Source organism: Gracilibacillus oryzae, from assembly GCF_009498735.1.
Taxonomy (GTDB): domain Bacteria; phylum Bacillota; class Bacilli; order Bacillales; family Amphibacillaceae; genus Gracilibacillus; species Gracilibacillus oryzae.
Genome location: NZ_ML762428.1, coordinates 207495 through 248122, shown reverse-complemented (window position 1 = coordinate 248122; position 40628 = coordinate 207495). Strand labels below are relative to the sequence as shown.

37 protein-coding genes, 1 pseudogene and 1 riboswitch are annotated in these 40628 nt (G+C 38.0%); of the genes and pseudogenes, 10 read left to right on the top strand and 28 right to left on the bottom strand.

All coding sequences use genetic code 11. The features are described from left to right. Positions 1-403 (top strand): aminotransferase class V-fold PLP-dependent enzyme (locus F9U64_RS22935; protein ID WP_228275643.1); only part of this gene is annotated, 403 nt, incomplete at its 5' end. A 46-nt stretch (positions 404-449) separates the two neighbouring features. Here F9U64_RS22935 and F9U64_RS09270 read toward each other — a convergent pair. Next, a complete protein-coding gene (locus F9U64_RS09270) occupies positions 450-1307 on the bottom strand; it encodes a DegV family protein (protein ID WP_153402727.1) in 858 nt (285 codons plus the stop codon). A 222-nt stretch (positions 1308-1529) separates the two neighbouring features. Between F9U64_RS09270 and queF the strand changes: the two are divergent. Next, positions 1530-1937 (top strand): annotated as a pseudogene (queF, locus tag F9U64_RS09265) (preQ(1) synthase). Positions 1938-1978: 41 nt separating this feature from the next. Here queF and F9U64_RS09260 read toward each other — a convergent pair. Genes F9U64_RS09260 through F9U64_RS09250 form a run of 3 tightly spaced genes read right to left on the bottom strand, consistent with a single transcriptional unit; the run spans position 1979 to position 4555 of the window. Continuing rightward, positions 1979-2452: a DinB family protein gene (locus tag F9U64_RS09260; RefSeq protein WP_153402726.1), complete on the bottom strand. Its 474-nt coding sequence runs from the start codon at positions 2450-2452 to the stop codon at positions 1979-1981. Positions 2453-2504: 52 nt separating this feature from the next. Further along, a complete protein-coding gene (locus F9U64_RS09255; RefSeq protein ID WP_153402725.1) occupies positions 2505-3500 on the bottom strand; it encodes a FecCD family ABC transporter permease in 996 nt (331 codons plus the stop codon). Further along, positions 3500-4555, bottom strand: coding sequence for a FecCD family ABC transporter permease (locus F9U64_RS09250; protein ID WP_407647308.1), 1056 nt, complete (start codon positions 4553-4555; stop codon positions 3500-3502). Before F9U64_RS09250 ends, F9U64_RS09255 begins: the two co-directional genes overlap by 1 nt. 141 nt (positions 4556-4696) lie before the next feature. Here F9U64_RS09250 and F9U64_RS09245 point away from each other — a divergent pair, with 141 nt between their 5' ends. Continuing rightward, positions 4697-5695 (top strand): iron-hydroxamate ABC transporter substrate-binding protein, encoded by a 999-nt coding sequence (locus F9U64_RS09245; protein WP_153402723.1) that lies wholly within the window; start codon positions 4697-4699, stop codon positions 5693-5695. 50 nt (positions 5696-5745) lie between these two features. Here the strand turns inward: F9U64_RS09245 and F9U64_RS09240 are convergent, their stop codons facing one another. From F9U64_RS09240 to F9U64_RS09225, 4 genes are all read right to left on the bottom strand, one after another. Continuing rightward, a complete protein-coding gene (locus tag F9U64_RS09240; protein ID WP_194287321.1) occupies positions 5746-6357 on the bottom strand; it encodes a metallophosphoesterase in 612 nt (203 codons plus the stop codon). Positions 6358-6385: 28 nt separating this feature from the next. Continuing rightward, positions 6386-7453 carry an ABC transporter ATP-binding protein gene (locus F9U64_RS09235; RefSeq protein WP_153402721.1) on the bottom strand — a complete coding sequence of 356 codons (1068 nt, stop codon included), beginning with the start codon at positions 7451-7453 and terminating at the stop codon, positions 6386-6388. Next, positions 7416-9176 (bottom strand): ABC transporter permease, encoded by a 1761-nt coding sequence (locus tag F9U64_RS09230; protein WP_228275642.1) that lies wholly within the window; start codon positions 9174-9176, stop codon positions 7416-7418. The genes F9U64_RS09235 and F9U64_RS09230 overlap by 38 nt, the downstream gene beginning before the upstream one ends. A 115-nt stretch (positions 9177-9291) precedes the next feature. Continuing rightward, positions 9292-10317 carry an extracellular solute-binding protein gene (locus F9U64_RS09225; RefSeq protein ID WP_153402720.1) on the bottom strand — a complete coding sequence of 342 codons (1026 nt, stop codon included), beginning with the start codon at positions 10315-10317 and terminating at the stop codon, positions 9292-9294. A gap of 164 nt (positions 10318-10481) precedes the next feature. On the opposite strand from F9U64_RS09225, the gene F9U64_RS09220 reads away from it, so the two are divergent. Next, complete coding sequence (locus F9U64_RS09220; RefSeq protein ID WP_194287320.1) at positions 10482-11396, top strand: LysR family transcriptional regulator; 915 nt, start codon at positions 10482-10484, stop codon at positions 11394-11396. A 42-nt stretch (positions 11397-11438) separates the two neighbouring features. Here F9U64_RS09220 and F9U64_RS09215 read toward each other — a convergent pair whose 3' ends face one another. Continuing rightward, a complete protein-coding gene (locus F9U64_RS09215; protein WP_153402718.1) occupies positions 11439-12791 on the bottom strand; it encodes a hypothetical protein in 1353 nt (450 codons plus the stop codon). Positions 12792-12970: 179 nt separating this feature from the next. On the opposite strand from F9U64_RS09215, the gene F9U64_RS09210 reads away from it, so the two are divergent. The 3 genes from F9U64_RS09210 (at position 12971) to F9U64_RS09200 (ending at position 16600) form a co-directional block, all read left to right on the top strand. Then, on the top strand, positions 12971-13726 hold the full coding sequence (locus F9U64_RS09210; RefSeq protein ID WP_153402745.1) for a DeoR/GlpR family DNA-binding transcription regulator: 756 nt from the start codon (positions 12971-12973) through the stop codon (positions 13724-13726). Further along, positions 13723-14640, top strand: coding sequence for a 1-phosphofructokinase (gene pfkB / locus F9U64_RS09205; protein ID WP_153402717.1), 918 nt, complete (start codon positions 13723-13725; stop codon positions 14638-14640). Before F9U64_RS09210 ends, pfkB begins: the two co-directional genes overlap by 4 nt. Positions 14641-14713: 73 nt before the next feature. Continuing rightward, complete coding sequence (locus tag F9U64_RS09200) at positions 14714-16600, top strand: PTS fructose transporter subunit IIABC (RefSeq protein WP_153402716.1); 1887 nt, start codon at positions 14714-14716, stop codon at positions 16598-16600. 46 nt (positions 16601-16646) lie between these two features. On the opposite strand, the gene pilO is transcribed toward F9U64_RS09200, so the two are convergent. The 11 genes from pilO to F9U64_RS09145 all read right to left on the bottom strand — a co-directional run bounded on the left by pilO (position 16647) and on the right by F9U64_RS09145 (position 26519). Next, positions 16647-17231, bottom strand: a complete 585-nt coding sequence (gene pilO, locus F9U64_RS09195; RefSeq protein WP_153402715.1) for a type 4a pilus biogenesis protein PilO — start codon at positions 17229-17231, stop codon at positions 16647-16649. Next, positions 17228-17761 carry a PilN domain-containing protein gene (locus F9U64_RS09190; RefSeq protein WP_153402714.1) on the bottom strand — a complete coding sequence of 178 codons (534 nt, stop codon included), beginning with the start codon at positions 17759-17761 and terminating at the stop codon, positions 17228-17230. The genes pilO and F9U64_RS09190 overlap by 4 nt, the downstream gene beginning before the upstream one ends. A 45-nt stretch (positions 17762-17806) precedes the next feature. Beyond that, positions 17807-18718 (bottom strand): type IV pilus biogenesis protein PilM, encoded by a 912-nt coding sequence (gene pilM / locus F9U64_RS09185; RefSeq protein ID WP_153402713.1) that lies wholly within the window; start codon positions 18716-18718, stop codon positions 17807-17809. A gap of 11 nt (positions 18719-18729) precedes the next feature. Continuing rightward, complete coding sequence (locus F9U64_RS09180) at positions 18730-19485, bottom strand: prepilin peptidase (protein WP_153402712.1); 756 nt, start codon at positions 19483-19485, stop codon at positions 18730-18732. An 86-nt stretch (positions 19486-19571) separates the two neighbouring features. After that, positions 19572-19952 (bottom strand): competence type IV pilus major pilin ComGC, encoded by a 381-nt coding sequence (locus F9U64_RS09175; protein WP_153402711.1) that lies wholly within the window; start codon positions 19950-19952, stop codon positions 19572-19574. A gap of 57 nt (positions 19953-20009) precedes the next feature. Beyond that, a riboswitch (cyclic di-GMP riboswitch) is annotated at positions 20010-20092 on the bottom strand. A 116-nt stretch (positions 20093-20208) separates the two neighbouring features. Next, entirely contained in the window at positions 20209-21411 is a 1203-nt protein-coding gene (locus F9U64_RS09170) for a type II secretion system F family protein (RefSeq protein WP_153402710.1), read from the bottom strand. A gap of 35 nt (positions 21412-21446) precedes the next feature. Then, a complete protein-coding gene (locus F9U64_RS09165; protein ID WP_153402709.1) occupies positions 21447-22487 on the bottom strand; it encodes a type IV pilus twitching motility protein PilT in 1041 nt (346 codons plus the stop codon). 12 nt (positions 22488-22499) lie between these two features. Continuing rightward, positions 22500-24125 carry a GspE/PulE family protein gene (locus tag F9U64_RS09160; protein ID WP_153402708.1) on the bottom strand — a complete coding sequence of 542 codons (1626 nt, stop codon included), beginning with the start codon at positions 24123-24125 and terminating at the stop codon, positions 22500-22502. Positions 24126-24156: 31 nt separating this feature from the next. After that, the gene (locus tag F9U64_RS09155; protein ID WP_153402707.1) at positions 24157-25623 is read right to left on the bottom strand and encodes a pilus assembly PilX N-terminal domain-containing protein; all 1467 of its coding nucleotides are present in this window, start codon (positions 25621-25623) and stop codon (positions 24157-24159) included. A gap of 8 nt (positions 25624-25631) precedes the next feature. Continuing rightward, entirely contained in the window at positions 25632-26051 is a 420-nt protein-coding gene (locus F9U64_RS09150) for a prepilin-type N-terminal cleavage/methylation domain-containing protein (protein WP_153402706.1), read from the bottom strand. A 12-nt stretch (positions 26052-26063) separates the two neighbouring features. Next, the gene (locus F9U64_RS09145; protein ID WP_153402705.1) at positions 26064-26519 is read right to left on the bottom strand and encodes a type IV pilus modification PilV family protein; all 456 of its coding nucleotides are present in this window, start codon (positions 26517-26519) and stop codon (positions 26064-26066) included. A gap of 253 nt (positions 26520-26772) precedes the next feature. Between F9U64_RS09145 and F9U64_RS09140 the strand changes: the two genes are divergently transcribed. Both F9U64_RS09140 and F9U64_RS09135 read left to right on the top strand, forming a co-directional pair. Next, on the top strand, positions 26773-27330 hold the full coding sequence (locus F9U64_RS09140) for a Maf family protein (protein WP_153402704.1): 558 nt from the start codon (positions 26773-26775) through the stop codon (positions 27328-27330). A 103-nt stretch (positions 27331-27433) separates the two neighbouring features. Continuing rightward, positions 27434-29620 (top strand): choice-of-anchor I family protein, encoded by a 2187-nt coding sequence (locus tag F9U64_RS09135; protein ID WP_153402703.1) that lies wholly within the window; start codon positions 27434-27436, stop codon positions 29618-29620. A gap of 104 nt (positions 29621-29724) precedes the next feature. On the opposite strand, the gene F9U64_RS09130 is transcribed toward F9U64_RS09135, so the two are convergent. Continuing rightward, positions 29725-30660 (bottom strand): hypothetical protein, encoded by a 936-nt coding sequence (locus F9U64_RS09130; RefSeq protein WP_153402702.1) that lies wholly within the window; start codon positions 30658-30660, stop codon positions 29725-29727. After that, the gene (locus F9U64_RS09125; protein ID WP_153402701.1) at positions 30653-31174 is read right to left on the bottom strand and encodes a sigma-70 family RNA polymerase sigma factor; all 522 of its coding nucleotides are present in this window, start codon (positions 31172-31174) and stop codon (positions 30653-30655) included. The genes F9U64_RS09130 and F9U64_RS09125 overlap by 8 nt, the downstream gene beginning before the upstream one ends. 436 nt (positions 31175-31610) lie before the next feature. On the opposite strand from F9U64_RS09125, the gene F9U64_RS09120 reads away from it, so the two are divergent. Continuing rightward, a complete protein-coding gene (locus F9U64_RS09120; RefSeq protein ID WP_153402700.1) occupies positions 31611-34343 on the top strand; it encodes an S-layer homology domain-containing protein in 2733 nt (910 codons plus the stop codon). 253 nt (positions 34344-34596) lie between these two features. Here F9U64_RS09120 and F9U64_RS09115 read toward each other — a convergent pair whose 3' ends face one another. The 6 genes from F9U64_RS09115 to F9U64_RS09090 all read right to left on the bottom strand — a co-directional run. Further along, positions 34597-35727: a DUF4179 domain-containing protein gene (locus F9U64_RS09115; protein WP_153402699.1), complete on the bottom strand. Its 1131-nt coding sequence runs from the start codon at positions 35725-35727 to the stop codon at positions 34597-34599. Positions 35728-35729: 2 nt separating this feature from the next. Then, on the bottom strand, positions 35730-36257 hold the full coding sequence (locus tag F9U64_RS09110; RefSeq protein ID WP_153402698.1) for an RNA polymerase sigma factor: 528 nt from the start codon (positions 36255-36257) through the stop codon (positions 35730-35732). A 95-nt stretch (positions 36258-36352) separates the two neighbouring features. Beyond that, the gene (locus tag F9U64_RS09105; protein WP_153402697.1) at positions 36353-37024 is read right to left on the bottom strand and encodes an ABC transporter ATP-binding protein; all 672 of its coding nucleotides are present in this window, start codon (positions 37022-37024) and stop codon (positions 36353-36355) included. After that, positions 37017-38138 carry an ABC transporter permease gene (locus tag F9U64_RS09100; RefSeq protein WP_228275646.1) on the bottom strand — a complete coding sequence of 374 codons (1122 nt, stop codon included), beginning with the start codon at positions 38136-38138 and terminating at the stop codon, positions 37017-37019. Before F9U64_RS09100 ends, F9U64_RS09105 begins: the two co-directional genes overlap by 8 nt. After that, positions 38138-39361, bottom strand: coding sequence for an ABC transporter permease (locus tag F9U64_RS09095; protein WP_153402695.1), 1224 nt, complete (start codon positions 39359-39361; stop codon positions 38138-38140). Before F9U64_RS09095 ends, F9U64_RS09100 begins: the two co-directional genes overlap by 1 nt. A gap of 30 nt (positions 39362-39391) precedes the next feature. Beyond that, on the bottom strand, positions 39392-40628 hold a 1237-nt coding region (locus F9U64_RS09090; RefSeq protein WP_194287318.1), incomplete at its 5' end, for a DUF6583 family protein.

Genomic DNA, 40628 nt, shown 5'->3' with positions numbered 1-40628 from the left:
TGAAAGTGGTTCATTGTATAACACTCCGCCTACATATGGTATTTATATGGCGAAGCTTGTGTTTGAATGGATCAAAGAATTAGGCGGAATCAAAGCAATTCAAAAACGTAATGAAGAAAAAGCTGATTTATTATATAACTATATCGCACATTCTGATTTCTATGCATCACCAGTAGCGGAAGACAGCCGTTCCATTATGAATATTCCATTTATCATCCCTGGACAAGATTTAGATGCACAGTTTGTGAAAGAAGCAAAAGAAGCAAAAGAAGCGGGCTTAGAGACATTGAAAGGACATCGCTCTGTTGGCGGTATGCGTGCAAGTATCTATAATGCAATGCCAGTAGAAGGTGTAGAAGCTCTAGTAGATTTTATGAAGAAATTTGAAGAAGAGCATAAGTAAAAGACAGAACAGGAAGCAGTTTGCTTCCTGTTTTTAAATTACAGTCTTATACCTCTTTTTCTATTCCTGCAACCCCAAATCCCCCGGACCCTGCATGTGTCGAAATCATTGCCCCTGCTTGAATCCAGTTAATACTTTCAAATCCGTTCTCCTTCGCCATGTCTGTCAGCTTCTCTTTAATACTTTCATCTAAACCAATCGAATAGATCAAATATAGCTGTTTTTTATCAAGATTGTATTGATTCAGGTATTCCTTCATAAGTTTTTCTGTAACAACAGTCATTTTGCCGCGGTATTTTTTGGTGGAAACAAGTTTTCCATCAACTAATTCTATACAAGGCTTTACTTTTAATAAGGCCCCTCCCAGATAGGCAAGATTACTGACTCTTCCGCCAGCTTTCAAAAATTCCAAACTGCCGGGAACAAAAGCCAGCCTGGTTTTTGGTATGATGGCTTGAATTCTTTCCACAAGAACTTCTGGGTAAATCGCAGGCTCCTGTTCTAACAAGTTCGCAGCATAAATCACGATGGCAGCAAGTCCGCCGGTAACATTCAATGCATCAATTAAAAAAATGTTACTCATTTCTTCTACTGCAATCAAGGCATTCTGGAAGGAGGAAGAAGCTTTCGATGTATAGCCAATATGGATGATAACACTATCAGGGTGGTCAGTTTTTATCTCCTTAAAGAATTTCTCGTATTCGTGAACATTGGTAGCTGTAGTGGAAGGTGTTTTTCTTGTCTGCTCATAGTATTCATAGATCTTTTCTACAGGCAACGAACCATCTAAGTAATCTGTCCCACCCATAATAACGTGCATGGGAACAACCTGAACCGCATATTTTTCCGCAACCGCTTTCGGTAAATCTGCTCCACTTTCTGTTGTTAAGATAATTTCCCTCACTGGATTGCCACCTTTCTATACTTTACTCAACTATACCTTACTACAGGATAATTTCCAGCGATTTATCATAGCGAAATTCATCCTTTATAGGTTATCGATTCTGCCCGGAACATGCATGGGCATTTTTGTTAAGGTTTTGTTATACTATGTTAGTTATAATTGCATATGACAATAAAGCAGTTCGTAACCATCCTGCTTTATCAAAACTAGGGAGGAAATACGATGTCTGAAAATTATTATTTACCAAGGTCTGGACCAATGCCAAGACCCGCAAGTGTAGAAGAAGGAAGAAATGTATTAAAACAAGAAGCATTTGATGCACCGAATGTACAGAACATTACATTTCGTGCATTAGAGTTTACTGCGGTTTGTCCGAAAACAGGTCAGCCTGATTTCGGGAAAGTGGAAATTTCCTATACACCGCGTCATAAATGTATTGAATCTAAATAAATGAAGTTCTATTTATGGTCATTCCGTGATCATGGAGCTTTCTGTGAATCATTAGCGGCACAAATTGCTGATGATATCATGTGGGCAATAGAAGCTGCCAGTGTAAAAGTGACTGTTTTCCAGACAGCGCGAGGCGGTATTGAGTTGACAACAGAAGCAATCAGAGAATATCAGGCATAACGTAAACGAGCACTTAGATTGATCACTAAGTGCTCGTTTCCCTATTGCTGGCTTTCTTCTTTCGTTGGACCCATAATCCCTGGTACCGGCAAACCTGCCTGACGCAGTAGAACCGTCATTTGTCCGCGATGGTGGGTTTGATGATCAATTAATGTCCGTAAAAGAGACCCTCGTGGTATTTTGGCGCCGAAGCTGTCCACTTCCTCACTTAAATCTTCATCCGTCAGTTTTCCTGCCTTTGCCCGAATGTCTTCTGCAATATTTTTATATGCTTCGACAATAACTGAAGCAGTTTGCGGGATATGTTCAGGATCACTTGACTTCACATCAAGTCCAACCATTCCAGCAAAAAAGCCTGGAGCTGTAGCCAGATGCCAGCCTAACCAGCCAAGTGTACTGTGTCCTGGCACAATTGCCTGCCCCAATTTGTCATCTGTAATGGATTCTAATACTTTTATTGTTCCTTCTGCACTGCTGTCCCAGTCATAGATAAAGTCTGATACCTTACGATACATAATGCCCAGCTCCTTATAAATTTGTTTACACAATTAACATAACAAATAACGATTAAGATTTCATCAATAAGTATACAAAATAACTCCCGCCTATTAGCGAAACAACCAAGCCAACTGGAATTTCAGACGGAGATAATATATTTCTACCAATAGTATCTGCAACAATTAACAAGAGAGCACCTAATAATGCTGTTGTCGGTAAAGAATAACGATGGCCGACACCGACTAATTTTCGAGCTAAATGCGGTGTAACGAGCCCGAGAAAGGCGATGGCACCACCTACAGCTACACTTGCACCGGCCAATGCAACCGCTGCAAGAAGTAAGATCATTCGCTCTTTTTCCACAGCTGCCCCTAATCCTTGAGCAGTCTCGTCTCCAAGGTTTAATGCATCAAGCGTGCTTGCTTTGTATAATGTGAAGGGAACAAGAATAAGAATCCATGGAAGTAATGCCAGTGTGTAACTCCAGTTTGTGCTGGCGATATTTCCAGAAAGCCAGATGGTCGCCTGTGTGAAATTATCAGGATCCATCCGCAATTGAAAGACAATAATTAACGCAGAAAATGCAGCATTAATACCAATACCAACTAATATTAACCTTATTGGTGTGACCCCGTTTTTCCAAGAAATACTGTAGATCAGAAATGCGGCAAGCACCGCCCCTGCCAGCGCCGTTAAAGGCAGGACAAATACTGCTGATACAGGGCTGTTCTGAGTCAGATAAAGGAATAAAACCACAGCAAAACCTGCTCCACTGTTAATGCCCAGTATGCCGGGATCTGCCAGTTCATTATGGGTGACTCCCTGCAATATAGCCCCAGAAATCGCCATTGCAGCACCAATTAATATGGCAATGACAATCCTCGGTAAGCGAAAATCGAATAATATTAACTGATTTTGGTCCGTGCCATTACCAATAAGAGTTTGAAAGACATCAACAGGCGAGATCCGCATTGTTCCCATGTTTAAACTAATAAGAAGGGTAATAATGATTGCTGTAAATAATCCCAGTATCACAAACATTGCTTTTCTTTTTTGTGTCTTCATTATAGTCCTCTCCCTTCTTTTCTGGCTAAATAGAGGAAGAATGGCACACCAACTAATGCTGTGACTGTTCCAACAGGTGTCTCGAATGGCGGGTTGATCATTCTGGAGGCAGTGTCAGCCAACACTAATAAAAGCGCTCCAAGAACGGCTGCCGTTGGAATAATCCAGCGGTAGTTCACCCCGACAAGAAATCTTGTAATATGTGGAATGACAAGTCCGATAAAACCAATTGTACCTGCTACAGAAACGGCTGCACCAGTTAAGATCAATACAACAATTATTGCAATAACTTTTACTAAAACAGTCTGCTGGCCAAGCCCTTTCGCAACATCATCCCCAAGGTTTAATACGGTAATCGATTTTGCAAGAAAAAGGGAGATGATTAAACCAATGATCGTAACAGGTGCAAGCAACTGAACATGAACCCATTGCACACTGGCAACTCCGCCTGCATACCAGAAGCTTAAGTCTTTTGCAATATTGAAATGGATCGTAAAAGCGGAAGATAATGCACTTAACATCGTTGTTACAGCGGTACCTGCTAATGCCAGTTTTACCGGAGTCAGGCCGCTTTTCGAGATAGTGCCGACACCGAAGACAATGCCTGCACCTAAACCAGCCCCGACAAATGCAGATAACATCATCATAATGCTGGATGGTTGAGGATTAATTGCCAATGCTATAGCCATTGTGAAGCCAGCCCCTGCTGTAACGCCCATAATGGAAGGTGAAGCTAAAGCGTTTCTTGTCATCCCTTGCATGATTGCACCGGAAACAGCCAGTGCTGCCCCAATTAAAGCTGCTGCCAGCCCGCGGGGGATCCGCAAGTTACGAATCACCTGATGAGCAGACTGTGTTGGGTCAAATTGTGTCACGCTATGCCATATTGTTTGTAGATTTATATCCGCTGCACCGTATAAAACGGACAAGGCAATGGACAGAATAAGGACAACCGTACCAAGGATCAGTATCATACTGGCAACGAATGGCCTGGATTTATCTGAATTTTTTTGTTTTGCACTATGTACAGCCATCTTATTACTCCTTTGAGAAATGAGAACTATTCTCGAAATAGTATAAATTATTTCTGCGTAAATTGACAGTATTTCAATTGGTATAATAGTTGTAAATGATAATGAAAATTGTTATCATCAATTTTAGATTAAACTTTTACTGTACTTAGGAGGATACACAGAATGAATAATACATTGAATAAATGGCTTATCTTTACAGCTCTCTTGTCATTACTGCTTCTGGCAGCTTGTGGAACGAATCAGGAGAATGAATCAAATGACGAGTCAACAACAGATACAGAAACTTCGGAAGGAGCAGATTCTGAAGGGGAAGCTGCTGAAGGTGAAGCAAGAACGTTAACAGATGCAATGGGAAATGAAGTGACCATTCCGGCAAATCCGGAGCGGGTGATCGCTTCTTACTTAGAGGATTATTTAGTAGCCCTTGATATCACACCTGTCGCGCAATGGTCTGTAAGAGATGGATCAGATGTTCAAGACTATTTGCAGGATTCCCTGGCAGATGTACCAACAATTCCTAGTGAACTTCCATATGAAGCTGTAATGGAACATAATCCTGATCTGATTATTATGGATTCAGCTGCAATGGTGGAGGGTGATAAGTATCAGCAATATAACAAAATTGCACCAACCTATGTAATTGGAGCGGAAGAAAATAATGACTGGCGTGCTGAGTTTGAAGAAATGGGCAAGATTTTCGGAATGGAAGAGAAGGCAGAACAAGTATTAGCAGATTATGAGACAAAAGCAACAGATGCAAAAGAACAAATTCAGGCAGCCATAGGTGATGAATCAGTTGCCGCATTATGGTTATTTGCAGATACGTTCTACATAGTTAGTGAGAACTTGTCCAGTGGTGACTTACTGTATAATGACTTAGGCTTAACTGCACCAGAAGTGGTAAAAGAAATTTCTGCCGAAACAACAGCTAACTGGTCAGAAATCTCACTCGAGAAATTAGCACAATTAGAAGCTGAGCATATTTTCTTAATTAATCAAAGTGAAGGTTCTTCCGTACTAGAAGATCCAATTTGGCAAAACATCCCTGCAGTCAAGAATGGCAATGTGTATGAATATGGTCAGGGTGCAAGCTGGCTGTATACAGGACCAATCGCAAACAGTCAAATGATTGACGATGCATTGGAAAGCTTAGTTGAATAATTATAAAAAACCAGTGAAGAGAATATGATTTTCTTCACTGGTTTTTTTATTCAAAAAGCCATTTCTGCAGGGACATTCTCACGGACATTTACTTTGTACTGAATGCGATTGCTCAGATCTACTAAACTAAGGAAATACCCGTGATTCGCTCCGGTATCAATGCCGATCTTATCTGAATTCACCCATATACTGCCGAGATTGGCGCCAAGTCGATAGGTAGGCGTATGCCCGAAAATGATTACTTTGTTTAAAGAGGTAAAATGATGTTGGTGAAAAGACTCGCGTATGTTCATCATATCATCAGCTGTCTGTTCTGAGACAGGTATACCGGGACGCAGCCCTGCATGAACGAAAAGATAGGAATTATGCTCATAAAAATAAGGTAGCTCTGAGAAAAATCTGCTCCAGTTTGCATATGCCGGGTCATTTATACCTTTTTGGTCTACTAGCCTTTGTTCATGATTGCCTTTCAACGCGATGGCACCATTATTCACTAAATCTTTCACATATTGAATAGTTTTACTGTTGTGTGCCCCATTGCCAGTATAATCTCCCAATAAGATTAACAGGTCCTGTTTATTGTTGTAATGTGCAGCATGCAATAGGGAATGCAAAGCATCAGCATGCCCATGAATATCTGAGATAGCTAGTATTCGTGTCAATATAACCCCTTCTTCCATTTATCTCTTTTTATTCTTTACTGAAAATAAGTGTATCCTCTGGTTGAAATAGAAGGGTAACAGCTGTTCCGCTGGCAATAGGAGAAGCATGCAAGACATGAAGAATACCTCCACTTGTTTCTATATTTAATCTCCACTTTTTTCCTTCATAAACGGAGTACATTACTTTTCCATCAACAGTGTTCACACCTGTATTTGCTGCTTTTCCTTGTACGACTTTAATTTCTTCTGAGTCGATAATTATGGTAACATTGTTTGTTTGCAGCAGGTCTCCAAAGCCAATAATGGTATTATCACCAACCATAACGGTATATCTTCCAGCATCTTCTATCTTATTTATTATGCCGTCTAAGCGGTTATTTAAACCCAGCAGTCCTGCTACCCAGAGTGATGCAGGATTCTCTCTGACCTGTTCAGGCGTATCGAACTGTTCAATCTTCCCATCTCTTAATACAAGAATCCGGTCTGCTAACGCATATGCTTCAAGCGGATCATGAGTCACGTGTAAAACAGTAGTTCTCAAGCGTCTTAATAGATAGGAAAGTTCATTTCTCATTTCATGTCTTAGCTGCATATCTAAATTAGATAATGGCTCATCTAGAAGTAAAAGGGCAGGCTCTGTTGCCAAAGCACGGGCAATTGCCACCCGCTGTTGCTGACCGCCGGATAATTGTGCAGGATACTTCTCTTCAAGTCCCTCTAAATGAAGGAGTGTAAACAAGGAAGAGGCCAGTTCTTCTTTCTCTTTTCTACTTTTTTCATTTTTCCTCATTCCATAGAACACATTTTTTCTCACATCCATATGCGGCCATAAAGCATAATCCTGGAACACCATGTTGATTGGCCGTTTCTCAGGTGGAAGGAGATAGGAAGAATCTGAGATTGTCTGATTTTCTAAAATGATCTTCCCCTGATCAGGTTGTTGCAATCCAGCTATTAATTGAAGCAGGGTTGATTTTCCACAGCCAGATGGTCCAAGGATACTAATAATTTCCCCTGAATCGATAGAGAATGAAACATTATTCAGTGCAAAAAACTCTTTATAATTCTTCGATATGTTCTGAACCTGTAATGACATGCTCTTTCATCTCTCCTTTTGATGTCTGTTTCCTGTTAAACCATTTTTCGATCATCCAGCGTAATCCCATAATAACAAGCACGACAAATGTGCCACTAAAGATGGTTGCCGCTGTTGCATAACCATATTCCAGGTCATCAAAAGCCTGATTAATAGCAACAGGCAATGTCATAAAACCAGGTGGAAACAATATGGTTGAAACAGCGAGATCAAACACACTTGTCCCGAAAGCAGTTAAGCCAGCAGTTAGTAATGATGCTCTTATTAATGGTATCAATATAGTTAAGATACGTTCCTTAAAGGAAGCGCCTTGAAGGGCAGCTGCAGACAGCAGACTTTGTGGGATTTTTGTCATGGAACTGATCATTAATCTTGCCGCAATTGGGATTGCCCCCGCTACACTGGCTAAAATTAAAATCCAAGGCGTACCATAAAGCTGTAATCCCAGCGGTTCAAGCCATGGTTGATTCCAGACAAATATATAACCAATCCCGAGTACGACGCCAGGTACAGCTAAGGATATGATCGAAAGGGAATCAACTAACGGGCTTAACCGGAAATTTGTGAAAATGAGAACATATCCGATGAAAAAGCCAATAATCATACCAATTACTGCGGCTATTCCAGCGATTAGCAATGAATTTGATAACCCTTCAAGCATTGTGGAATCCAATTGAAATAGTATTCTGTAATGTTCTAGAGTGAAATTGCCGATCGAAATACCGTTCCCAATGGTTTTCATAAATGATACGAGAAGATTACTGCCAATGGGAATCCCTAACGCAATTAACAGGAAACCTATATTTACCAAAGTATAAAGAAAACTGTACCGACTCTTTTTCGCCACTTGGCGTTCAGCACGTTCATTCATAAAATCAAATTTCCCTTTTTTGAGTACCCACATTTGAAACAGCATGGCAATAAAAATAATTCCGACTAAATATAAAGAGAGAACCCCAGCCATATCGAAACGGATAGGTGCTGTATATAAAGCGGTATAGATGGAATATGGAAGGGTTGGAAAGCTGTAAACAGCAGCTAGTGATGCTGGTAAGCCAAAGTCTCCAATTGTATCCATGAAAATAAGTGCAGCGCCGGACAAAAATGCAGGGATCAGTAATGGTGTATGTATCGTCCAGAATGTTGTCCAATTGGAGGCACCGCATAATCTTGCAGCCTCCCCGTATCTTTTCACATTCCATTCAAGTGCTGCCGTAACTGCAAGATAAGTATAAGAGAATTTACACAATGTCATAATCATAATCAAGCCAAACGGTTGGAATACAAGATCTGTTATCCATGTTACCGAAAATAATTGATTTGCAATCCCTTTTCCACTGGCGAATAATATCCAGCCTTGGGCAAGAATAAATGATGGTAAGATTAAAAGTGCCCATGCAGCAAAATCAAGCGCAACAGCCGTTTTGAAAGACCTTGAAGATCGGAGAATTGCCAATGCTCCGCCTAAGATTGTTCCTAATATTGCTGTACCTGTTGCAAGGGTTAATGAATTAATCAGCGAAACAGACCATAGCTTTCTTTCGAAAATTTGAAAAAGTATTTCCCAACCGGCGAATTGGTTATCACCAAAGAACAGGCCAGGGAAGAAAATTTGCATTAAAACAGCCATCAGCGGGACAAGTATTAAGATAGTTAATACAATGGTGACAATCCAACCGCTTATACTGTTTGGTGATAAATATCTGTGCATAAAGGCTTTCATTTAAAGACCTCCTTTCTGGAAATCGAAAAGCTTAGCGTTTTTACAGCTAAGCTATTCTTTAGGGGAAATTTTCACAGCACTAAAGTCTGGAACATCCACTGATCAAAGTCTCACTTTATTCTACTGATTGATCAGCGAACCACTCTTTCACTTCTGCTTCGTTTTCTGCAGCCAATGCAGCATCAGAGATTAACAGCTTCGCATTTTCCGGTCTGTCAGCTAAGTCTTCTACACCAGTAACAGTAGGGCTGAAGTATCCTTCTGAACCTGCTGCAACCATTTCCGTTTGTGTCTCTTTTTCTAATAAGAAATTAATAAATTCTTTGGCTATTTCTACTTTCTCTGATTCTTTATTAATACCTAAATACCTTACAGAAGCGGGAGCGCCCTCTTCCGGCCAGACTACTTCAATCGGTTCTCCCTTTGCCTTTAAACCATAAGCATTTGATTCTTGTAATGCGGCCGCTTGAATATCTCCATTTAATAATGCTTCTGCAATGTTAGGATTTTTAGGATACACTTTCGCACCATTTGCAAAAAGGTCAGTGAAATATTGTTTTCCACCATCCATGCCTAAATCTTCAAAGAACCAGGAAACAAATGGATAAGCTGGAGCAGCAACTGCAGGATCTGCCATGCCGACAAGATTTTCTAAGTTCGCATTTGTTAAGTCATTCCATGATTTTGGGGCATCTGCTGCTGAGATTTCATTTGTGTTATAAACAATCACACTTGCAGCATGTGCACCTGTAGCGACATAACTCTTGGATTCTGGTAATAGTGATTTGCCTAATTCATTTAAGTTTGCCAGATTGTCTACATCAAGATCATTTAATAGGACTCCTTCATTATCCCACCTGGCAAAAGCAGCTTGTCCATCCATCCAGACAACATCCCAATTTGGATTTCCTTTTTCTGCTTCAATTCGTGACTGAACTTCAGCGCCATTTCCGCTTACAATCTCAATATCATGTCCTGTAGCTTCTTCGAATAAGGGCTCAATCATTTCATCAAAATCATTCAAATAGACAACTAATGGCTCTTCAGAAGCTTCTGTATTTGCATCTGCCTCTCCTTGAGAACAGCCTCCAACAGCAAGTAATGTCACACCTAATGCGAGGGTTAAAATCTTTTTCTTCATTTTTATCTTCCTCCTTGTTTTATCTATTTCCTAGCATAGCAAGGATTAATTGACCTACTGTTAATAGAATGTAAAGGGGTGGTAAAGAAATACTAAATATTTTTAATTAGTATATAGATTTTATCTATATTGTTTTAAGCTAGTGATGGAGGAGTGTGGTTAGGTTGAATCATCAACAGTTAAAGATATTCGTATTAACGGCACAATTAGGGAAGTTAGTAAAAGTAGCAGAATTGCTGGATTTAAAGCAGCCAACAGTGACGTTCCATCTCAATCGATTACAGGAAACGCTCGGTGTACAGCTGTTTAACAAAACAAAATCACAACAATGGATTTTAACAGATGCAGGAAGTGCATTTTACCATTATGCCAACCAGATTGTTCAGTTAACGAAGGAAGCAGAAATGCTGATGAAAGAGTATGAAGGTTTAAACAGGGGAAAAGTTCATCTTGGTGCGAGTTATACGCCAGCTTCTTATATTCTTCCATTCCATTTAGCAGAATTCCAAAAAGAACACAGTAATGTGCATGTTTCCTTAATGGTAAAGAAAGCACCATCAATTCTAGAACGGGTAAAAAATTATGAGTTAGATTTAGGGGTAATGGCATATGGCCAGCTGCATGAATCGGAATTAAATGTGATTCCGGTTATGGAAGACGAGCTGGTAATTATTATGCATCCAGACCATCCACTGTCGCAGTTAGAGACATTAACGATATCAGAGCTTGATAGGTATTCTTTTATTCTTCATGAAAAAAAAGCAGTGAGCCGTATTTTAACAGATAAGTGGGCGGTAGAAAACAGGGCAAAATTGAAGGTAACAATGGAGATTGGTTCGATTCAGACAATCAAAGAAGCGATTGCTTCCAATATCGGACTATCGATCGTACCAAGATTAACAGTTAATCGAGAGATAAAAGAAGGGAAACTTCTAGCGAAAGCATTACCTAACTATGAAAATGAAAGGCACATCTATATTATTCACCGTAAAAATCAATTGTTTACACCATTAATGGAAAAGTTTAAGAAATTTCTCGTTTCTTCCTTAGAAATGCAGTATTCAAAATCAGTACAGTAGTTTATTAAGCAATGGGGATATAAAAATAATCCCCATTGCGTCTTAAATCAGCCAGTAAGCAATGAATATACCGACAGCTCCAAACACAATAGAATAGAGTAAATTATAAAAAGTGATCAGATAAGGACTCTGTCTTAAACTCATCGAAATAATAGTCACAACAAGGCCGTATGTTCCTACAGGTACAGTTGATACGCCGGCAGTAACCAAAATAACAGCTAAGCTCATCGGACTTAATATGTCGATTAACATTGGACTAATCCCGCCAACTATCCCCATTGTTGCAACTGGATGGACCCCAAACATGCTTAAAATCATAAACAATAACTGAATCATAATCAAAATCAATATAGGATAATCAGCCACCAAAAGAACGGGTTCCTGGATCATCAATAAAGCAGGTGATTCATTCAGGCAGCCTGTGAAAAACGCCATAGTAACAAACAAAACAATAAAGTTATGCATATTGTTCACACTATTTCTCCACTTATTCCATCCGATTGTACAGAAGCTCTTCCACCGTTTAATGAAAAACGCCCACAATGCGGCAAATGGGACCACTAAAATGGTAACAATAAAGATAAATTCCATGTTAAATAGATTACCTGACAGGATGACCAATGCGAGAAATGAGATTAAAGCAATAATTAGTTGAATGAGTTTTGCTCGAATATGATTACTTTTTCTTTTAACTTCACTCTCACTTTTTTGTGGATAGGAAATCTTCCCGAAATAATACCTGCCCCACATGCTATCAACTAAGTACATAAAAATAGTGATAAGAATCATCCATGGTAACAATTCTCCATAACTGACTCCAGTGATAAAAATAGACATTGCTAATAATACCTCTAATGGACTCCATGGCAATGCCAATGAATAACCACGCAATGTTGTCATCATAATAAACTTGTTGGCAGCTTTCTTCTCAATTGGTTTTAAATTATCTGTCAAGACATCGTGGGCAATGGTAGCTGATGATACATTTAAGAAAGCGGTCAGTGACATCATCGCAGCAGTGCTTCTTTGATAAAGGGAACCAAGGTTTTTCACATTCCCCCTCAGTAAATTTTGTAATAATTTATCGAATCGACCTGCAGTTACAACACTGTTCATCCATGGCAGTACAGCAAGAAGTGTAAGCAATGATAAATTATTGGCAAGCATTGGAACAACATCGGAAATATTCAAATCTGTTGTGAAGAAAAAAATAAGTCCCGCTGCCGAAAACACTGTTCCTAAAATCTTAAATAAATTTGATGCATAACCAATGCTTAAAACGAGCATGAGGAATGCTAAGATTCCTAATACATATTGTAAGGAATCACTTGGTAATAACACGTTAGCAATATGCAGTAAGAAAACAATGGTGAAAAAAATGTAACTGTACTTCAAGCCTAACCCTTCTTTCTTTGCCGATACATCTATGATAGCAGATTTTTTCAAAAGAATACATGAAAGTAAGTGATCGGAATTGACTGAAATTAACCATATTTGAGCGAAAATGATTGACATTGATTGAAAATGGTTGTAAAATCTGTGGAAGCGATTAAAAGAAGTCGAGGGTTATGGAAATGCTTACATTGGAACGGCAGGAAGTTATTTTATCTTTGTTAAAGGAAAAAGAGATTGTTTCTGTACATCAAATGTGTAAGATGACAGGAGCTTCTGAATCAACTATTCGCCGCGATTTAACCGAATTAGAGAACCAGCAGCTAATTAAAAGAGTTCATGGCGGGGCATCCCTTTTAAAAAAGAAAAGAGAAGAGCCAACAATACTCGAAAAAACGACACAGAATCAACGTGAAAAAGAACTGATTGCAAAACAAGCTGCTTCATTTGTTGAAGATGGAGATTCCATCTATATTGATGCAGGAACATCGACACTCCAAATGATACCGCATTTAGCAGATAAATCTGTAGTAGTTGTTACAAATGGGATACCACATGTGCAGCTATTAATTGAATATGAAATAGAAACATATGTAATCGCAGGAAAAGCGAAAAAAGGTACAGCAGCCTTAATTGGCACCAAGGCTGTAGAAACCATCAAAGAATACCGCTTTGATAAGTGCTTTCTCGGGATTAATGGAGTTCATTCCTTGCAAGGATTGACAACACCTGATCCGGAAGAAGCGGATGTGAAACAGGCTGCGATGAGGCAATCACAGACTTGCTATGTGCTCGCTGATCCAACTAAGTTTGGTGAAGTCTCTTTTGCTAATGTAGCGGATATTGATGCTGCCACCATCATAACGACAGATGGTATCTCGGCCGAGCAACAAGAAAACATCACAGGAATTACTACTTTGGAGGTGATCACACAATGATTTATACTGTTACATTAAATCCAGCAGTAGACTATGTTGTACAAGTTGAAAATTTTGAGCAAGATACAATAAACAGAAGTAAATCGGATTATAAAGAAGCTGGCGGAAAAGGCATTAACGTATCACGAGTTCTGGACCGCTTTGGTGGGACATCAACAGCACTCGGGTTTGTTGGTGGTTTTACCGGTAAATTTATCACCGATTATTTAACAGAAGTTAACATACCGCATAATTTTGTATCCTTGGAAGAAGATACAAGAATCAATGTTAAATTAAAGTCAGGCAGTGAGGAAACAGAGGTTAATGGTAAGTCACCATTGATTTCAGAGCAAGCTTACAACCAATTTATCGAGAAACTACAAGGGCTTTCCCAAGGAGATATGGTTGTTTTAGCAGGAAGTTTGCCAAGCTCCCTTCCACAGAACACTTATCAGACATTAACAACAATGTTAAACAAGCAGGGGATATCCGTAATTCTGGATACAAGTGGTGCTGCATTGAAGGAAGCAATAAAAGCAGGTCCAGCTTTTATTAAGCCGAATAATCACGAATTAGCAGACCTTTTCGGAGAAGAAGTCAACACAGATGAAGATATTATCATGCTTGCAAAACGCCTGCATCAAGAGAATAAGATTGATCATGTCCTTGTTTCCATGGCGAAAGAAGGAGCAATTTATGTTGGCGCATCTGGTGTGTTTAAGCTAAGTGCACCAGTAGGCAAGGCTATTAACTCTGTAGGCGCAGGAGACTCTGCTGTAGCAGGATTTATTTATAAGTGGCAAGAAACAAAAAATGCAGAAGAATCAGCAAAATACGCTGTTGCTTCAGGCAGTGCCACAGCTTTTTCCAAAACTTTATGTACAAAAGAAGAAGCAGAAAACTTACTAAAAGAAGTAGAGATTACAAAATTATAAACAGAACGAAGCAAAAGCTCTAAGTGTAGCATTAACAAGTTCTGCACACATATAAAAGAAAGGCTGAGGGGCTATGAATATAACAGATTTATTAAAACAAGATATTATGATTTTAGATCTTGAAGCAGCTTCTAAAGATGATGTCATTAAAGAAATGGCACAGAAATTAGCTGATGCAGGAAGATTAAACGATAAAGAAGCATTTCAACAGGCAATTTGGGATCGAGAGAATCAAAGCAGTACAGGTATTGGTGAGAGTGTAGCTATTCCCCACGCAAAAACAAGTGCTGTTAAAATTCCATCGATTGCATTTGCTCGCTCTAAGCAAGGGGTGGATTATGAATCACTGGATGCACAACCTGCACACTTATTCTTTATGATCGCAGCAAGTGAAGGTGCAAATAATGATCACCTGCAAACATTATCGAGATTATCCACATTACTGATTGACGAAGATTTCCGTAAGCAATTACTTGATGCCACATCAGAGAGTGAAATCTTAACAATCATTGATGAAAAAGAGAGAGAAAAGCTAGGAAAAGAAGAAGAGGCAGTAGCAGAAGCAAGTGCACAGACATCCGGCCCGGAAGTTCTAGCTGTAACTGGTTGTCCAACCGGAATTGCGCACACTTATATGGCTGCAGATTCCTTAAAAGATACAGCAAAACAGCTGGGAGTATCGATTAAAGTAGAAACAAACGGTTCAGATGGTGTAAAGAACCGTTTAACAGATGAAGAAATTGCGAATGCAACAGCGATCATTATCACTGCAGATACGAAAGTGGAAATGGAGCGTTTTGCAGGCAAGAAAGTATTACGAAGAGGTGTAACAGACGGAATCCGTAAACCGAAAGAGCTGATTGAATCAGCTGTAAAAGGTGACGCTCCTGTTTATGAAGGAGACGGCAGTGGTTCAGCTGCAAGCTCTGGCGGCGGTGCACGTTCCGGTTTTTATAAACACTTGATGAATGGTGTTTCCAACATGCTTCCATTTGTTGTTGGTGGCGGGGTATTAATTGCGATCTCGTTCTTCTTCGGTATTCATTCTGCAGAGCCGGATCATGCGTCATATAACGAATTTGCCGCAGCATTAAAAGCGATCGGTGGCGATTATGCGTTTGGATTAATGGTGGCTGTTCTTGCCGGATTTATCGGGATGAGTATTGCTGATCGTCCAGGTTTTGCACCAGCAATGATTGGTGGTTTCATGGCATCAATGGGTGGAGCAGGTTTCCTTGGTGGCTTAATTGCCGGTTTCTTAGGCGGTTATGTTGTCGTCCTTGTGAAAAAGTTATTATCAGGTATGCCAAAAGCATTTGATGGTATTAAAACGATTTTATTTTATCCAGTAATCAGTGTATTTGTAACAGGATTGTTAATGTATTATGTGATTATCGAACCAATTGCCGCTATTATGACTGGTTTAGAAAACTGGCTTGGCGGTTTCACTGGCACAAATGCCTTATTGTTAGGTCTTATCCTTGGTGGTATGATGGCAATCGATATGGGTGGTCCAATTAATAAAACTGCCTTTACATTTGGTATTGCCATGATTGAAGCAGGAAACTTTGGCCCACACGCTGCTGTAATGGCAGGTGGTATGGTGCCGCCATTAGCATTAGCTATCGCAACAACTTTCTTCCGCAATAAATTTACCAGGGAAGAACAAGATGCAGGAAAAACAAACTATGCCTTAGGTTTATTCTTTATTACCGAAGGAGCGATACCGTTTGCTGCAGCAGACCCAGGAAGAGTTATTCCATCAATGACAGTAGGTTCAGCAATTGCCGGTGGACTGGCTTTACTATTTAACATCGGTTTGCCAGCACCTCATGGAGGGATATTCGTCATACCAACAGTTGAAGGAAGCTGGTTTATGTATCTGCTAGCTATTCTGATTGGTGCGATTGTCTCAGCATTGATGATCGGTTTCTGGAAAAAGCCAATTGACAAAAAATAATAAATCAAAAAAAGCTACCTTGTGTTGAAAGCAAGGTAGCTTTTTCTTATTCTGTTTCTGTTTGATCACGTGAAAGTGATAGGTTTGTCAGATTTGGCTGGAAAAATGTTGTGATACCAATAGTTGCGATTAAATTAGAAGTTGGACTGCTTTGTGCATATTCAACCTGGTTTATTTCTACAATGCGTTCCAATTGGGTTAATTGTTGCAGAAATCGATTTGCATTATCATAACTATCTGCAGCCAAGCTGATCACATATTGGCTTTCTGCTATTTCGGCAGCCGTGTTGTCTTCTAATTGCTCTGCTTGATTTGTTGTAATGGAAACAATGGATGTGCTTGTTTCCTGTTCAATTGTTTCCAGCTGTTGGATCAGATTGCTTATATCCTTGTGCAATGGAAGCTGTGCCTGTAACTGCTCTGCCTGATCTATTTCTGCATTTAACTGCTGTTTCTGCTCTTCCACTGTCTGGATTAAACGATTTTGCTGATCTATCTCTGCCTGCAGCTGGTCCAGTGTCTGTTGCGTTGGATAAATCCAGCGGTAGTAACTCAGAGCAGCCAGAGAAATAATGATTAGTAAACTTGCAATTAATATCAATGTTTTCCTGTGAGACCATTTTAGTGTCATCTTGTATCAGCTTCTTCCAATAAGTAATCTTTTAAGGTTTGAAATGAAAATGTAGCAACATAACCATTATTGAGCTTCTCTAACTGCAGTAATTGCAAATTGTCGACAAATCGTTCCTGATTAAGGTTATTGCTGAACTGTGCAGCCTGCTCCATTGTTGTTCCTTGTAATATTACCGTCACTCCATCTGTAATGGAGAATTGGTAATTAGCGATATACGTGCCTTCAGGTGTATTTGACTGGATATTGTCAAGTAAATACAGAGAAGGAAAAATAGAAGCATCTAACTGCTCAATCTGATTTTCCAATGTTTGAATTTGCTGTTTTGTTACAATAAACTGATCAAGTTCTGCTATAACCGCATCGTTTGTCAGTTTCTTTTGTTCTAACTGTTCAAACCTCTTATCCATACTTGACTGGTAGAGGAGTAGAGTTATCAAACCCGCTGCAATTAAGAGTAACGAAATAGCAATAATTAAATAGGGTGACATATCCACTTTTTTCTTCTCGGCAAAGTTAATCTCAATCATGATGAAATCCCCTTAATATAGTAAAATAAGTGCATTTTCAGAATGTTAATTTCTAAGAGTTAAACCATATACATCAGCATATTGAAAAGGGATGGAATGACCTGATGTAAGCAGATGTACAGAAAGATTTAACCGATTTACCAATACGTCATATATCAGTTTTTGGTTTGGATTATCCCCTGATAGTATCACTTCTGTAACTTGAGCTTCATCATTCATAACAGAATAGCGGTAAAAATCCATAAATCGGTCGATAGTCAACAATTGATCTTCGATGACGTCCAGTATCTGTTCATTTGACATTTCATTCTCTTCCTGCTGCATAGCAGTCTGAAGATGAATGTGACGGTTAAATACAGGAATATCCTGATAGAATACCGTTAATACTAAGCTCGATTTTCCCCATTGGATCATTAATTGATGCTGTTCTGGGTTCGCAAGTCCCAGCTCATGAACGACACGGTACATTGATAAAAAGGAAACATCAGCAATCGTTATTTTTAACTCAGCTTGTTCCAGTATGTCGATGTACGGCTGTAATTTCTCTTTTGGATAGGCAAAAAGGATAATCCGTTGCTGCTCTCCTTCTTCTTCCAATGATTCAAAATCAATGATAGGATCCTGGAAGGGAAGACGGATATTTCCTTTTAATTCTAATAAGATATACTTTTTTATCTCTTCATCGTTTAATTGTTTTGGAACCTTTTCTTCCCGAAGTGTTACAAAGGTATCTGGGACACAAACAGCAACAGGTCTCTTTTTCCATTTCTTTTCCTGTACCAGATTTTTAAGTAGTGTTGCCAGTTTGTCTGGTTCCATAATCACTCCATCATCAATAATCCCTGACTCTAGTGCAATCTCACCGGAATCGAAAGTGTTGGCACCAGATTTTACAATATATCTGATTGATTTTTGCTGAAAGATTAGATTAATGCGTTCTTTCTTAAATAAGCTCATTTAGACCATCCTTAGAAAAATGAAGTAATATACCAATTAATGATATCATGACCATAGAAGTAAGTAATTAATGCCCCTGCACATATATATGGGCCGAACGGGACTGAACTCTTTCGATTTATTTTCTTTAAAGCGATTAATAGAATGGAAACAACTGTCCCAAGCAATGTTGATAATAGAAAAGTAAGCAATATACCCTGAAAGCCGAGAACTATACCCAATAAGGCGAACAGCTTCATATCCCCACCGCCCATTCCACCTTTACTTATTACGATAATGAGAGTAATGAGAGCAAAGCCGATAAAAGCTCCTAATATGGAAGACCACCAAGGATCTAATGGGAGAAATATGCGTAAGATGATAAAAATCGGAAGGAAAAAGAGTAGTATTTTATTAGGTAAAAGCATATAGCGTAAATCTGTCACAATCAATATGACAGCTAAAGATGACAAGGCCAGTGCAACGATTAGCTCTAAATTAAATCCATAAAGGGAATAACTGATTGTAAAAAGAACACCAGTCAGCAGTTCCATCGTTGGATAGATCTTAGATATTTTAGTCTGACAGCCTCTGCATTTGCCTGATTGAATAATATATGAAAGAACAGGAACTAACTCATACCAATGCAGTGTTTTCTGACAAACAGGACACACTGAGCGCTCTGACTCGAATAATTTGTTCTCTGGTACCCGAATCCCTACAACATTATAAAAAGAGCCGAATACAATACCGAAGATAAAAAAGATAATTTGATAATATAATTCCATTTTTCGCTCCTAATATATAGAGATCCCGGGTGTGGAAGGGATCTCGTTTGGGTGTTATTTTGATTAATATAGATTAACTGAATATATTAACTTTCCGGTGTTCCGGAACCAGTCGATTCTTCAAATGAGAATGTTCCGTCACTGTGCTTATAAATGGTATCTCCTGTATTGCTTTCAGAGAGCTGATCCTCATCACCTGATCGTTGCTCTAAATAACCCTTGCTAACTAAGTCCCACTCTGTCATTGAAGTACCAGTGAATTCTCCATTAACCTCAGCTAATCTTGCTGCATCTAGCACTAATTCATCTTCTGCTTCATCAGAATCAGTTTCAGCCTTATCAATAATTCCTCCAATCGCCGGTACAGCAATTGCAACGATAATACCTAAAATCACGATAACTGCAAGAAGCTCAACTAGTGTAAAACCTTTTTCATTGCGAAACATTTTCTTTAATTTTTGAGTCATTTCTATTCCTCCTTTTTAATTTTTTCCATAAAAAAGACTCACATCAATAAAATATCTTATGGTGTAAGTCGGTTGCACTACTAGCTCTGATTTATCCAAGTGCCCACATACAGATAAACCTTCATCGCTCCTATACAGTTCATAAATATAATCCTATTATACTATAATTTAGGTGGTTGTCTATAACTTTACGTAAAATTTACAGGTACTAAATAACTATATAACTAATAGAATTATTAATGACTTTCTTAACCTTCTAAAAACTTTCAAACAAACTGAACATAGGAATTACAATGGACAGAACAATAGCACCAACTACGAGAGACAGGAAGACAATCATGACAGGCTCGATCAATGCTTTTAATTTATCGGAGGCTTCTTCTATTTCTTGTTCATAGAATTCAGAAACCTTCTTCAGCATCGCATCGATAGACCCTGTTCTTTCACCGACTACAATCATTTGGGTAATTAATTTTGGAAAGACCCAGTGTTCACTCATCGGTTTGGCTAAGGATTCACCGCTCTCTAATGCTTCCCTGCTGTCCCGCAATACATGTTTAACGACACGGTTTTGAATTACCCGTTCTGTGATGGCGACAGCCTGGAGGATGGGAACAGAACTGTTTAGTAATGAACTTAACGTCTGTGTCATCCGGGCTAATATTGATTTCTGGATGAATTTACCGAAGATAGGGATTTTTAATTTTCCCACATCTATTAAATAGGCAGTCCTTGGATTTCTTTCTAACAATTTAATAACAAGAAAGACGAAAAGCATCAGTAAAATTAAAACCCACCAGTATTGTTGCGCAAAAGAACTAATATTTAAAATCATGGCGGTGTATGGCGGAATTTCCTGATTAAATGACAGAAACATATCGGTAAAAATCGGGACAATCACTGCTAATAGGAAAATCGTAATAAAAACAGAAATCAACCCAATGACGGCAGGGTATGTTAATGCTGTAATGATTTTCTGCTTTAACTGGTATTGCTTTTCATAATAGGTTGCCATCCTGTCGATAATTTCATCTAAATTACCACTAACCTCACCGGCGTTGATCATACTTATCAATAATTCAGGGAAGAAACGCGGGAATTCTGCTAATGCTTCGGATAAGGGTATCCCTTCTTCCAGGGAAACTTTAATCTCTTTTAAAGCTTTCTTTAATGGTTTGCTGTCTGTTTGTTCTTCTAATATAGCTACTGCTTCAACTAAAGTTATTCCTGCATCAATTAATGTAGCGAATTGCCTTAAAAAAATAACGAAATCTTTATTTTTAATCGGGTTACCAATATAAATATCCTTATATAAAACAGTATTTAATTCATGAATATCAAAAACGATAAGACCCATTGCTTTTAATTGTTTAATCGCATCAGACTCTGTTTCCCCATTTATTTTGCCTTTTTTCATTTTTCCATCTGCTGTTTTTGCCTGATAAGCGTAATAAGCCATTTATGGCTCACCTCCTTGTCCCGTTTAAGACTAAGTTACATGGAGTGTAATTCGTTTAAATAAGGGGCTGCTTGTTTGTTTGTAATATACCCTTGATTTACCAGTCTCTTTACATCCATTGTCATTGTGTGCATCCCAAGTTCACGGGAAGTTTGCATTGTGTTCGGGATCTGATGCATTTTCTCTGAGCGAATCAGGTTTCTGATCGCTGGTGTATTAATTAATATTTCTGTAGCAGCTACTCTACCAGCTCCTGCAGCAAGAGGGAAGAGGCGTTGGGATACAATTGATTCCAGAACATTTGCCAATTGAATCCGAATCTGATCTTTCTGATGGGCTGGAAACACATCAATAATCCGATCCATTGTAGAAGCAGCACTTGTTGTATGCAATGTTCCTAATACAAGGTGCCCTGTTTCTGCTGCTGTAATGGCAGTGGAAATCGTTTCTAAATCACGCATCTCCCCAACAAGAATAACGTCCGGATCCTGGCGCAAACATGCACGCAATCCGTTTTGGAAATTCCGGGTATCAAAGCCGACTTCACGTTGATCAATAATACATTGCTGATGCTGGTGAAGGTATTCAATAGGATCTTCCAGAGTGATAATGTGTCGTTTCATCGTCTGGTTCATATAATCAATCAAGGCAGCTAATGTTGTACTCTTCCCGCTGCCAGTCGGTCCAGTCACTAATACAAGTCCTTGATGCAATTTGGCGATATCTTTCATCACTTTCGGCAAATCTAACTCATCTAAAGATGGGATGGAAGTTGGAATTGTCCGAATTGCCAAGGAAATACAATTTCGTTGATAAAAAAGGTTCATTCGAAATCTTGAAACACCTTTAATACCATAAGATAAATCGACTTCTCTGTCTTCTGATAATTTTTCCCATAACATATCAGAGAGGATATATTTAGCCATCTCTTCCGTATCTTCAGGGAGAAGTTTTTCTTTGCCAAAAGGCTCCAATCGACCATCAATCCGGAAGATAGGCGGGGAGCCGACTGTTAAATGGATATCAGATGCCTTCAAGTGAAAAGCCTTGCTTAATAACTCTTCGATATGCAACATTTTCTCACCTACTTAATCTTCTGTTGTGGCAACACGCAGCACTTCTTCGATCGTTGTGACTCCTTTGGCAACTTTATGAAGTCCGTCTTCTAATAAAAAGTGCATTCCGTTTTGCTTTAGATATGATTTGATTTCACTCAAGTCTTTATTGTTCATCATCATTTTTTTAATAGTCTCATTAATAATCAGTAATTCATGAATGGCAATTCTGCCGCGGTAACCAGTGAAACGGCAATGATTACACCCGGCACCTTCAGATAAATGTTCCACATTCATCTGGTGTTTTTCAAAGATTCCCTTTTCCAATTCTGTTATCGGACGTGTTTGTTTACAATCCGGACAAATCTTTTTGACCAGGCGCTGAGCCATTACTGCATTTAAGGAAGAAACAACAAGGTATGGTTCCACTTCCATATCGAAGAGACGCGGGATTGCTGCTAACGCACTGTTGGTATGTAAGGTACTGAATACCAAGTGTCCGGTAAGAGCGGCACGAATGGCGATTTCCGCTGTTTCACGGTCTCTGATTTCCCCAACCATGATAATATTAGGGTCCTGGCGCAGAACGGATCGAAGTCCTGTTGCAAAATTGAGTCCGACAGTATTGTTGACCTGCACCTGATTAATGCCTTCCAGCTGGTATTCAACCGGGTCTTCAATCGTAATAATATTCACATCTTCTGTATTCAACTCATTTATCGATCCGTATAATGTCGTTGATTTACCTGAACCAGTAGGACCTGTTAATAAAATAAGCCCGGAAGGTTTTCTGATAGCTTGTTCATAACTGCCAAGTGTATCTTCGGAAAAATCAAGCTCTTTCAATGTTTTAAAGATATTAGTCAGGTCTAAAATACGAATTACAACTTTCTCACCAAAGGTTGTCGGTAATGTCGCGATCCGCAAATCTACTGGTTTGGCATCAATAAGAATCCGGATTCTGCCATCCTGTGGCAGCCGAGTTTCGGTAATATTCAAATTAGATAATATTTTCACACGAGCGACTAATGCATTCATCAGACTTTTTGGGACCGTTTTTTCTGTGCGCAGAACTCCATCAACCCGGTAACGGACAGAAATCTTCGTTTCATATGGGTCGATATGAATATCACTTGCTTTTAAAGTTACTCCAGTTTGCAGGATTTGATCTAATATCCGGATTGCTGGAGCTTCCTCATCATCTGCTGGATTATCTTCATAATCACCCATATCATAGTATTTATGAATGGTCTGCAAAATATCGTCCTTTGTTGCAATCACTGGTTTTATCGTAAAACCGGTAGACAGCTCTAAGTAATCGATAGAATAGTAATCTAGTGGATCGTTCATCGCAATTGTCAGGATATTCTCCTGGCGCTGGATGGGGATCAGTTTATTGTCACGGGCAAAATCCTTCTGAACAAGGTCCATTAACTGGATGTCGATTGGAAAACTGTAAAGGGACACACTGGAAATGCCAAGATGGACTTCAAGGACTTCCAGTAATTGTTTTTCGGTTATAAATCCTTGCTCAACTAGGGCATCACCTAGTTTTTGCTTTTGCTTCTTCTCTTTTAGTGCACTCATAATTTCTTCTTCTGTAATTAACCCGTCTTCTTTTAAAAGATCGCCAAGTTTCCGTTTATTTCTGAATGCCATTTTTTAACCTCGTTTCATTCAATTACTGAATTTAATTACTAGATGTTTCTACAATTGGTTGTTTTGTAATTAACTCACCTGTATTCCCGCCAGAACCGAATGGGAAAGTCTCCATATCAATTGGTTTAAATTTGGCCTTTACGCCTCCTTCCCCATAAAGGGAGTTAGCGATAAGTGATCCTGTTATCTCTGTACCTTGTAATAGTTTTACGTCTGCATGTGGTGCGATAAGAAAGGTTTCAGCATATGTACCACCATCAAACACAACGGAGTCACCGCCTGTCACTATATTACCGTGAACGCCACTGCCTTGGGTTAAATTAATGTTGGCATCTTTTGCAAATACAGAGCCGAAAATTTTCTGTCCTCCGCCAAAGTGTAAATTCAGATCATCTTTTGCAAGGTACATATTTACTTGCTTTGAATTTCCATTTATATTAACAGAACTACTAGATCCTAATTCAAATCTATTTTTAACATAGAAGTTTACTGTCCCAGAACCAATTATCTTAATATGCCCATTCTTAAGTAAGAAGTTATCAACAACAATATCAACATCTTTATCATTTGTATTAATAGTTAATGTGAGGTCTTCATCCATATTAAAATTATGAAAATATAAATTTTCTTTCACATCTAAAACATAGTCTTCCGCTTGCCATTTGTTCACATTTAAGTTGCCCTGATCAATAACTTTAAACGGGTTATACTGATCTCCGATAATTTTATCAGGAGGAATTGGATAGGATGGAAAGCTAGGAAATGAATTTATTAAGTCATCATAACTTTGCCATGGTACAGAATAATCTTTTGCCTTAATATCAGGAGGAGTAAACTCATCTGGAGGCGGGCCTTGAAAGGCGCCATCCACCGCATCTCCTGGAACAAATACACTCCCATTAGAAACGGCAGTTCCTCCATCCATATTAACCGAACCTGGATTGGAAGAGTCAATATAAACATTTCCTTCCAAATTTGCGCCACCATGAAGTTCAAGTTGATTCCTCACAATTGCAACTGTGGTCTCCGGTAATTCAACACTATTGCCAGACTGCCACTCTACTTGAATTTCACGTGTAACTGAACGAGTTCTATTCCCAATCGTCCCTTTAGAGGTAATTTGGTATGTTCGCGGATTATCACCCATTAGGTGTTTAACAGTAATATGAGCACTGGGGCTTTCACCAAAGCTAGTTTCGAAATTTTCATAAGTAATTTGGTCAATATTGTGAATTTTTTCGCTAAGTGCGGCAAAAAATTCAGTCATCTCACTTGCAGATTGGGCTTTCTCATCTATGAGTGCTTTTATCTCAGCATATGCCTGGTTCGCTCCGCCTTCTGCTATATAAAAAACAGCCTGATGTTCTCGGTCTACTGTCGTTAACTTTAGATTAGAGAAGGCAGTAGCAGCTAATGCCAAACCAAGCATCGATAAAACCGTTAATGTTAACATAACCATTATTAAGCTAGCTCCAGTTTCATTGTTCCATTTGGGCATTCCTTTACCTACTCTCTTAAATAGATTGTTGTTGTAATAGATTGAGTATTTCCATTGTTATCTTCTGTACTAGTCACAGAAATATCAACCTCTGTACCAGTTTTTTTAATTGAAAATTCGGAGATTTGTGAACTGATGGTTTGGCCATTTTTATTAAGATGAGTAGAAGATAATGAGTATAGGTCTTCATCAATCTTTAGTGTATTATCTTCCACTTTTATTAAGTCAGCACTTGTTGATCGTAATTCAGAAGTTATTAGGGCTATTACCGTCCGTACTTCATTATAGTTGCTTATCTCAGCTGTCTGATCTCTGTACTGCTTCTGACCGAATAAATGAACAGAGCTGATTAAAGCAATAATGACAGACATAAGTGCCAATGCGGCTAATAATTCTACAAGTGTAATTCCTTTTTCACTTTTAAACATGGAAGCCACCCTCTAATTTTCCCATAAATATTTTGATTCCATTTGTGCCTCTAATTTATTAGACGAATTGTAAACCTGGACTAGGATTTCTTTCAATCCATTGGCTTGCAATGAAGATTCATTGTTAGTTGCTATAGTAATCTTTATCTGGAAATCTCCACTAGTATTTTTAATAACGTACTTTCCATTCATTTTTGATCTTTCGCCACTTATTCGATCAATCGCCTCAGAAAAAGATAACTCTGCACTCATATGATATATCTCTTCCATTTGAGTTTGTGCAAGATAGGTTGCGTCCGTAATATCATTTGAGGCACTGGTGGATTTTGCTGAGTTGATAAAAAAGGTGGTGAACGTAACGACAATAATGGAAAGGATTAGAATAGAAGCCAGAATTTCTGCCAGTGTCAATCCTCTCTCATTGTTTAGCAAGGACATTTTATATTTATTTAGTAAACTAATTATCATCTATTATCAGCCTTTTTTATTATATTATAGACTAAATATATAACAAAATAAGGATATTGTATACAAAAATAATAGGTATTTATGACTTATTGTAAGACATGATTCGACTATTTTCGAAGACTTCTATAGGAAATACTTCACGTTTCTTTCAGTTGGAATTAGAAGAGAGGTAAAGAGGTATTCTTTTGCATAGGGGAGAGAGTGGGTATAATTGCTAGTGAGAAATTATATATACATTTAAGGAGGCAGACAAATGACAAAGCAATTAATCCTGGCATCATCTTCACCAAGGAGACAGGAGATTCTCAAGCAAGTGAAGATTCCTTTTACAATAAAAATTCCCGATGTAGACGAATCGCAAATTGTAACTGATGATCCATATGAGAAAGTGGAACAATTAGCAAAGATCAAAGGGAGCTATATCCCGATAGAGAATGATAATAACATCATTATATCGGCAGATACGGTAGTGGCATTTCAAAATAAAATTTTTGAAAAACCAAAGGATAAAGAAGAGGCAAGAGCGATGATTAGAGACTTGAGTGGAGATGTACACAGTGTATATACAGGAGTCATGATTCGAAGCCAAGAGAAGGAATTTGTGTTTGTGGAGAGGACAGAGGTAGAATTCTGGCCACTGTCAGCTGCCGAAATAGATTCCTATATAGCTACTGAAGAGCCATACGATAAAGCAGGAGCTTATGGAATCCAGAGTGTTGGAGCAATGTTTGTAAAACGGATTGTCGGTGATTACTATAATGTGGTTGGTTTGCCGATTTCGAGGGTGTTAAGAGAGCTGAAAGGATTTTGATTTATATCTGTAATTAACAATAAGTTAACAAAAAATTTTCAGAAAATTTACAAAACAGAGGTATAATTGACCTAGTAAGATAAAAAGAGGAGGCAATTATACTATGAATTTTAAGAAGAAATTTGTCACAGGAATTGCAGCAGCATCCATATTTTTCACAGCTACTGTTCCTTTTAATGTGTTGGCAGAAAAGCCGCCATTATTCCAGTACAATGGGGAAGAGGAATTAAGAGTATCCCAGATCGCTCAATATGACAGCGGTTTAGGAGAAGGCGGCACGGAAATTATGGCTTATGACGAGTCTACAAGAACGGCTTTTGTAACAAATGGTACAGCAAAAGGCTTTGATATAATCTCAATCAATAATTTAGATTCTGGTGAATTTAAAGAAATCCCATCATCGAAAAGGGTTTTGCTTTCTTCATTTGGAATTGAAGGAATTGATGATATTACAAGTATTGCTGTAAACCCGGTAATGGATGTTGTCGCAATTACAGCAGTGAGTGATCCGAAGACAGATCCTGGTTATGTTGTATTTACGAATAAAAACGGGGAGTACATCACACACGTACAGGTTGGTGCATTACCCGATATGGTGACATTTACACCAGATGGAACAAAAGCAATTGTCGCAAATGAAGGGGAACCAAGTGATGATTACTCTGTTGACCCGGAAGGATCTATCTCCATCATTAATGTTGGTTTAAGTGTCAATACATTAACATTTACGGAAGATCAATTGGATGAAAAAGTGCGTGCAGGCTCAAAAGGAACAATTCTGCAGCAGCTGGAACCAGAGTATGTTACTGTTTCAGATGACAGTACAACTGCGTATGTGACGCTTCAGGAAAACAATGCAATTGCTACAGTAGATTTAATAAATGAAGAGATAATTGATGTAAAAGGTCTTGGAGCCAAAGACCATTCGGCTCCGGGGAATGAACTTGATGCAATCGACAATGAAGAAGCTGACATTAAAAAGCAGCCACTGCTTGGTTTTTATTTGCCTGATGCCATTGATACATTTGAGTATAATGGGAAAACATATATCCTCACACCAAATGAAGGAGATTCCCGTGATTATGAGGCATATTCGGAAGAGGGCAGTGTTGAGGATATCGCTGATCAAATTAAATTAAATGCCGATCACTATCAAGGTTATACGCAAAGTGAGCTTGATGAAGCTGTCGAAAATGGTTTATTAGAAGATTTAGCAGGTACTGATATTACATTAGAGCAAGGCAAAAATGCAGATGGGGTTTACGAAGCATTGTATTCATTTGGTGGACGCAGTTTCTCAATCTTTGATGCAGACACAATGGAGCTTGTATATGATAGCGGAAGTGAGTTTGAAGAAATTATTTTAGAAGCAATGCCGCAACACTTTAATACGAATAATGATGAGCTGAAATTTGATGGCCGCAGTGATGGCAAAGGACCTGAACCGGAAACAGTTATTAGCGGTGAAATTGATGGAACAACATATGCTTTTGTTGCTTTAGAGCGTTTCAGCGGGATTATGATCTATGATTTATCAATTCCAGCAGCACCTGAATTTGTTTCACTGATTTCCAGCCGTGACTTCAGTGAAGATGTAAAAGGGGATGTATCTCCTGAAGGGCTGCAGTTTATCCCTGCAGAAGTTAGTCCGACTGGTAATCCTTTATTAGCAGCAACCCATGAGATTTCAGGAACTATCGCTGTTTATGAAATCAATGGAAAGATGCCGGCAGCTGAGACGAAAACATTTGATGACATTCAAGGTCACTGGGCACAACAATCGATTGAATCATTGGCAACAAAAGGGATTGTATCTGGTTACTCAGCAGACAAATTTGCACCAGAAAAAAGCATCTCTCGAGCAGAAATTGCTGGATTGATTGATCGTGCACTTCAATTAGACACTAGTACAGAGAATTCCGGAGAATTTAAAGATGTAGAAGGGTCTGCTTGGTATAAAGAAAGTGTGAAAGATGTTGCAGGTGCCGATATTTTAGTAGGGTATGGTGATAATACGTTCCGTCCCGAAGAAGAAATGACACGTGAAGAAATCATTGCAGTTATGATCCGTGCTTATGAATATGCAAAAGGTACTGATATTGAAGCAGATGCAGAAGAAATGCTGGCTGATTTTGTTGACGCTGACGAAATCTCCGAATGGGCGAAACAAGAAGTAGCTGAAGCAATAGCAGCACACCTTGTATACGGTGTAACTGAAAATGAAATACAGCCAGGGAAAGATGTTACAAGAGCAGAAGCGGCGGCAATGATTCAGAGATTGTTGCAATAAGAAGAGGGAGCACCTATGAGAAAGTAACAGGTTTAGAACAGTGTAAAGCATACAAAAACGCTCAGAATGTTTTTCTGAGCGTTTTTAGACTGTAAGTAAATGGATTATTTGAGGATGCTCCACAATTTTGAAAATATATCTTCATTCATTTTAAAATATGCTCCCATAAATCCATAATAGATATATCCGTCTTTGAGAAGGGTAAGTTTCACTGTAGTGCCGTCATTCAAGTTTATACTTAATTCCCTGAATTGCTCGTCATTTCGTGAATTACTTATTGGGTCTGAATTTTGAATGCGAGGTAAGGGCTTCGTCTGGTTTAGTTCTTCAACAAAAACATTTAGTGTTTCCATGTCTGTAATAGGTTGATAGTCATCAATACTGTTATTCCAATCACTGAATGTTCTGTATTGTGCAGAGGATATATTTCCGTAGATATTTAATTTACCGAATATATCCTGACCAATATTTATTGTGATTCCATTCAGATTCTCATATAAATCGACAAAAATTTTGCCATCTTGTTCCGTGTAAGTCATTATTCTGAAGTCTTTATCGTACCCTTTCACAGTGTAAACATCTGCTTTTCCTATTGTAGATGCAAACTCTTTATTATAGGCTTCCTGTTCGCTCCATTCATCTATTATTGCCTTTGTTGTTCCGAGTTTTTCACCAATAATATCCTTTGCAGCTTGGGCATCTATTTCTGTCCTTGTCTGTGTGTAAATATTCTCATTATAAACAATTAAACCTATCATATCAGCAGACATATTATCCTCAGGTAATTGAATGGCGGGAATATGAACTCCGCCATCCCCCGTATCAACGGGTATATTTGAATTATTTGCTGTATTATTTAAATGGTTATTAAATAACGTAAACGTTACTATCGATACAAGTAATGCAGCAGCAATACCGATAAATGTTTTCTTATTATTCTTTATTTCTTTTTTTGCTTGAGAAACGCCCATCTTACTTCTTTCATTTAGTTCCTTTGGTAGTTCAATTTTGCTTATTTCTTGTTTAATCTTATTACTCATAAAAACCATCTCCTTTCCAATTATTACGGAGCTTATCTAAAGCTCGATATAATATTGTTTTTGCCGTACCTAAAGGAATATCAAGTGTTTCAGATACCTCTTTGAAAGTTAATTCCTCGTAAAATCTTAAAATAACTACACTTTTTTCTTCTTCATTTAGAATTTCCATCAAGTCACGAACAGTCACTTCTAAATCAGCATCTTCGTTTATATCCCCTGATAAATTTTCCTCTAGTTCTGGCTTTAACTGAACTGCTTTTCTCTGCTTTCGAAGTAAATCTAACGAACAGTTCACCGCAATTCTTATTAACCATGTTTTAAAATATCGTGGTTTTTTTAAATTTTTGATTGTTTTGAATGAACGATACGCTGTTTCCTGCACCACATCTAATGCATCATTTTGATTTTTTACATAGATAAAAGCCATTCTATAAATATCTTGTTCGTATTTCTGAAATAAAGTTAAAAACGCTTTATCATTACCTTTTTGAGCTTTCCTTACTAAATTTATCAATCAAAAGCCACCTCCTTAAGTACCTCTTGTTTATTAGACGTTCAATTTACTGATTTGGCTTTGCGTTTTTTAAATTAGCCTTACATATAAAAAAATAAGTTCGCTATTACTGGTTACATAAGAAAAACATAGCCTCATAAGTAAAGTAAGTACAAATCCATGGTGAATATATCCCATAAAACTGGAAGACTATTTATCTGTTGGAAATCAACCATAAATGTTGGTAATACTCCTTATAACAGGAAATTAAATGTAAAACCAATTATTCTCTTTTCTTCGACAATTTTAATGCTATACTGTAAAAGTGGTTAATAGTTTTCTAATTTCAGAGAGAAGAATATATACATAAATATGGGACTTATTTCATTTTTGCTTCTTCTAAAAGGATATAGAACACTAGATAACTTTATAAAATACACCAGGGGGGTCCTTAGTTATGGGTCAATCATCAAAGAAAAGTAAAAAGTTTATTACATCAACAATTACAGCTGCTGTTGTAGCATCAGCTGTTGCACCAATTTCTGCTTTTGCAGCAACAGAATTTACAGACGTACATGCAGATAATTTCTATTATGACTATGTAACAGCATTGTCAGAAGCAGGGATTATTTCAGGAAATCCAGATGGATCATTTGATCTTTATGGACAAATAGAACGTTCAGAAGCAGCAATCATGATTGCTAATATTATTAAATTAGATGTGGAAAATGCTCCATCTGCTAACTTTGCAGATGTGAAAGAAGATTTCTGGTATACAGATTCTATCAATGCTCTTTATGCAGCAGGCATTATCAATGGTAAAAGTGAAACAAGATTCGCACCAGATGCTACATTAACTCGTGCAGAGTTCGCGAAACTTGTAGTGGATGCTTATGAAATAGAAATAGATGCAGATGCAGAAGTACCATTTACTGACCTTGAAGAAGGTGCTTGGTATGAAAAATATGTAAAAACACTTTATGCTAACGGACTAATTGCTGGTACAACACTTACAACATTCTCACCAGAAGATCCAGTAAAACGTGCAGACTTTGCAAAATTACTAACAGATACAGACTGGAAACTTGGAACTACTTTAGAAAAGCCATTTGCTATTGAAAGTGTTAATGCACTTGAAGATATCACAGTTACTGAAGGTGAAGAAGTTGTTCTTCCAGAAAACGTTGGCGTATCATATGATAATGATACAGAAGGTGAAGTAGCAGTATCTTGGAATACGGAAGATGTTGACTTCACTGTACCTGGAACTTATGAAGTAACAGGAACTATTGAAGGAACTGATCTTACAGCAGCGGTAACAGTTACTGTAGAGGCAGTGACTCCAGAAGTAGTGGAAGTAAGTGCGATTAACGCTAAACAAGTTGAAGTTAAGTTTAATAAAGCTGTTGATGTTGATTCTATTATTGAAGATACAGAAACAGGCGAATTAGTTGATGGTGTAGTAACAATTGATGCTGTTGGTGATGCAGTTGATTTCACTTCACTTACTGGTGAGTTAAGTGAAGATGGCAAAACTCTTACATTAACAGCGGCTGATACATTTGATGGTCGTTATTCAGTAACTCTTGTTGATGCAGAAGATACTGAAGGAAACGAAGTTGCTGATTATGCAGGATTCTTCACAGCAGATGATGTGGTACGTCCTGCAGTAACTGATGTGACTTACACAAGTACAAACACTGCAAAAATCTCATTCTCAGAACCTGTTGCTGATATCGGTAGCGTTACTTTGAATGGTGTTGAAGCAAATGTTACTGAGACTGGATTTGACTTTATTCTAGTTGATCTTAATGACCTTGATTTTGAAGAGGCAGGAACATTGACTATTGTTGGGCTTGAAGACTTTGCTGGCAACTTAATCACACCTAACCCAGTGAATGTAGATGTTAAACGTCCAGCAGAAGATACTGTTGATCCAGAAGTAGAAAGCTTAAGCGTTATTTCCGACTCTCGTGTAAAAGTAGTTTTCTCTGAAGAATTAGGAGATGCAGCATTTAAAATTAACGATGTAGCAGTTAATACTGATGACATCGAGGTAGATGAAGATACAGTCACTTACTACCTAAATGTAGATCTTAAGGATGGGGTTAACAAGTTTGAAGTTACTTCATTTGAAGATATCGCAGGTAATACAGGAGAAGCAGTAACTCGTCAGTATGTAGTGGCTGTTGATGATGTTGCACCTGAACTTGAAGGTTCAAGTGTATTAGTTAACGAAGATGGTGAAGAGTACCTTCAACTTTCATTCTCTGAAGCTGTTAAATTAGGTAATGAAGCAGCATCTCAAACATTCTCTGGTACATTAGAAGCATACTATGTAACAGATGATGCGGCTAGCTTTGATGCCGTACCTGTAGTAGATGAAGATGATAATTCTAAAGTGAATATTCCTCTACAAGATGCAGCTGAAGGAACTTGGACAATTGAACTAGAAGATGGATTTGTAAAAGATCTTTCTCAAGCAGCTAACGCTTTCGAAGCAAATGAAGTTACATTTGATCGTGGAGAAGATGAAGTTGCAGTAGACCCTGCTGAACTTACAGTAGAAAAAGAAGTGACGGATAATGTTGTAACATTAACATTTGATGGAAAACTATCTGGCTCAACTGCTGTTAATAAAGCAAACTACCAAGTAGAAGGTGCCACAGTTAAATCGGCTGTATTAACTTCAAACGAGGATAATGAGGCAGTTGTAGAACTTACTTTCGAAGAAGGATCTATTAAAGCTTCAGGAACATATGAACTTGTGATTGATGGTGTGAAAGCTGAAGATGGTACTTTAGTTGAGGCTAATCCAATTGATCTTGATCTTAATGAAAATATTTCTCCAGAGTTAACATCTGCAACTCTTGTATCTGGAAATGAAATTGAACTAACTTTCAGTGAAGCAGTCGCGAATGTAAGTGAAACGGATATTGAACTTTTACTAGATGGAGAAGCATTTGAGGGTACTTATACAGTAACATCCGAAGCGGGTGATGGAACTGGTACAACATTTGCACTTACTCTAGATACTGATGAAGTAACTGAAGGAGACCAAGGTCTAAGCAGTGAACAAATCGGCCAAACTTTAATTCTTGAGCTTACTGATGCAGTTGATGTGACAGATGAAAATGGAAATGCATTAACTTTATTTGATAGCCAAACAGTTTCTAAAAACATTCAATAATTCTTTTTAGATACTACTGCATTTGCTAACGTTACAGTTAGAGTAAACAATAAATCACACTTTAAGCCTATCACTCTATGGTGATAGGCTTTTTTTATTTTAAGAAGCAATGACATTGGATAATCAATCAGCGAAACGGGTAAACATTGTCAGCTGAAAACTAGTAATTTATCAAGGAGGATATACTAGATAAGTCAAATATCAGAAACCTCATAAATTAATGGATTTTATTTATACATTCTACTGGATTTAGCTACTCCCCCAACTTAATCTCAATCCCCTCCCCAACCTCCAAAACAAGGTTATCTCGTTCCTTAACTGGAGCAAACACCATTACATATTCTGTTCCGTTGGCTTGTTTTATTTCTCCTTTACTAAAGTTAGGAGCTACTTTCTCACCATTAACAGACAGAAATACACCAGGCTTATTATAATCAACTCCATAACCATTTTCTTTATCAATTACTCTTGCATTTAAAAATTGATGTTCCAATTTACTGAAGATCTCATATATCTCTCCACTTTCATCAGTATAATAATGGATATCCGAGCCGGTAAAAATAATTCTAGTCTCTAAAGGAGAGAACTCCACTTGTTTAATATGATAGCTTTCTCCTTGAAGAGTAAATTGTTTATCAACATCCAATACTGATCTGTCAGAGGCAGCCGTCTTCTCTAATGTGAAATCTAATGGCCAGGTTGCTTCTACATTTTCAGTACTTTGGTCATTATAGACCGTAATATCATGAATTTCTAAACGAATATTTTGACCGATATATTCTTTAATAGGTGCGAAGGATAATGCTGTAACTACCTTATTTTTATCAGCTTGATAATACCTGCTTCCCCAGCCCACATTATCAAGGGGAATTGTCTGGCCATTTTCCGTTTGTAATTGAATCGTAGTGGAACCTTCGAATAAATCTAAATAATAATTTTCTAGATTTGTCTCTTCACTTAGGAAGGTAAGGAGAAGTTTCGTTTCCTTGTCATCTGTCATGATATTTTGAAAATGTACCGATATATCGTTTTCTTCATCATAGAAGGTTTGATCGATGGTTTGCCCGATCCCTGATTCAAGTGCTATTTTTACACCAGGATCATCGATGTGATCACTAGTGAATATCTGATCATATAATGCTTGCAGTTGTGCTATAACAGGTGTGAAACTTATCATTATAAAAGCAACTGCTAATGCTGCTAGAGAAACTGAAAGCTTTTTGGTTAACTGTTTTCTTTTATCCTGCTGTGAATGGACGATATGATGGAAAACTTGATCCGCTTTCATGGATTTGTTTAATTTCGCTTCTAATCTGTCCCAGTCATTAGGGATTTGTTTTTCGATAGCACTGTTCAAATGGTTTCGAATCTCCTTTTTATTCACCTTCACTCAACCTCCTCTAACGAATTTTTTAACTTATTTAGTGCTTTCCGATATTTCCATAGTACCGTTCCTAAAGGCATTTCTAACAATTTGGCGATTTCACGATGCTTCATGCCAGAAATATCTTTCAAAAAAACAATTTGTCGCTCATCCATTTCTAAGGTATTGAGGGATTTCGTAAGAACCATTCTTTCAACTGGACTATCTGTACAATAATTCGCTCTATCAAAATAGCTCTCTTCGAAACCAGTAATCTCATGTTTTCTTTTCCGGTAAACATCCAGTGCTGTATTTCTGCTAACGCGAATAAGCCATGCTTTCAGGTTGGAAACTTCCTTTTCTTTCAGCAATTGATACAGCTTAATGAAAACTTCCTGCATGATATCTTCTGATAACTCTACGTCTTTTAAAATGGAAAGAGCAATAACAAATACGTGTTTTTTGTTATCTTCATATATATCCTTAAATATCTCTAACTCTCCTTTTTCCGCTTTAGTAAGCATTAACTGAGAAATGGAAGATTGAGTCAAGGCAAATCCCTCCTTTGTATATATATAGACGATTCACACTCGATTTTTATTGGTGAAGTATAAAAGTATTTTCAAGTAAATTAAAAAAGCTGGACCTAGAAGGATAAAACCTTCTTGCCAGCCTCTTTTAATAATTCTTTATAAAATGGATCTTCCCCGATTGTTATTACCCTGTCGCATAATTCTTTGATTTCGTCCATATCGTGTGAAGTGTAGATAATAATCCTGTTATTTTCTGTTGCTTGTTTCCTTAAATATGCCCCAATTTCTTTACGAGATTTAAGATCGATCCCGACAGTGGGCTCATCAAGTAACAGCACAGCAGGATCGTGAATCAGGCTTATCGCAAGATTGAGTTTTCGCTTCATCCCGCCAGATAAGTTTTTCACAGGTTCGTTCCAGCGATCTAAACTCATATCAAGGCAAATTTGCTTTAATTCCTGGACAGACTTCTTTTTCCAGGATAATTTCTCAAAAAACTTCATATTCTCTTCAACCGTAAGTTGTTCCCATATGGCAATATCCTGTGGGACAAAGCCAATATGTTTGCGAATGGTTTTTTTATCTTTCTGGTAGTGCCATTCATTCAAATAAATGTTTCCTGCTGTCGGCTTTAGTGTAGTTGCCAGAATGTTTAACAAGGTAGACTTGCCGGCACCATTTTCACCAACTAATCCAACAATTTCCCCTTTATTTACTTCAAAAGTCAGCTTATCGATTATTTTTTTTCGCTGAAAGCTTTTGCTTATCGAATCGATTTTAAGCATATTTTCTCTCCTCTCGAACATACCAGATCCCCATACCAATGATACATATAATAAGCCATTCGATTGTCCATTCTCCTGATAAAAAGCGGGACACTGGATTGATTAGATGAATCCAGCTGCTGTTGATAGTAAGCGCGCCTAACGGTAATAACGCTCCACTTAAAATAACCAATGTAATGGTTAAAGTGATGGCTAAGATATAACTCAGATAAGCCTTTCTTACAATGGTAACAATCAGAAAGGCGAGAATACAGGTCATCATCCGATAAGAGAGCAATGTGAGAAGACTAACTTCTTCTTCATATAATAAATAGAAGCAGGCATATGTAATAAGATCCACCAATACTAGGAGAATAATATAAAATGCTAGATTGATAAGCATGTATACGGAAAATTTCACCTTTGTAAATGGAATGCGGATATTTACACTGGCGTTTTGCTCTTTGATCACCCAGTCAAACAGGAAAATGGTAAAAAGCATAGCGGCAAATGCCCATATCATCCATGGATTCCACTCAATTAGACCACTCTCGTCAGCAGGAGCCTCTCCCATGTAACGAAACTCATTATTTAATAAATCTTCTTCTGCCTGGATCTGACGGGATTTTGCAATAATTTCCTGTTCGGTCCAGTTACTTGTTCCATTAAGCTCCCTTTCCAGTGCTATCACCGTATTAGCTGCTTTTATTCTGCCAGTTTCTTGTTGAATAATAGAAACGATCATTTCCTTAACAGAATTATAGGCGAAGGACCTGTCAGAATAATAGCTTTCAAGCAGATCTCTCCTGTTTCCTTCCTGGATTTGTTCTTCATAGCCTTCCTTGATAACAAATGCACTGTCTAATTCGTGCTGCTGTACCTGTCTGATTGCCTCTCTTTCAGAAAGCAGAGAAACTGTCACAAATGAAGATTGCTCCATTGCTTCATACAATTCGTTAGTGGAAGGTGTTTCTTCTTCTAAAACAACTCCAACAGGGACACGAAAATCATCCTGAACGGTATGAACAGTTGAAAGAAACAGGATCGTAATCAATAAAGGTGCCAAGAGCCAAATGATTAAACTAACAGCATTTTTCTTTAATAACAGAAAGCGTGCAGCTATTATATCCCTCATCACCGAACACGCTCCTTCCATAGTGAAACGGCAACCAACAGTGTACATCCAACAAGTGCTGTTATGATTAATGGCTGCAATTCTGCATAAAATCGACCGTTCAAAACAATTTGTTCAACCCAGTAAAATGCCTGGTGGGAAAAAATATAATCGAAATATTGATCCAGATAGGCAGGGAAGTATATTCTCGGAATAATGGCACCGCTAAAGAGAATAACGAATATGACATATGCTGTTTGAAGCAAAATTGTCACTTTTTGTGAACGAATCAGCCAATTGATTAAAGTTAAGCACTGAAGGAAGATTACACTGTGGAATAACAGTAATAGTCCAATTCGTCCATAATTATCTCCGGCAAGTTCGAATGCTGGAAGAAGCTGTCGCAAGCATATAAAAGAAAACAGCGCCAGCATTGCTGTTATCAATAGGGAAACAAACCCGTCAGAGACAGCCTGCTGCAAATCTGTTACCCCGTATAACTTCATTCTCTGCTTCAGATTTTTGCTGCTATCACGCTGCAAAATAATATAAAGTAAAAACAGCCAGATGGTAATAATAGCGAACAAGGCTGCTAAACTGAAATAAACGAGAGGAGAAGCAGTAGCATTATTAGTAAGTTTACTCTCATCCATTACCTGGTCGCTTCCTAAAACGTAGAAAAAGTAATCCGTAAATTGTTTGAACAAGAAATCATTTCTCGCTTCATTTTCCATATCTAACTGTTTGGCATACTCGTTTATTGCCAGGATATTTGCCTGTGAACCGCGGATATGTCTTGTAATTGTTTCAACTAATTCATTAATCAGCTGACTTTCGATTGGCTGATTGGGATTTCCTATTATCGATAATTGCGATCGCTCACCGTCCATTAACTTCTCAATAAAACGTTCCGGAAAAATAATATAAGCACTCAATTGATTTTCCTTTATCCCTACCTTGGCCTCGGTCTCTGATATTTTTTCCATTGTGACCATACTGCCAAGCTGGGATGATTCTTCTAACAATTCGATAATAATGTCTGTTTCTTCTGATTGGTCAAAATCGACAAGGCCGACTTGAATGGTATTGGTGTCACTATTGTCTATCACGGAAATAAACAAAAAAGCAATAAGACCAATCAAAATAATTGGAAACAGCAAAAGAAGAGGAAGTGTAAGCCACTTCCTCCCAAGCTGAATAATATTATTTTTTGTAAACAAGGCAATATGTTTCAATGACTTCATGTATAGCACCAACTTTATTTACAAAATTAATTAAAATCCAGGACCCATCATATTCATCATCCATCCCTGGAATTGACTCATCACGTCAGTTTCGAAGTACTGAATAATTTCTTCACCGCTCATATCACTTAAGTTCTTCACCTGGTCAGAGCTTGGAAGTTCCACTTTATCAATTGTTGAACCTGTTTCTTTCACGAACAGTGAGAATACATCTTGATTAAATGTTACCCCATCATCCAGGAAGAAGGTGTGATCAACTGTCATCTGATCTTTTTCATAATTAGCTTCACCTAACCAGTGAAGAGACATGCTTGTTGATCCATCATTCATTGAGAAAGTATGCTCAAAGTTCTTGCCACTATCTTCTGTTTTGCTTTGAGTTGACTCAAGAGTGACATCTAATTCGCCTGCAGTAAGAGTTATTGTATCTTTCGTTTCACCATCTTGATGAGAAAGATCTGCTGAGATATTTACAGTTTCTTCCGAAATACCATCATTAGCTGTAATAGCATAATCCATTTGTTGACTTGCGTCTGATACAGCGTTTGTTCCTTCAATTGTAAAACCAGATGTTAAGTCGCTCTCGTCACTGCCTGCTGCAATTGATAAGTGTCGTTTTACAATAATATCATCTTTCACCCAAATGGTAGAAGTAAATCCATCAGGGAATTTAACATTCTCGATTTCTTTTGCCGCTTCTTCTAATCCAGTCACATAATCTTCTTTAAATGTGGCGATTTCCTCTTCAACAACTGCCGGACTGACGAAATTTGTATAAGTAATTTGACTGACAATAATCTCTTTTAATTTTTCATCTTCCGCCATTTTGCTGAACAAGTTTTTAAGCAATGTTTGTATCTGTTCTTCAGAAAGGTGGAAAGTGATTTTCTCTGCACTTATATCACTGCCGCCAACAGAAACATTTTCTTTTCCTGATTCAAAAGCTTCTTCAGGACTTTCATTGTAAAGATATTCTACATATTCTTTTTCTAAGTATTCCACATCTTCTGTCATAAGAGAACTGTCTGCAAAGAATTGAGAAAAGTCAATTTTCTCTTCACCTGTAAATGTCGCAGGATCAATTTCATGTAAAATGCGTCCGAAGTCCTCACTGTTTAATTTAAGAATATTATCTAAAAATGGTAAGCCTACATATAATTCATTTTTATTAATATAGCCTTCAATTCCATCTAGGGTAATCCCGCTGAACCCTGCTGAAATGTTAGTGGAAGCAATTTGCTCTTGTTTATCCAATGCTGATTCAATT

Bases quoted from the DNA above. Each gene is read 5' to 3' on its own strand.
- F9U64_RS09260 (WP_153402726.1), bottom strand. From the start codon at position 2,452: ATGTATCGTAAGGTATCAGACTTTATCTATGACTGGGACAGCAGTGCA.
- F9U64_RS09255 (WP_153402725.1), bottom strand. From the start codon at position 3,500: ATGAAGACACAAAAAAGAAAAGCAATGTTTGTGATACTGGGATTATTT.
- F9U64_RS09245 (WP_153402723.1), top strand. From the start codon at position 4,697: ATGAATAATACATTGAATAAATGGCTTATCTTTACAGCTCTCTTGTCA.
- F9U64_RS09235 (WP_153402721.1), bottom strand. From the start codon at position 7,453: ATGTCATTACAGGTTCAGAACATATCGAAGAATTATAAAGAGTTTTTT.
- F9U64_RS09230 (WP_228275642.1), bottom strand. From the start codon at position 9,176: ATGAAAGCCTTTATGCACAGATATTTATCACCAAACAGTATAAGCGGT.
- F9U64_RS09225 (WP_153402720.1), bottom strand. From the start codon at position 10,317: ATGAAGAAAAAGATTTTAACCCTCGCATTAGGTGTGACATTACTTGCT.
- F9U64_RS09210 (WP_153402745.1), top strand. From the start codon at position 12,971: ATGCTTACATTGGAACGGCAGGAAGTTATTTTATCTTTGTTAAAGGAA.
- pfkB (WP_153402717.1), top strand. From the start codon at position 13,723: ATGATTTATACTGTTACATTAAATCCAGCAGTAGACTATGTTGTACAA.
- F9U64_RS09200 (WP_153402716.1), top strand. From the start codon at position 14,714: ATGAATATAACAGATTTATTAAAACAAGATATTATGATTTTAGATCTT.
- pilO (WP_153402715.1), bottom strand. From the start codon at position 17,231: ATGACACTAAAATGGTCTCACAGGAAAACATTGATATTAATTGCAAGT.
- F9U64_RS09190 (WP_153402714.1), bottom strand. From the start codon at position 17,761: ATGATTGAGATTAACTTTGCCGAGAAGAAAAAAGTGGATATGTCACCC.
- pilM (WP_153402713.1), bottom strand. From the start codon at position 18,718: ATGAGCTTATTTAAGAAAGAACGCATTAATCTAATCTTTCAGCAAAAA.
- F9U64_RS09180 (WP_153402712.1), bottom strand. From the start codon at position 19,485: ATGGAATTATATTATCAAATTATCTTTTTTATCTTCGGTATTGTATTC.
- F9U64_RS09175 (WP_153402711.1), bottom strand. From the start codon at position 19,952: ATGACTCAAAAATTAAAGAAAATGTTTCGCAATGAAAAAGGTTTTACA.
- F9U64_RS09170 (WP_153402710.1), bottom strand. From the start codon at position 21,411: ATGGCTTATTACGCTTATCAGGCAAAAACAGCAGATGGAAAAATGAAA.
- F9U64_RS09165 (WP_153402709.1), bottom strand. From the start codon at position 22,487: ATGTTGCATATCGAAGAGTTATTAAGCAAGGCTTTTCACTTGAAGGCA.
- F9U64_RS09160 (WP_153402708.1), bottom strand. From the start codon at position 24,125: ATGGCATTCAGAAATAAACGGAAACTTGGCGATCTTTTAAAAGAAGAC.
- F9U64_RS09155 (WP_153402707.1), bottom strand. From the start codon at position 25,623: ATGCCCAAATGGAACAATGAAACTGGAGCTAGCTTAATAATGGTTATG.
- F9U64_RS09150 (WP_153402706.1), bottom strand. From the start codon at position 26,051: ATGTTTAAAAGTGAAAAAGGAATTACACTTGTAGAATTATTAGCCGCA.
- F9U64_RS09145 (WP_153402705.1), bottom strand. From the start codon at position 26,519: ATGATAATTAGTTTACTAAATAAATATAAAATGTCCTTGCTAAACAAT.
- F9U64_RS09140 (WP_153402704.1), top strand. From the start codon at position 26,773: ATGACAAAGCAATTAATCCTGGCATCATCTTCACCAAGGAGACAGGAG.
- F9U64_RS09135 (WP_153402703.1), top strand. From the start codon at position 27,434: ATGAATTTTAAGAAGAAATTTGTCACAGGAATTGCAGCAGCATCCATA.
- F9U64_RS09130 (WP_153402702.1), bottom strand. From the start codon at position 30,660: ATGAGTAATAAGATTAAACAAGAAATAAGCAAAATTGAACTACCAAAG.
- F9U64_RS09120 (WP_153402700.1), top strand. From the start codon at position 31,611: ATGGGTCAATCATCAAAGAAAAGTAAAAAGTTTATTACATCAACAATT.
- F9U64_RS09105 (WP_153402697.1), bottom strand. From the start codon at position 37,024: ATGCTTAAAATCGATTCGATAAGCAAAAGCTTTCAGCGAAAAAAAATA.
- F9U64_RS09100 (WP_228275646.1), bottom strand. From the start codon at position 38,138: ATGAGGGATATAATAGCTGCACGCTTTCTGTTATTAAAGAAAAATGCT.
- F9U64_RS09095 (WP_153402695.1), bottom strand. From the start codon at position 39,361: ATGAAGTCATTGAAACATATTGCCTTGTTTACAAAAAATAATATTATT.